This window comes from Streptomyces sp. NPDC021115 (assembly GCF_044333065.1).
In the GTDB taxonomy this organism is placed as follows: Bacteria; Actinomycetota; Actinomycetes; order Streptomycetales; family Streptomycetaceae; genus Streptomyces.
Genome location: NZ_JBIRQF010000001.1, coordinates 1 through 57,671, shown reverse-complemented (window position 1 = coordinate 57,671; position 57,671 = coordinate 1). Strand labels below are relative to the sequence as shown.

Here is a 57,671-nt window from a genome sequence, read left to right as displayed (position 1 = left end):
TCGAGCGCCTGGGCCTCGACTACCGCATCGTCTCCGCCGTCTCCGGTGCGATGGGCGGCTCCGCCTCCGAGGAGTTCCTGGCCCCCGCCGCGGCTGGTGAGGACACCTTCGTGGACTGCCCGAACTGCGACTACGCCGCCAACACCGAGGCGGTCACGACCACCGTCCCGCCGGTCGAGGGCGGCGCGCACGGGCCGGTCGAGGAGCTGGACACCCCCGACACCCCCACCATCGAGACCCTCGCCGAGCACCTGGGCGTCCCGGCCTCCGCGACCCTCAAGAACCTGCTGGTCAAGGTCGACGGCGAGATCACCGCGGTGGGCGTCCCCGGCGACCGCGAGGTCGACCTCGGCAAGCTGGGCGAGCACCTGGCCCCGGCCGAGGTCGAGCTGGTCACCGCCGAGGACTTCGAGGGCCGCCCCGACCTGGTCCGCGGCTACGTCGGCCCGCAGGGCCTGGCGGGCAAGTCCTTCCGCTACATCGCCGACCCCCGGGTCGCCCCCGGCACCGCCTGGGTGACCGGCGCCAACAAGCCGGACACCCACGCCCGCAACGTCGTCTGCGGCCGCGACTTCGACGTCGACGACTACCTGGACGTGGTCGTCGTCGAGCCGGGCGACCCCTGCCCCAAGTGCGGCGCGGGCATCGAGCTCGACCGGGCCATCGAGATCGGCCACATCTTCCAGCTCGGCCGCAAGTACGCCGACACCTTCCAGCTCGACGTGCTCGGCCAGAACGGCAAGCCGGTGCGGGTCACGATGGGCTCGTACGGCATCGGCGTCTCGCGCGTGGTCGCCGCCCTCGCCGAGCAGACCTACGACGAGTCCGGCCTCTGCTGGCCCCGCGAGGTCGCCCCGGCCGACGTCCACATCGTCGCGGCGGGCAAGGCCCTCCAGACCGAGCTGGCCCTGGACATCGCCGAGAAGCTGGGCACGGCGGGCGTCCGGGTCATGGTCGACGACCGCGCCTCCGTCTCCCCAGGCGTGAAGTTCACCGACGCGGAGCTGATCGGCGTCCCGACGATCCTCATCGTCGGCCGCGGCGCGAAGGACGGCGTGGTGGAGCTCAAGGACCGCCGCACCGGCACCCGCGAAGAGCTCCCCATCGAAGAAGCGGTGTCCCGCCTCACGTCCTGAACCGGCCACCGGGCCTTGTCCGGCCGCGGAACCGCCGCCGGACAAGGCCGGGGCGCGGAGCCCCCTACAGCCAGCCCGCGAACTCCAGCAGCGACTCCGCACGCCGCCAGTCACCGGCGGCTCCGTACCGCAGGCCCGTCTCCACGGCGCGGAAGAGGGACCAGCCCCGGAGCCGGTCGCGGTCGACGTCCAGGGAGTCGGCCAGCTTGGCGACGCGGCGGCGGGCGGCCGCGGCCGGGCCGGGGCCCGCGGCCAGGTCCTCGCAGCGGTCGAGGACCAGCCGCGCCAGGTCGTAGGCGCGTTCGCCGACGACCGGGAGCGGACCCACCGCGAGCCACGGGGCCCGCTCCCCGGCCAGCACCTTGCCCTGCCGGAAGTCGCCGTGCAGCAGCAGCCGTTCGGGGGGCTCGGCGGTCAGGCCTGACCGCAGTTCCAGGGCCTCGTCGGCGAGCGGGCGCACATCGGCCGCCCAGGCGCCCGAGGCGAGTGTCGGCAGGAGCCCGGCGGCCGCCCCCGTACGCCCCTCGACGGAGTCGAACGGATCGTCGGCGGGCGGCGGCACCCACAGCCGCCGCACCGTGCCCGCCGCCTCCAGCAGTGCCTTCGCCTCCGGCAGCGAGCGCAGCGACACGGCGGACTGGAGCCGCTCGATCAGCAGCGCGCCGCCGTCCTGGGAGGCGCGCAGGAGCCGGGCCGCGCCCCAGCCGTTCCAGTGCGCGAGCGCGACCGCCTCGTCGTCGGTGCCCGGAGCCGGTACGGGGAGCTTGAGCGCGGCCGGGGTGCCGTCCGGCTGCCGGACGAGCACGACCAGGCCGCCGCGGCCGCCGGGGGCGACCACCCGCTCGGGGGTCAGCTCCCATTCCCGCAGCCGCCGCGCGGCCAGCTCCGGCAGGGCGGCCAGCCATCTCCGTACGGGCTCGGCCGGATCGTCGCCCACCGCGTCCAGCAGCCGTCTCGGCACCTGGATGGGGCCCGCGTCCCCCGCGTCCGCTGCCATCCCGAGCTCCCCCTGTCACTGTCGTCCCGAACTGTCAGACCCCGTCGGCGGCTCCGCTCGCCGACGCGGACGGGGCGGCCGGCGCGGCGCGCTCAGTGAGCCCAGGGAAGGCTACGCCGCCGCCCCGCCAGCGCACCGACCGGACCGCCGCCTCGCGCAGCGCGCCCGCCGCCTGGCGCCGCAGAGCGCCGTCGGAGGTCCGTACGAGGTCGGCGTAGACGGCGGCCACCCGGTTCTCCAGCTCCGCGGCGAGCCGGACCGCGGCGGACGAGTCGGGCACCGCGAACGGCAGCGCGTACGCGGGGGCCGCGCTCTGCGGCGTACCGCCCATGTCGCGGACGGTGCGCACGAGGTCGTCGCGCCGCGAACGGTGCGCGGCGTACCCCTCGCGCGCCTCGGCGAGACGGTCGTCGCCGATGCGGCCGCCGACGACGCCGTATCCGTACACGGCGGCGTGCTCGGCGGCGAGCGCGGCCTGGGTGGCCTTGAGCGTCGCGGCGCGGTTCATCGGGGGACTCCTTCCGCGGGGAGGGCGGGGGCCGTCATGAGGCCGTGGCGCCCTGGGTGAGGAGGTACACATGGGCGGCGCCGCTGGCGGCGACGGAGGCCAGCAGCCGGGCCAGCTCGGGCGGCGCGCCGAGGAGCGCCGTGGTGCGGCTGTCGGCGGTGTGCCGCTCGGCCTGGGCGAGGGCGCCGAGGGCCTTCTTCTCGTCGTCGGGCACCGCGGGCAGCCGCCGCCCGCCCGCGGCCGGTGAGCGGGACGCGGTCGCGGAGGCGGACGCGGAGGGGTCCTTGGAGCCGAACGCGGCCATGTGCGCCGCCGTCTCCGCCCGCAGCGGCCGCAGCCGCTCCGCGAGGCCGGTATGGGCATCGATGGTCGCGTCGTAGCGCGCGAGGAGCGCGGCGGAGTCCCGTACGCCCCGGGCGCGCAGCGCCGCGGCGTCCGCGGAACCGGATGAGCGGGGTCCGTCGTCCGATTCACCGGAACAGCTGACCAGCAGGGCGGCGGCCCCCGCGGAACCGCCGGCCAGCAGCAGACTTCGCCGCCGCGGGGACGCGGCCTGGGGGAGGGACGGGGACGTGGGTCGAGGTGGGGGATTCGTGATCGACACGTTCCTCTTTCCGGGCTGCGGCAGCTCCCGGCCGCCGTTAGTGATCACAGCAGGCGAGCGTACCCGCGCGGGGCCGGAATGCCCGGCAGCGGCCACCGAATCGTCAGCCCGCCGCCGGAACAGATAGGCTTTGAGCTGACACGCGACCTTCCCACAACAGCACACGCGGCCGAGGAGTCACCCGGATGAGCACGACCCAGAGCGAAAGGCTGCGCGGACTGCTGGAACCGCTCGTCAGCGCACGGGACCTGGATCTGGAAGAGGTCGAGGTGACACCGGCCGGGAAGCGGCGCGTCCTTCGCATCGTGGTGGACTCCGACGACGGCGTGCAGCTGGATACGTGTGCGGAGCTGAGCCGCGAGATCTCGCAGGCGCTCGACGAGTCGGACGCGATGGGCGCGACCCCGTACGTCCTGGAGGTCACCTCCCCCGGCGCCGAGCGCCCCCTGACCGAGCAGCGCCACTACCACCGGGCCACCGGTCGGCTGATGAAGGCGCAGCTGGTGGAGGGCGGCGAGCTGGTCGCCCGCATCGTCTCGGTGGACGACGAGGGGCTGGATCTGGAGGTCCCCGGCGTGAAGGGGCGCAAGCCCACCGCCAGGCGGCTGGCCTTCAAGGAGATCTCCAAGGCGCGGGTCGAGATCGAGTTCAACCGCAAGCCCCAGGGCGACGAGAGCAAGGAGGAGGCGTAGCCGTGGACATCGACATGAGTGCCCTGCGGGGTCTGGTGCGGGAGAAGGAGATCTCGTTCGACCTGCTGGTCGAGGCGATCGAGTCGGCCCTCCTCATCGCTTACCACCGCACCGAGGGAAGCCGCCGCCGGGCCCGCGTGGAACTGGACCGCAACAGCGGCCATGTGACGGTGTGGGCCCAGGAGGACGCGGACGACCTCGCCGAGGGCGAGGAGCCCCGCGAGTTCGACGACACCCCCTCCGGTTTCGGCCGGATCGCCGCCATGACCGCCAAGCAGGTGATCCTCCAGCGGCTGCGGGACGCCGAGGAGGAGATCACCTTCGGCGAGTACGCGGGACGCGAGGGCGATGTCGTCGCGGGCGTCGTCCAGCAGGGCAAGGACCCGAAGAACATCCTGGTGGACATCGGCCGGCTCGAGGCGATCCTGCCGGTGCAGGAGCAGGTGCCCGGCGAGGACTACGCGCACGGCACCCGGCTGCGTACGTACGTCGTACGAGTGGTCAAGGGCGTGCGCGGCCCGTCGGTGACCCTTTCGCGTACGCATCCCAATCTGGTGAAGAAACTCTTCGCGCTCGAGGTGCCGGAGATCGCGGACGGCTCGGTGGAGATCGCGGCGATCGCCCGTGAGGCCGGTCACCGCACCAAGATCGCCGTGAAGTCCACCCGTTCGGGTCTGAACGCCAAGGGCGCGTGCATCGGCCCGATGGGCGGCCGGGTGCGTGCCGTGATGGCCGAGCTGCACGGCGAGAAGATCGACATCGTCGACTGGTCGGACGACCCCGCCGAGCTGGTGGCGAACGCGCTGTCGCCCGCCCGGGTGAGCAAGGTCGAGGTGGTGGACCTGGCGGCCAGGTCCGCGCGGGTCACCGTGCCCGATTACCAGCTGTCGCTGGCGATCGGCAAGGAAGGGCAGAACGCCCGGCTCGCGGCCCGGCTCACGGGCTGGCGGATCGACATCCGGCCGGACACCGACCAGTCCGCCGAGCAAGCTTGATCAGCAAGCCTTGATCAGGCCGAGTCGGCCTGATCAAGGCTGAATCAAGCCGCGGACACCGGGATCCAGCCGAAATCGTGTGACGGTTCGATCACTCCCCCCAAGGGGTGAGGTCGGCGCAGGGAGGTAGACTTAAGTAGTGTCTGGCCGCACGCGAGCCCGTGCCTGCCCTGAGAGAACCTGTGTGGGATGCCGGGACCGGGCGGCCAAGGACGATCTGCTGCGCATCGTGGCGGTCGAGGGCGTTTGCGTCCCCGATCGGCGCGGTACGCTGCCCGGTCGGGGAGCTTATATGCACCCCACACGGGTCTGTTTCGACCTGGCGGTCCGCCGCCGGGCCTTTCCCCGGGCCTTCAGGGGACCGGGGGCGCTCGACACCACGGCACTGCGCCGCTACGTCGAGCACCAGGGTGATCAGTCACCCCAGTAAGAAGCTGGAAGAACGGCACGGGACAACCGTGCGGTCAGGTACCTCGCGAGTCGGAAGTAGGTCGAGATTGCGATGAGCACTCGATGAGTACGCGATGAGTACGCCCATGAAGTAGCGACGGTCCGGCGGTAACCCGGACCTAAAAGGAGCGAAGTGGCTAAGGTCCGGGTATACGAACTCGCCAAGGAGTTCGGCGTTGAGAGCAAGGTCGTCATGGCCAAGCTCCAGGAGCTCGGTGAATTCGTACGTTCGGCGTCCTCGACGATCGAGGCGCCGGTAGTCCGCAAGTTGACTGACGCTTTCCAGGGCGGCAACGGCTCCGGCCGTGCCTCCGGCAAGCCCTCGGCGCCGCGCAAGGCGACGCCCAAGCCCCCGACGCCCGGTCCGGCGTCGGCGGCCCGTCCTGCTGCCCCCAAGCCCCCGACGCCCGGCCCCAAGCCGGCCGCCGCCGAGGGTCCGCGCAGCACGCCGTCCGCGGCGCCCACTCCGGGTCCGCGCCCGACGCCGGGCGCCCGCCCGACCCCCGGCCCCAAGCCGGGTCCGGCGCAGCCCGCAGCCCCGGCACAGCCCGCAGCCCCGGCACAGCCCGCGGCTCCGGCGCAGCCCGAGTTCACCGCCCCGCCGGCCACCCCCGGCCCCAAGCCCTCCGCGGCCAAGCCGGGTGGGCCCAAGCCGGGCGCCACGCCCGGTCCGCGCCCCGGCGCCCGTCCCGGCCCCGGTGGCCAGGGCCAGGGTGGTCAGGGCGGCCAGGGCCAGGGTGGTCAGGGTCAGGGCGGCCAGGGCGGCCGTTCCGGCGCCCCGCGTCCGGGGCAGGAGCGCCCGCGTCCGGGTGGCGGCGGCCGTCCGGCCGGTCCGCGTCCGGGTAACAACCCCTTCACCTCCGGTGGCTCCACCGGCATGGCGCGCCCGCAGGCGCCCCGTCCCGGCGGCGCCCCGCGCCCCGGTGGCCAGGGCGGCGCCGGTCCGCGTCCGCAGGGCGGCGGCCAGGGCGGTCCCGGTGCCGGTCGTGGCCAGGGTGCGGGCGGTCCCCGTCCCACTCCGGGTTCGATGCCGCGTCCGCAGGGCGCCCAGGGCGGCGGCCCCCGTCCCGGCGGCGGCTCCGGCGGCCCGCGTCCGAACCCGGGCATGATGCCGCAGCGTCCCGCCGCGGGTCCGCGTCCGGGCCCCGGTGGCGGCGGTCGCGGTCCCGGCGGTGCCGGTCGTCCCGGTGGCGGCGGCGGTGGCCGTCCGGGTGGCGGCGGCGGTTTCGCCGGTCGTCCCGGTGGTGGCGGCGGCGGTCGTCCGGGTGGCGGCGGCGGTTTCGCCGGTCGTCCCGGTGGCGGCGGTGGCCGTCCGGGCTTCGGCGGTCGTCCGGGTGGTCCCGGTGGCCGTGGTGGTACGCAGGGTGCGTTCGGCCGTCCCGGCGGTCCGGCGCGTCGTGGCCGTAAGTCGAAGCGGCAGAGGCGCCAGGAGTACGAGGCCATGCAGGCCCCGTCCGTCGGCGGCGTGATGCTGCCGCGCGGCAACGGCCAGACGGTCCGGCTGTCGCGGGGTGCGTCGCTCACCGACTTCGCGGAGAAGATCAACGCCAACCCGGCGTCGCTCGTCGCCGTGATGCTGAACCTCGGCGAGATGGTCACCGCGACCCAGTCCGTCTCCGACGAGACGCTGCAGCTCCTCGCCGATGAGATGAACTACACCGTCGAGATCGTCAGCCCGGAGGAGGAGGACCGCGAGCTTCTCGAGTCCTTCGACATCGAGTTCGGCGAGAACGAGGGCGGCGAGGAGATGCTCGTCGCGCGTCCGCCGGTGGTGACCGTCATGGGTCACGTCGACCACGGTAAGACGCGACTGCTGGACGCGATCCGCAAGACCAACGTGGTCGCGGGCGAGGCCGGCGGCATCACCCAGCACATCGGTGCGTACCAGGTCTCGACCGAGGTCAACGACGAAGAGCGCAAGATCACCTTCATCGACACCCCGGGTCACGAGGCGTTCACCGCCATGCGTGCCCGTGGTGCCAAGTCGACCGACATCGCGATCCTCGTGGTGGCGGCCAACGACGGTGTGATGCCCCAGACGATCGAGGCGCTGAACCACGCCAAGGCGGCCGACGTGCCGATCGTGGTCGCGGTCAACAAGATCGACGTCGAGGGCGCGGACCCGACCAAGGTGCGCGGTCAGCTGACCGAGTACGGCCTGGTGGCCGAGGAGTACGGCGGCGACACCATGTTCGTCGACATCTCCGCCCGGCAGGGTCTGAACATCGACCAGCTGCTCGAGGCCGTCGTCCTCACCGCGGACGCCTCGCTCGACCTGCGCGCCAACGCGGAGCAGGACGCGCAGGGCATCGCGATCGAGGCGCACCTCGACCGCGGCCGCGGCGCCGTGGCCACCGTGCTGGTCCAGCGCGGCACCCTGAAGGTCGGCGAGACGATGGTCGTCGGCGACGCGTACGGCCGCGTCCGGGCGATGCTCGACGACAACGGCAACCAGCTCCAGGAGGCGGGTCCCTCGACCCCGGTCCTGGTGCTCGGTCTGACCAACGTGCCGGGCGCGGGCGACAACTTCCTCGTCGTCGACGAGGACCGCACCGCCCGTCAGATCGCCGAGAAGCGCGCCGCCCGCGAGCGGAACGCCGCGTTCGCCAAGCGCACCCGCCGGGTCTCCCTGGAGGACCTGGACAAGGTGCTCAAGGCCGGTCAGGTCCAGCAGCTCAACCTCATCATCAAGGGCGACGCGTCCGGTTCGGTGGAGGCCCTGGAGTCCTCCCTGCTCCAGCTCGACGTCGGCGAAGAGGTCGACCTGCGCGTCCTGCACCGCGGTGTGGGTGCGGTCACCGAGACCGACATCGACCTGGCGACCGGCTCCGACGCCATCGTCATCGGCTTCAACGTGCGCGCCGATGGGCGTGCCACGCAGATGGCCGACCGCGAGGGCGTGGATGTCCGCTACTACTCGGTCATCTACCAGGTGATCGAGGAGATCGAGGCGGCCCTCAAGGGCATGCTCAAGCCGGAGTACGAAGAGGTCGAGCTGGGCACGGCGGAGATCCGCGAGATCTTCCGCTCGTCCAAGCTGGGCAACATCGCGGGTGTGCTCATCCGCTCCGGCGAGGTCAAGCGGAACACCAAGGCCCGCCTGCTGCGCGACGGCAAGGTGGTCGCGGAGAACCTCAACATCGAGGGCCTGCGCCGCTTCAAGGACGACGTCACCGAGATTCGCGAAGGCTTCGAGGGCGGTATCAACCTCGGCAGCTACAACGACATCAAGATCGACGACGTCATCGCGACGTACGAGATGCGCGAGAAGCCGCGAGGCTGACGCGTCGCGTCTCATCCGGGGCCGGTCGGCGGAGAATTTCCGTCGATCGGCCCCGGCCCTTGCGTGTACGGTGCGAGGAGCCTGAACCTCGAAGGCCCCACGGGTGGCTTGACCCGGACCGCATGTATGTAGGGACGTTGTCCTTTGACCTGCTTCTCGGCGACGTACGGTCGCTGAAGGAGAAGCGCTCCGTCGTCCGCCCGATCGTCGCCGAGCTGCACCGCAAGTACGCGGTGAGCGTGGCGGAGGTCGGTGACCAGGACCTCTACCGCAGGGCCGAGATCGGCCTCGCGGCGGTCTCCGGGGACGCGGGCCACCTCGCGGACGTCCTCGACCGCTGCGAGCGGCTGGTCGCGGCGCGGCCAGAGGTAGAGCTGCTGTCGGTGCGACGGCGGTTCTACGGTGGCGACGACGAGTGAGGGCCGGAGATCGGCGGCCGGTCGATGACCGTCCCTGTTCATCGATGACTGAAGCGAAGAAGAGAGAAGAAGACGCATGAGCGACACCGCGCGGGCACGCAAGCTGGCGGACCGCATCCGGGTCGTGGTCGCGGAGACCCTTCAGCGGCGGATCAAGGACCCGCGGCTCGGCTACGTGACCATCACCGACACCCGGATCACCGGTGATCTGCGGGAGGCGACCGTCTTCTACACGGTCTACGGCGACGACGAGGAGCGCGCGGCCTCGGCCGCCGCCCTGGAGAGCGCCAAGGGCGTGCTGCGGTCGGAGGTCGGACGGCAGACCGGGGTGCGGTTCACCCCGACCCTGACGTTCGTCCCGGACGCGCTGCCGGACAACGCCCGGACGATCGACGACCTGCTCGCCAAGGCCAAGGCGGCCGACGCCGAGGTCCGGGAGGCGTCCTCGGGCGCCACGTACGCCGGTGACGCCGATCCGTACCGCAAGCCCGGCGAGGAGGACGCGGACGACGACGCCTCCGAGTCCGGCACCGACGGCAAGGGTGCCGCGGACGCATGACACGCAAGGGCAGGGCCGCCTCCGGTGCGCCGGACGGCCTGGTGATCGTCGACAAACCGGCCGGGTTCACCTCGCACGACGTCGTCGCGAAGATGCGCCGCTTCGCCGGTACGCGCCGGGTCGGGCACGCCGGGACGCTGGACCCGATGGCCACGGGCGTGCTCGTGATCGGCGTCGAGAAGGCGACCCGGCTGCTCGGCCATCTGGCGCTGACCGAGAAGGAGTACACGGCCACGATCCGGCTCGGCCAGACCACGGTCACCGACGACGCCGAGGGGGAGATCACCGCCTCGGACGGCGCCGCCGGGACAGCGCTCGACGCCGTGCGGACCGGGATCGGCGAGCTGACCGGGGACATCCAGCAGGTGCCGTCCAAGGTCAGCGCCATCAAGATCGACGGCAAGCGGTCCTACACCCGGGCCCGGGAGGGCGAGGAGTTCGAGATCCCGGCCCGGCCGGTCACCGTCTCGTCGTTCGTCCAGCGCGGGGTCCGTGAGGCGAAGGCCGAGGACGGCACCCCGGTGCTCGACCTCGACGTCACGGTCGTGTGCTCCTCGGGTACGTACATCCGCGCCCTGGCCCGCGACCTCGGCGCCGGGCTCGGCACCGGCGGCCATCTCACCGCGCTGCGCCGCACCCGGGTCGGCCCGTACGGGCTGGAGGCCGCGCGGACGCTGGCGCAGCTGGAGGAGTCCGTGCAGGTCATGCCTATCGCCGAGGCCGCGGCCGCCGCCTTCCCGCGCTGGGACGTCGACGCGCACCAGGCCAAGCTGCTGGGCAACGGCGTACGGATCGACATGCCGCCCCAGCCGCCCCGCGAGGGCGCCGCGGCGGGCCCGGTGGCGGTCTTCGGTCCTGACGGCCGCTTCCTGGCGCTGGTGGAGGAGTCGAAGGGCCGGGCCAAGAGCCTCGCCGTCTTCGTATGAGGGTTCCGCGGGTCCCCCGCCGACCGGCCTCCGGTGCACGGCGGGGGCAGGCGGCATGGCAGTCTTAGACCTGCGAAAGCGAAAGCGATAAGTCGGCAGTCAAAGGTTCGGGCGAGGAGCGGGCATAGTGCAGCGCTGGCGTGGCTTGGAGGACATCCCCGAGGACTGGGGGCGCAGCGTCGTCACGATCGGTTCCTATGACGGAGTGCACCGCGGGCATCAACTGATCATCGGCCGCGCGGTGGCCCGTGCGCGGGAGCTGGGCGTACCGGCGGTCGTGGTCACCTTCGACCCGCATCCGAGCGAGGTCGTGCGGCCGGGCAGCCACCCGCCGCTGCTCGCCTCGCACCAGCGGCGTGCGGAGCTGATGACGGCGCTGGGCGTGGACGCGGTGCTGATCCTTCCGTTCACCCAGGAGTTCTCGCGGCTCACCCCCGCCGACTTCGTGGTGAAGGTGCTGGTCGACAAGCTCCACGCGCGCGTCGTGGTGGAGGGCCCCAACTTCCGCTTCGGCCACCGGGCCGCCGGAAACGTCGACTCGCTGCGCGAGCTGGGCGCCACCTACGACTACGAGGTCGAGGTGATCGACCTGTACGAGCGCGGCGCGGCGGGCGGCGGCGAGCCGTTCTCGTCCACCCTGGTGCGCAGGCTGGTCGCCGAGGGGGACGTCACGGGCGCCATGGAGGTCCTGGGGCGGCCGCACCGCGTCGAGGGCGTCGTGGTCCGCGGCGCGCAGCGCGGCCGCGAACTGGGCTTCCCCACGGCCAATCTGGAGACCCTGCCGCACACCGCGATCCCGGCCGACGGGGTCTACGCGGGCTGGCTGACGGCCGAGGGCGAGTCCATGCCCGCGGCCATCTCGGTCGGCACCAATCCGCAGTTCGACGGGACCGAGCGGACCGTGGAGGCGTACGCGATCGACCGGGTCGGCCTGGATCTGTACGGGCTCCATGTCGAGGTGGACTTCCTCGCCTTCCTGCGCGGCCAGGAGAAGTTCGACTCGATCGAGGCGCTGCTGGAGCGGATCGCGGCCGATGTGAAGCGGGCGAGCGAGCTGGTGGAGGAGTACGACAGCCACCGCTGAACCCACAGCCGTACACAGACGATCGCCCCGCCGGACCGATGGTTTCCACCGGTCCGGCGGGGCGATCGCCGTTCGTACGGGCCTACTGCTGGGGCGGGGGCGGCGGCTGGTGCTGCCACGGCTGCCCCTGCTGCGGCGGCTGCCCCTGCTGGGGCCCGGGCTGCCACGGCTGGCCGGGCTGGGGCTGCGGGGGCGACTGCTGGCCGGGCTGTGCCTGCTGCCAGCCCTGCTGCGGCCCGGGCTGCCCGGGGTGGCCCTGCTGGGGGTAGCCGGGCTGCTGCGGCGGCTGTCCCTGCTGCGGATAGCCGTATCCGTACGGCGGCTGCTGCTGGCCCTGCTGCGGCGCGTACGCCCCCGGGTAGGGCTGCTGGCCCTGCCCGGGCAGCGGCGGGGCCATCTGCGGCGGCTGGGCGCCGCCGTCGCCCGTCCAGAGCCCCTGCGCCTGCTGCGCGCGGGAGAAGTCCTCGGCGACCATGGCGGAGAGGTTGAAGTACGCCTCCCGGGTCTTCGGGCGCATCATGTCGAGGTCCACCTCGGCGCCCGCCGACAGATGCTCGTCGAACGGCACGACGACCACCCCGCGGCAGCGGGTCTCGAAGTGCGACACGATGTCCTCGACCTTGATCATCTTGCCGGTCTCACGGACCCCCGAGATGACGGTGATCGAGCGCGACACGAGGTCGGCGTATCCGTGCGCGGACAGCCAGTCGAGCGTGGTGCTCGCGCTGCTCGCACCGTCCACGGAGGGCGTGGAGATGATGATCAGCTGGTCGGCGAGGTCGAGCACCCCGCGCATCGCGCTGTAGAGCAGCCCGGTGCCCGAGTCGGTGAGGACGATCGGGTACTGCTGGCCCAGGATGTCGATGACGCGGCGGTAGTCGTCGTCGTTGAACGTCGTCGAGACCGCCGGGTCCACGTCGTTGGCCAGGATCTCGAGACCGGACGGCGCCTGCGAGGTGAACCGCCGGATGTCCATGTAGCTGTTGAGGTACGGGATCGCGGTGACCAGGTCGCGGATGGTCGCGCCGGTCTCGCGCCGCACCCGGCGGCCGAGCGTGCCCGCGTCGGGGTTGGCATCGATCGCGATGACCTTGTCCTGGCGCTCGGTGGCCAGGGTCGAGCCGAGCGCGGTGGTCGTCGTGGTCTTGCCGACGCCGCCCTTGAGACTGATCACCGCGATGCGGTAGCACGAGAGGACGGGCGTACGGATCAGCTCCAGCTTGCGCTGCCGCTCCGCCTCCTCCTTCTTGCCGCCGAGCTTGAACCGCGAACCGCCGGCGTTGTTCTTCTTGGGCTTCTGCTTCCCGCGGATGAGCCGGTCGGAAGACAGTTCGACCGCCGCCGTGTACCCCAGCGGGGCACCGGCGTTGCCCTGCCCGGCCCCCGGCCGCTGCCGCTGGTCGGGCGTGGCGACGGGCCAGCCGCCGGCCCGCGGATCGGCCGGGGCTCCGGCGTCGGCGCCCGGGTAGCCGTAACCGTCCTGTGGCGGCTGGGGCTGCGGCTGCTGCGGCTGCTGCGGCGCGGGCGGCTGGTACGGCCCCTGACCCTGCTGGGGGCCGGGGTACGGCCCCTGCTGGGGCGCGGGCGCGTCGGGGCGCGGATAGCCGTAGCCGTCAGGGCCGGGCGCCTGGTGCTGCCCGGCCTGCGGATAGCCGTACTGGGGAGCGTGGGGGGCTTGCGGAGCCTGCGGGGCCGGGGGAGGAGCCTGGGGCCCCTGCTGCGGCTGGGGCTGCGGCTGCTGCGGTCCCTGCTGCCCCTGGGGACCTTGCGGACCGGGCGCGGCGTAACCGCCCTGAGGGTAACCGCCCTGCCCGACGGCCGGATTCGGCGCCGCAGGCTGCGGCCCCGGCGCCCCCGTGGTCGGACCGGGAGCGGGCTGACCCTGCGCACCCGTGGCGGGCGGCGCCCAGGCACCGTCCTGCGGCGGCTGCGGACCACCGGCCGCGCCGGGCCCGCCCGTCCGCTGCTCCGGAACCGGGGCCGGGCCACCGCCCGTACCGCCCGCGTCCGGCGCGGCGGGCTGGAAGTCCGGCGGCAGCGGCGGCAGCCCGGCCTGCGGAGCGGCGGGTGGCGCCCAGCCGTTGCCGGACTCCTGCGGCGGCGCGGCGTCGGCTGCCCCCTCCTGCGGCTCGCCCTCGGCGCTCGCCGCCTCGGCACGCTCCTCGGTCTCCCGGCGCAGCGATGCCGCGGAGAAGCGCATGGTGCCCTCGCTGCGCACGTCGCCGCTACCGGTGTCGGCGTCGGCGTCGCCGTCCGCCCCGGAGGTGTCGGCCTCCGCGTCGGCGGCCTGCTTCCGCTCCGCGATCTCACGCCGCAGCGAGGCGGTGGAGAACCGCACCGTGGAGTCACCCGTCACGGCACCGCTGTCGCGCTCGTCGGCGTCGCTGTCACCATCGGCGTCACCAGCGGCATCGGCGTCGGTGTCGGTATCGGGGGCGGCGACCGGCGGGGGCGCGGCGGGCGCCAGCGCGTAGTCGTCGTCCTCGGCCGCGGCGTCGGGAAGGTCGGACGCATGCTGCTCGACCCGGTCGCCGTCGTCTGCCCCGGCGTCAGCCGGAGCCGGAGCGGCCGGATTTACGGCAAAGCCCGACAAAGAGGGTGTTCCGCCGGTCTCTTCGTCCCGCGGCCTGGCCTCCGCCTCCGCGCCACCAGCGTCCTCGGCGGTCCCGTCGGGCGCGGCTTGGTGCACGGAAGGCTCGCCCGGCGCGGGTTCGACGGAAGGCGCCGCCGGCGGAGGCGTCCACGCCCCCTGGAACCCGTTCGGGTCCGGCGGCCCCGGCACGGGAACCGGATTGCCGTGCGGCGGCGGGGGCGGTGGAGGCGGCGTCCCGCCCCCCGCGTCCGCCCCGGACCCCGTGGCGGGTGCCGACGGCGCGGCGTTCTGCGTGTACCAGGCAGGTGGGGTGTAGTCGATGGTGAACTCGCCCGTGTGCTCGGTCTCGGCGTCGGACCGATCATCGCCGGGTGTGGTTCCGCCCGTGCGGATCTCGTCCCGATCGCTGCTCACAATGCCTCCTGGTGTGGTCGAACACCCTTGAAATTCATGGCGAGGCCGATCTGTTGCCGATCGCTACTGTCGTCCGACCGTTCGGCTTTCCCCTTTTGCGGCGCCGGGGACACCTGATCAGGTTCGTCACCGTGCACACACCAAGCCTAATCACCATGGGCGGCCCTATGGCAGGCCCGTCCCGCTACTCGCCATGGTCCGCTACCTCACCTCTCCCGCATGGTCACGCTCGGTACGCCGCGTCTGCCCACCCCACATCCCCCGCACCCGCTCCTTCGGGGGCGTGCTTGTCGCACCCTCGTGGGTGACCGCGGTGACGAGAACCACAAGACGGCAGGTGTTCGCCGACCTCGCGAGCAGCGCAGAGACACCGCCCGTGCCACCGACCGCACCACCCTCAACACCGAAGGGGCGCACGCTGCGGCGTGCACCCCTTCAACGCTTCACCGAACCGGCTCAGCGCACATCGAACTCGCCGTCCCGCGCACCGAGCACGAACGCCCGCCACTCGGCCTCCGTGTACCGGAGCACAGTGTCGGGATCGGCGGAATTCCGCATGGCCACGGCTCCGTTCGGCAGGTAAGCGATCTCCACGCGTTCTTCGGTGGTGCTGTCCGGCGCGCTGTGCCACGTGACATCGGAGATGTCGAGTGCGTACAGCTCAGCCTTCTCTTTGGCGTCAGCCATCGATGGAGAATCCCTTCCCAATACTGCGGGAGCGCACCCGCACAGACCTTGCCGACAGTCTCATCCACCGTGCATGCGGCGGCAATCGAACACGGTCAGTCCATCCGCCGGGCCGCCCCCAGCAGGCCGGATTCCACGTCTGTCGGATGCGTCGCCACATAAACCCGTGACTGACGGTCACACCAAAGAGTGACTCCGTCGGGCAGAGAGGACAACGACTCGACGTCCGTCGACGGAAGGCCCATGACCCGTCCGACTTGAGCGGCCTCATCAGGAGACACCCGCTGGATGCCGACCAGTTCGGCGTTCTCCATCAACCTCGGGGCAACCGGGCTGAGGTACGGCAGCAGAGTCAGCACCGACTGCCAGGGAGCCGACGTCACCCGCCCGCGCGGCGGTCGCATACCCGCGTCACGGATCACCAGCACCGGGCTGCCGATCGAGGGGCCCTGGGGCGGCACTCGGCCCACGTCGTGCAGCGTGAGGCTTTGGTGGCCGCTGTTCGCCGCCTGTGCCAGCGACGCCCACATCTGCTGGCGTCCGGTCTCGACGGTGACCCGGGCGCCCGTGGCGACCGTGCGCAATCCCATCACCTGCGCCGTCCACAATCCCCCGATGAGCACTATGTTGAAGGGCACGGGACGGTGCAGACCGAGCACCGCGGGCTGGTCACGGGCACCGATCCCGATCACTACGCCGTCGTCACCGACCGGCAGCGCCAGGGCGTCGAACTGTTCGGGAGACAGCTCGTGCCGCTGCCGCCACGGTCCGATGAGCCCGAATCCCCTCCGCTGCTTGCGCGTGGCGGGGGCTGCTTGACCAGCGGGCTGACCGGACACTGCCGCCGGGGCGGACGACGGCCCGTTGTAGACGCTCGTGGGCGTGGCCATCAGCGAGTCCCTCCCAGAGGCAGAGTGGCGAGCACACCGGGCACCTGCTCGCGGTCCAGCCGTACGAGTCCCATCCTCACCCCTCGAGTGGTGCGCTGAAGCTCCCGACGCAGAGCAACCAGATCGTCCGCGCTGCGGCCGGTGATCCGCACGTGCCCGGTCACCGTAGGGGCGTGCCGACCGCCCTGCGTGCCGCCCCGACGCAGCGTGAGACTCAGGGTCGTCGCGAGTGCCGGCAGCGAGGTCAGCAGTGCCGCCAGTTGCGGCAGCGGCGCGCCGCCAGCCCCCAGCTGTGGCCAGCGGCCGATCCAGTACGTGGTGTGCCAGCGGTCGTCGCAGCGCCAGGCCCGCGAACTCTCCAGGGTGCGACGGTTGTGCGTATTCGTCTGCCGGACCTGGGCAGTCGCCCTCGGATTCACGCTCGCCGCGGTCGCGACCGCGGCGGTCACGCCTTCCTCGGACAACAGCGTCACACCGAAGCCGGCCCCTTGAAGCCTGCTCGACAGTTGATCCGCAGCGCGCAGCACGCACCGCTGTGCGCCTTCCAGGCTCCCACCGCGCGCAGCAACGGCCTCCGGACACAGCTCCGGATCGAATTTCAAAGCCACCCAGGTCAGACGGACCGAGGGCGCACCGGTCTGCTCCTGTAGCGGTGCGTAGTTGCGTACGGGGACGGTCTGCGCCGACAGGTCGGGCGTGGGCGCGGGCAACGTGTGCTGCACGACCTGCACCGACTGCAGCAGAATTCCGTCGACGTCCATGGCGTCCCGCAACAGCGCCAACGGCAGGGGACGCTGCGTGCGCTGCGGACGCAGCGGCGAGTCCACCGCTTCCACCTGTAGTACGGCGGTCAGGAAGGTGCCGTCCCCGACCAGGCCCACGGCCCGCCGCTCCCGATCAGTGAACGTAAGGGTGCGCAGGGCAGGATCGCACTCCACGGCGGGCGAGAAGCCGGGGTCCGTGTCCGAGTCGATCGGCTTCGACGCCTGCCGCTGCCGCCTGCGCAGCGCGCCGGCGGTACTCAGCCACTCCGGTACGGGCTGCTGATGGCGGCGGACCACGGCGAGGAGGATGAGCACCACACCGATGACCGTGGCGGGTACCAGGAGCAGCTTGTCGATGTTCCAGGCGACGAGCACCAGCGCGGCCGCCACTTCCACCAGCACGAGTTGCTGCAACCGCAAGGGCCCCAAGCTGCCCGGCCGGGGGATCAGCCGCGGAGTGACGGAACTCATGGCCGCCCCCTCCGGGGGAGCCGGGGCAGGTGATCCCGCGCCGTATCCGCTCGGCGTTCGTCGGCCGGACGCGCTCCTCGCGGTACGTCCGCGTGCGGCGGCAGCCATCCCCGTCAGCCCCTTAAGTCCGAAACCCGTCCGAGCAGCCCGGTCGTTGGGCGTACCCACGAGTGTCCCCGAGCGACATGAGTCAATTCACTACCGGCATAGTAGAGGGTCGGTACGACACCAGGACCGAGGGCAGCCACCTGACTACCGAGGCCGAAAACCGGGGAGAAGCGGCTAAATATGGCATCACGGCGGGATGAACTCAACGCCTATACCTTTGCGAAGAAGCGGACAGTCGCCGCGTTTCTGCAACCCACGCCCAGCGGTACCGAGGAGGGCGCGCCGCGTCCGCTGCGGGCGGCCCTCCCCGGCGTCATCGTCGGCGCCCTGATTCTCGCGGGGTTCGGGGCCTGGGGGATGTTCAAGCCCGTCGCCCCGAAGGGCTGGGACGACGTCGCTTCCCACGTCATCGTGGGCAGCGATTCGACCACCCGGTACGTCGTCCTCAAGACCGACGGGAAGGTCCAGCTCCACCCCGTACTCAATTTCGCCTCCGCCAAGCTCCTCCTCGAGCCCGGAAAATCGTCGTCCACGATCCTCAAGGTGAAGGAGTCCGAGCTGGACAACGGACACATCCCGCGCGGCCCCACCATCGGCATCCCGTACGCACCGGACCGCATGCCGACGTCCGATGAGGCGAAGAAGCAAAAGGCGTGGGCGGTCTGCGAACAACCGGGCGGCAATGGGAAGACCACGCAAAAGGCGGTCTTCGTCTTCTCGGAAAGCGACCCCAAGCTGAAGAAGCTCCGTGGCCCGCAGGCCCTGCGGGGTGGCCAGGCCCTCTACGTAGAAGGCCAGGACGGCGCCCGTTACCTGGTGTCCCCGAACGGCACCAAATACCTGATCGGCGGCCCGGACTGGAAGCAGAAGCCCGCCGCGGACACCAGTCTCCTGCTTCGCTCGATCTTCGGTGACGGCGCACAGCCCCAGAAGGTGACCAACGACTGGCTGGCCACCCTCCGGGACGGCTCCCCCATCGACTTCCCGCAGGTCCCGGGCTCGATCGGCGATGACGCCGGAACCCCGAGCCTGGGCGACCAGGCCAACCGGGTCGGCATGGTCATCGAGGCGCCGAGCGGAACCGGAACCCAGAAGTACGTGGTGTTGCAAGGCAAGGTGCAGCGTGTCTCGGAGTTCGTCGCCAAGCTCCTCATGCGTAGCAAGAGCTCCATCAATGAAGCGAGCGCCGCGGTGCGCGTGAAGCCGGGCTCGTTCAACCCGGACCCCGACGAGTTCTACGGCACGAACCACTGGCCCGGCGAAATCCCCGACCAGTCCAACTCCGTCGATCGCTCGGCGAGCGGCGCCCGCGACACCAGCTGCAGCATCTTGAACGGCGTGACACCGAAGGGCGGTCCCAAACTCACCACCTGGGCCGGCACGGACTTTCCCGCCACCACTCCGGACGGTGCCACCAGCGCCTACGTCACCCCGGGGTCGGGGCTCCTCTACCGTCAGGTCACCGGTCGCCAGGTCAAGGACGGCCCGGTCTTCCTGGTGACGGACACCGGCCTTCGCTATGCCGTTCCGTCGAACAACGACAGCGATGCGGGCAAGTCCAAGATCGGCGGGGAGGACAAGAAGCCTGCGACCGCCGAGTCCCAGCAGGATGTGAACAGGGCTCAGCGGAGCCTGGGTTATGAGAGCGTGAAACCAGTTCCGGTGCTCGCCAACTGGTCCGCATTCCTACCGACGGGGCCACGGCTCGATTACAACAGCGCCAGGCAGCCGCAGGGGTCGTGAGACATGGGACATGCGATGAACACGAAGTCGGTATGCGCTCTGTCGGCGGCCATGGTCCTCACAGCCCTGACTCCCGCGGCAGCCGGTCCGCCCCCGGCGCCGGGCGTCCCGGACATGTCTCTCGCGGGCAGCGGTGAGTGCACCTATCCGGCCAAGCAGATCAAGGGCACGCCCTGGTCTCTGCAACGCGTTCTCCTCGACCAACTGTGGCAGGACACCAAGGGGAAGGACACCGAGGGCCGTCCGGTCAAGGTGGCGGTGATCGACACCGGGGTGGACAACACCAATCGGCAGCTCAAGGACGCGGTCGACACCAAGGACGGCGGCGAGGTCCGCAAGGGCGGCAAGAAGAGCCTGTCCAAGGGGAAGAAGGGCGACGGCACGGACGATTCGGTCGGCCATGGCACCAAGGTGGCGGGCATCATCGCGGCACGTCCTCACTCCGGGACCGGATTCGTCGGCATCGCACCCGAAGCCAAGATCATTCCGATTCGGCAGAACGACGAAAAGGGCTCCGGCACGACCGACACGATGGCCATCGCCATCGACCGTGCGGTCCAGGCGGGGGCCGGCGTCATCAACATCTCCCAGGACACCGTCAAACCGCTCGAGGGCAACAACAACCTCCAGCGGGCGGTCCAGGGCGCGCTGAACGCGAATGTCGTCGTGGTCGCCTCGGCCGGGAACGACGGGCTCGACGGCAAGGTCAAGAAGACCTACCCGGCCGCCTACGACGGCGTCCTCGCCGTCGGCGCCTCGGACCGCAACAACGAGCGCGCCCCCTTCTCCCAGTCCGGCAACTTCGTCGACGTGGCCGCGCCCGGTGTCGAAATGGTCTCCACGGTCCCCAAGGGCGGCCAGTGCGTCGACAACGGCACCAGCTTCTCCGCGCCCTACGTCGCCGGAGTCGCGGCTCTGATCCGGGCCAAGCACCCCGACTGGAAGCAGCACCAGGTGGTCGCCCAGATCGAGCAGACAGCCGAACGGGTGGTCAACCAACACGACCGGTTCATCGGTTGGGGCGTCGTTGACCCGGTCCGTGCCCTCACCGAGGACGACGCCCCTGTCGACCGCGTCAACCTCGACAAAGGCGCCGACCACAACGCCAAGGCCCCCGACGCGACGCCCATGGCCCTGGGCGAGACCCCCCAGGAGCGGGAAGAACGTCTCGCGACGTACACCCTGGGCGGCGCCGCCGTCCTCATCGCCTTCCTCGCGGGCAGTGCGGCGGTCGTCAACGAGCGGAACCGCCGCCGCCGTTCGTCCGCCGTGTCTGAGTAGGAGTACTCATGGCGATGTCCGATGGTGCCTATACATTGGATTCTTCGTCGCCGGTGTGACGAAATGCGACATGGTAGGTCAATTGGGTGATGGGCATGGTCGCCGATATCGTCGGAGTGTGTAACGGAACCGTCGAAGAGTTGCCGCTGATACGTAGTTGGGGCTGGACTGTTCGGGGGATACAGTGCTGGATGGGCGACGTGACGTCGCACGGGGAGGACGGGGCTGATGAACGGGGGGAGTCGTGGGTGAGGCGGGGGCACGACCAGGTCTCAACGCGGGCTCGGGCATATCGAAGAAGTCCGAGACGCTGGCCTACTTCAAGAAGCAGCTCGACGAGATGCTGAAGGACCTCGAGGAGTCGCCGGCGGCGAAGAGCGAGATCAGCCGGCACCGGATCGCGGCGGCTGCCTACGGGAAGTTCCCAGCGGCTGAGGAGCTGGCGGGGAGCTACCAGAAAGTCCACACCCGTCTTGAAGAGCTCTCACAGATTCTGGGTGACCAGCTCGAAGCGCTCGGCGTCACTGTCCAGATCTCCGATCGTGGCTACGACAGCGTCGACGCTGAGCAGGCAGCCCGGATGCGAGAGATCCACAAGCGGGCGCAGGACTACTACGACAAGACGGATCCTCAGCGCGGGCGGTCGGCCGACGACGATGCCGACGCTGCCGGTACGGGCACGGGCAAGAGCGGCACGTCGGACGAGACCTTCGGCTAATAGCGGGGAGTGGGGGCAATGGCGAGCCCGGGATTCGAGGGCATGTCTCTTGCGGAGCTGCACGCGTTGGTCGCTGATGCCGACCCGGACAAGCTGACCAGCGCGGGGAGCGCAGTAGGCGACGCAAGTCCCAGGATCGACGCCATCGGGCTCGGCCTGCGTACGTACGCGGAGCGGGTGGAATGGGACGGTGAGGGCGCGGAGGGGTTCCGCGACTGGACGCGTGAGTTTGCTGGCGAGGTCATGAAACTCGCTGAGTATGCCGCGGTCGTGGGCGATCAGATGGCCGCGGCAGGCCAGGCGTTGAGGGAAGCGAAGAAGGCTATTCCCAAGCCGGTGGACGCGGCCGAAGCTCATGGGGACCCCGATTTGGACGATGCGCTCCAGAAGGACGCGACGACCAACAAGCAGGCGGCCATTCATCAGCTGGAGCGGGTGACCTCGTACTACCGGTTTGCGAATGATGAAATCAAGGCGCGGGAGGAGCCGAGGTTCAAGCCGCTGGATATTGACCCTAGGTTGCGTGACCCTGGAACCTCTGATTCGGCACTGTCAGCATCGGGCGGAGACGGAGCCTACTCGACGCCTTCGGATGCCAAGGCTCAGCCGGATGGGTCCAGCGTCCCTGAACCTCGGACTCGTGTTGCTCAGGACGTCGGTCGAGACACCCGTACTGCCATTGACGGGGTGAAAAGTGCGATGCCGCCGGACACCGCCGACAGGCGTGTTGGCGACGCTCCGCCGACCACTGTTCCTCCTGAGACGCGACGGGAAGCGACGTTGCCGCCCGCGCCAGTGAGGCCAGGGCCGTCCCCAACTGTGAGGCCGCCTTCGCCGAGTATCGGCCCTCCTGCGAGGAGCCTTGGGCCTTCGGGCGAAAAGCCTCTGACCAGTACGTCAACCCCCAGGGGCCCTGTCCTGCCTCGGGCGGGGAACAACGAGGGAATCGTCGGAGGGAAACAACGTCCGTTGAACAGTGGTCCCCCAAGGTTGCCTCGCGCGACGGTGATCGGTGAAGAGAGAACGTCGATGCCACGAGGGCCGGTGGTGGGAGGCGGTCCCCCCAATACCCGGGGCGGGCAGCCGATTAATGGCACGCCCGAACGTCGACTTTCCTCAGAATCCGGTGGACGAGTGAATCCGCCGCGGGTTCCGTTTGCCTCCGAGGAGGGCAGGCACGGCAATCCGGGGGCTCCTCGGCAGAGCTCGGAACGTCGCTCGGTACTGGAATCCGGAGGTTCCGTCGCGGCGCCTCGTCACTTCAATCGGGAGCGAAGTGAGTTCACTCCCGGTGGTGCGGGCCTTATCAGGGGAGGTCAGGCAGGAGTGCCAGGGCCCTCATCACGCACCAGCACAGCCAGGGCCAATCAGGAGACGGGCGAGGCGCCTGACTACCTGGTCGAAGACGAAGAGACCTGGACTTTGGGACGGCGTGACACTGTTCCTCCAGTCGTCGACTAGCGACATGAGTCCCGCAGGAAGTTGAGGAGAGCCACACGCTATGCCGATCTCGATTCGCGCCGCACGGAGCAACGCGCAGCGCTCGCTCGTGCTGTTGACGGCGGTGATGACTTGCTGGGCTGGAACCGCGTTTGTGGCATCGGCGGAGGGCGTGCGGTCCGATCAGTGGTATCTCGATGCCATGAAGGCGGACCAAATGCAGAGCGTCGCGAACGGCAACAGGGTGACTGTGGCTGTCGTGGATTCCGGTGTCGATAGTTCGACTCCGGAACTTCGGGGGCGTGTCTTGCACGGCTTGGACCTGGGCATTCATCCGACGAGTGCAAACAAGGATGAAGATGGGCATGGAACGGCCATGGCCTCTCTCATCGCTGGCACGGGTGCCGGTGGCGGTATCCAAGGTTTGGCTCCAGGCGCCAAAATTCTGCCTGTCAAGCTAGGCAAGGTGCTTATTGCTGCAGATGAGTTGATGGCGAAGTCGATCCGGTATGCCGTAAAGAGTGATGCCAAGGTCATAAACATCTCGATGGGTGGCGCTAGTGACGAAGAATCAGTGTCTAAAACTCGAGAGGCAGTCAAGTATGCTGTCTCGAAAGGTAAATTGATCTTTGCGGCCACCGGAAATGATGGCGACAAGGGCAATTATTCGGAATTTCCGGCGAACATTCCTGGGGTTGTCGGTGTGGCGGCGGTCGATTCAAACGGAACTGTAGCTGATTTTTCTACCTATGGATCACAGGTAGCCTTGGCGTCTCCCGGTAAAGATATTCCTGTGCATTGTGAGGGTAAGCAGGATTTCTGCCCGAGGAGCGGTACAAGCCCGGCCGCTGCCCTGGCATCCGCGTCCGCCGCACTCATCTGGTCGAAGCACCCCAGCTGGACCAATAACCAGGTCCTCCGGGTCATGATGCAAACCGCAAACAAGCCGAAGGGCAAGATTCCCAGCCGATACCTCGGATACGGCATCATCCGACCCGCTCAGGTCTTGCTCGGCGGTAAGGGGAAGCCGGGCCCGGCGGATGTGAACCCGCTGCTCGAGCGCGAGGGAGCGACCACGCCGGACCCGTCCGCTTCCGCTTCGAAGTCCGGCGACGCCCAACCGCAGCCCTCCGGCTCGGACAAGCAGGCTTCCGATCAACAGGCGGGCAAGGAAGCCTCCGCTGACGCCAAGTCAAGCGAGAGTGGCAATACCGGTCTTTGGATTGCCCTTGGGGCAGGAGCCGCCGTCGTGGTTGCTGCCGTGGCCATTGTCATGGTGAGGCGCCGTGGCAGCCAGTACTGACAGCGCCTCGCTTACCACAAGCGAAACACGCGTGAATGGTGAGCGAGGGGTTGCTGCTTCCCGCCGGACTCGGTAGGAAGCTCTGACAGGGTGAGTTGAGAAGAGAATCCCCATCTCGACTCGCCAACACATCATGGGGGAAGGTGGAACATGTCGGGCGGACAGCGGCTAAGCGAACAGCACTTTGTCAAGTTCGAGAATGATCTTGACGTTGCCAGTGGGCATCTCGCTACCAACGTCAAGAATTTGGTTCTCGCTCTCGAGGCGGTCCAGGTCGGGTGGAAGGGTGACGCCGCGGGGCAATTCGACCAGGCGCAGAGGACGCTCAACGAGGGTCACGAAGACGTACGTCAACTGGTCGAGAAGATCAAAGCGGCCGTGCAGCTCACCCGCCGTGCGGGTGGCGCCAACGACCACGAGCTCGCCACGACATTCCGGAACACAGACGTTGAGACCGGAGCGTTGAAGAGCAAGCTGGACGACTACACCTAGTCGCAGAGGGCGTGGTAGCGCCCGGAGACACAGCTGAATCGCAAACCGCCGCTACACCATGAGGAGCGACCCGCAAGTGGCCGGAGACCCACAGGAAATCAAAGTAACCTACAACTCGCTCGCGGACACTGCCGGTGACCTCGAGCGGGGAGCGAAAATGGTGCGCCAGCAGATTGACGCCATCATCGCCGCGGTCAAGACTGTGACGAGTGGCTGGGAAGGCGAGGCGCACGAGACGATGCAGGCTGCTGAGGCGAAGTTCCGCGCCCGCGCCGAACAGATCGAAATCGAGCTCGGGAAGATGGCGAGTAAGATCCGCGAGGGCAGCATGGACTACCGGGCAACCGATAAGAAGGCAGCCCAGCTCTTTCAGGACATCTAGGCAGCCCGAGAAGTCGGCGCCTGGCGTGGCCACGCCATGGGAGTGGGCAACCGCTGAGCGGTTGCCCACTCCCATTTTTCTCGGTTCGCCGACCGTCTGCCCCCTACGGAGTCTGGAGTCCGGTATAGCCGTGGAGCTTTGCGGAGTGCTGGACGAATCCCTTCAGCGTGGCCCGCTCGAACGCGGGGTCGGGCTTCTTGAGGGAGGGTTCGACCTGCTCCAGGAGAGTCTCGACAGGGTGTAGAGACCCGTATCCAGACCCTCCGGACAGCGGGCATTCCCGTAAGCCCGGTGGGCTTTCGTATTGGCGCCTGAGTCCTTGCCGGCGCCGAGGGAATCGTGGAGCTCGAAGCTCGACGATCGGTAGCGCACACTCTTGGCGAAGCTTCCGTAGAGGGGGTCAGTCTGTATACCGGATCGCCTTCGGCGTTTCTCAGGTAGCAGGCTTCCGCTGGGGACGTCGGGTCCGAGGGGGCTTCCGTAACCGACTCCAGGTTGCAGTGCTTGAGGTCCAGCCTGGCTACCGCGGAACAGGTCCCTCCGCCTGGGCGATCGGGGTCGGGATCCGCAGTGGGTTGGGGGCGATTTTCTTGATGGCATCGCCCGAGGGGGCGTCGCAATTGAACTTCTCAGCCACGTTCTTCGCTATGCCGCTCGTCACCCGGGCGAGGGCCGCACGGCCTTCGCCCGGGTGCTCAGGATCGAGGAGATCGTCGAAGGCGAAAGTGCTGACGAGTAGACTCTCGCCCTTCTTGTTGCGGTACCCGAGCTCCACGCCACCGTACAGGCCTCCATCCGACACGACGGTCCCGGCCACCCTCGCCCCATGGGGACGGCGGCACCGCCGATCGTAGTGAGAAACTCGTACTTGATGGCTGAGGCTGTCCGTTCCGCCTCTGAACGCCAGTGCAGTTCTACCGTGATGGTCTTGCGGCTGTCCGGGTCTTCGGCATAGCAGTTCGTGATGCGTCCGTCCTCACCGCCCGGAGAGTGCCGCGTGGTATCCGACTCGGCGTGGACGTGACCGTTACCCAGCGCGCTCTTCGGGCGATGCCTCCGTACGCCTCGCCCAGGGTTTTGTCCTCACGCCATTCCTCGTATCCTCCTGTGAAGTAGAAGGTTGTGCCGAGGGCACTCAGCAGACATACGGTGCTTGCTGGCCCGACGGTGTGTGACGCCGTTGAGATGCTCTCGCGGTGTCTCTCAAGAGCTTTCCTTCATCTACTTTCCGCAGGGGAGCTTCTTGAGCACCTTTGCCGTGAATGACTGGATGAGATCGCCGAGGGCGCGGTGGGACTCATCGCGATCCTTGATGGTGGAGCTGTAGATGGTCAGTGAGTAGAGATTGGCTCGGTATTCGGAGTTGGGGCACTTCACTAGAGAGACAGCTCCATATGGCCACGTGGCGGCATTGTACGCGCCGGAAACCTTTTTGGGCTTATAGGTTCCGTGTTCCGCGATGAGGCTATCGAGTGTCGGCTGGGGGCTCTGCTCTTTATCGTACCAATTCCCGCTTACGGTGACCTTTGCGTAGCCGTCAATGTAATATTGGCACTGCTCATATTCCTCCGCTCCCTTGATGGATTTCGTGGTCTTTCCTTGGCTCAAGCTTTTCCCCGGAGGGAAGATGGGTGCGTATAGATCTTTCTTTTCCTGGACTCCGCAGAAGGAGGGGGGTAGTGCATATTCACGCTTTTCTTGCGAGCAGCCCGTGACGGTGGTGGAGAATGTCAATGCTGCGACGGCAAGGCCCGCCATTTGCTTGGCGGAGCCCCTGTGCGATTTGGTGCCGAAGATCTTGCGCTCCTTATGGGTCATCCTCGGTTTCCGTTTCGAGCTTGCTGCCAGTTCGATCCCTCACCGTGACTGTTGCCGGCTTGCTTTCCGGCAGCGTCCTTCAAGTCATTGATGGTGTCTTTGTCAAGGTCGCTTCTTTCAGCGGCATGCTGTACGGCAAACCTTGCGGACTCAAGGGCTTGCTTGCGCCCGTTGGAGAAGTCGTAGCCCGCTTCATCTTGTGCTTTCTCGGTGGTGTCTCTTTCAATAGACTTCATGATGCTTTCGTTGAGGTCTTCCTGAATCCAGCCGATAGGCTCAGCGATGGGTGCAGCAGCAGGGTTGCGTTCCAGGCCGGCGCCGATACCAACACCGATGAACCTGTTGGCCCACTTGCTGGCGAGTCCTGCCTTCTCGTTGAATTCCTTGTCGTCGGCGATGTGCTCTTCGTGAATTCCCTCTGCCCGGCCTTCGCTCATGATTCCCGCCACGACCGCCCCGGGGGACACGGCGGTGTTGATGCGCTCCGACAGCGAGACCTGTGACGTGCTGTGTCCGTTGATGACGTCGTCCACCTGGTTGGCCGTGTAGGCCTGTTGCGCTGCTGTGATCGCACCGTAGGCGTGTGGGTCACGGCCGACGGTCTCAAGGAACGGCTCCAGCTTGACGTTGCCGAGCTTGGCGCTCGCTCCGTTCAGCGGGAGGTCATCATCCGATGTGATCGCTCGTTGTACGTCGCCCGTGTAGTCGGCGGTCATTTCACCGAGGGAGCGCCTGAGGTCGGTGAAGTCTCCGTCTTTCTTGATCAGGCTGGGGTCGTCGCCGAAGAGCCTTACCGCTTCGTGCATGACGGCCGCGTTGGCAGCGGAGTGGTTCGGCGGGTCGGTGGCCGCGTTGCTGTCTGGTAGTCGGCCTGTGGCCGCTGCCTTGAGGGCCGCGTCGAATCCCTTGTGGGGATCCTTCAAGGTCGTGTCGTCACCGGTGTTCTCGATGTTCCCTGTCCAGGTCGTCGTGTTGGTGACCTTCCAGTCACGATCCTTGACCAGGTACTCGAGCCGGTCGTTCTTCTCCGCCTTGCCGTCACCCGGGTTCGGGTCGGAGTTCGGGTCCAAGAAGGCTGCGGAGGCATCGGGCTGATGACTCATGATGCCCAGGAGACCATCCATCGGATCCTGCGCGAATTGGCCGTCCTTCTTGTTGCCGAATTTCCCGTAGAGATCCCAGATGTCAGGGTCTCCGCCCTTCTTCTCGTCCTCGGCGGAACGTATGTCATCCCCAAGGTCGGAGAGGAACTGCGTCGAGTAGCCGTCGCCGTGCTTCATCAGGGTGATGAGGCTCTGATATCCGCGAACCTGCTGACCGTGGTAGCGGCCGATGGAGTCTTCCTTCTCCGTGACCGCGTTCAGGTCGTACTTTTCTACGCCCGCTTTTTGCAGTCCCTTGCGGAAGTGCTCGTAGAAGTTGCCGTCAGAAGATTTGAGCCACTTCGAGTAGGCCTTCGAATATTCCTTGGAGCCGAACCGCAGCTCCTTGCCGTCCGCTCCCTTGAACTTGGGCACCTTGGTGGCGCTGGAGATGTTCGTGGCCAGCGAGTCCCGTAGCTGCCGGTAATCCTTGCCGTGCTCTTTATCCCCCGCCAGGTCGGCGAGTTTGTTGTTGTAGTTGATGGTGCCCTTGGGGCCGAGGCTGGCGAGAAAGGTCTGACTGAAATCCTTGTCGCCCTTGTTTTCCCGTTCCAGGCGTTTCAGTTCGGCGAGGCCCTTTTCGTCGAGGTCGCCTGAATTGAGTTTCATGGCGAGGTCGCTGGCCTTCTTGCCCTCAACCGCTTCGATGTCGCCCAGAGCCTTGTTGTTGAAGCCGTTGTTGACTCCATCGAGAGCGTCAGGGTCCTCGACCGCTTGCTTGAGTGCGAGCTTGACGTACCTGTCGGTGTCGTCGAAGGCTTCGACGACTTTGCTGATGTGCTTGGTCCACTTCTGCTCGACGGTGTGCATGTCGGGATCGTGGCGGGCGGCATTCGCGTCGGCTTCGCTGGCCTTGTCGTAGTCGTAGCGCGCGATACCGTCTTCGGACACCTTCATACCGGCCTTCACGGCGTCCGCTACGGCCGACTTGAGCTTTGCGCGCAGGTCGACGAACTGATCCTGCGCATCACGCAGGATCGAAGCGATGGCACGCGCCTCCTTGGCCGCAGCGGTGTACTGGCCGCTGGTGACCACCGAAACGGGCTGGGCGGCTATGGCGCTCTGTCCGTTCCATGAGCCGTCGGCCGAGAGGCTCTTGACCTTCGCATCGTAGGTTTTCTGGGCGCTCTCGAACTTCTTGGCGGCTTCGTCCCACTTGGTGGCTGCCTTACCAAGGAGGGAGAACTTAGTGGTCGTGACGTCGTGATACGTGAGCATGATTCCCCCTAGTAGTCCGAAATCCGAGATTGGTAGAGCGGACCTGCGGGGGGATCGCCCGGCCTCGGGTACGAGGTGAACAATGCGCCGGTGCGTTGATCGGTACCCGACAGTGCCTTGTGAGTGTCGCTCAGCGCTGTCTTCTCGGCGGACAGACGGTGCCGAAGCATTTTGACGGAGGCGTGCCATCCTTTGAGGGCTGCGTTGAGGCCTGCGCCTGTGTTCCAGCCCTTGAACTCCTTCGCCGCTTCCTCCGTGGTGAGGTCGGCCCACTCGCCGGCCTGTTTCGTGTCGTGCTCGATGCCGTCCGGCCCTCCCAAGGCCTCGACCGCGGCCTTCTTCTTGGCCGGCGACATCGAGAGGTTGGGCGCCGGGGGGCCGAAGAGTTGAGGGTTGTCGGGGGAGCCGGTCTGGTTGAGGCGCATATGGGTATCCTGCTGGCGCATTGTCGCGTCTGAGCGCAATTCGCCCCACTCTTCATTAAAGGTCACGATTTCCCCCTGTGGTCGACGTCGAATGTCGGCTTTGCAGCGTAGGCGAAATGGTCATGTTGTGTCCGCGCCAGAACCGATCCCGCTCGGGGCGGGATTCCGCGAATCCGGGTTTGGGTCAACCAGGCGGTCGGCATGCTTCGCGTACGGCCGTGATGCCATCGCTTTCATGATCTCTGCTACTGCTCGGGCAGCCAGCCCACCTGGGTGAGCGGAATGCCCCGCTTGCGGGAGACGAAGTAGCCACGACCGGGGGGCATGGGGCGTGGACGGACGCCGCCGAGGACATCGCCTTCGCCCGGGTCGCCGGACAGCACCATTCCCTGTGCGCCGAGTTCCTTCACCCGCTGCATGAAGGACTCGAACATCGAGCGCGACGCGCCGGCCGAGCTGCGGGCGATGATGAAGCGCATGCCGACATCGCGGGCGAAGGGGAGGTTCTCGGTGAGGACGGCCAAGGGGTTTCCGCTGCTCGTGGAGACGAGCTCGTAGTCGTCAATGATGACGAAGAACTGGGGGCCGCTCCACCAGCTGCGGTCGCGCAGCTGCTGAGGGGTGATGTCGGGCTTGGGCGCGCGCCGTTCCATGAGGCTGTTCAGTGCACCGGCGTGGACGTCCAGTGCCGAAGCGATCGGCGCGTATTCCAGGAGGTGGCTGTCCGGAATGACGCCCAAGAGGGAGCGGCGGTAGTCGCCGACCACGATCTTGGCCTCATCCGGGCCGTACCGTTCGGTGATCTGCTTGGCGATGAGGCGGATGAGAGACGTCTTGCCTGATTCACTCTCACCGAAGATGAGGAAGAAGGGGTCGGTTTCGAAGTCGATGAATACCGGCTCGAGGTTCTTCTCGTCGATGCCGATCGCGATGCCGTGCTGTGGGTACTCGAAACCCTTCGGGAGTTCGTCGGCGCGGAGCTTGCGCGGCAGCAGGCGGACGCGGGGAGCGGGCGGACCGGACCAGGCGGCGCCCACAGCGCGGACCATCTCAGTGGTCGCCTCGGTCATGGCGTCGGGGTCGTGACCGCTGTCGACGCGCGGCTGGGCGCCCATGAAGTGCAGCTTCTCCGGCATCTGGCCACGGCCTGGAATGCCGGCCGGGACGTTCGCGGCGACCTTGCGGTCGAATTCCGAGTCCATCGTGTCGCCGAGGCGCATCTCCAGACGGTTGAGGAGCTGGTCTTTGAGTGATGCCCGGACCTCCATGTTGCGGGAGGCGGTAATGACGATGTGCACGCCGTAGCCCAGACCGCGGCCGGCGATGTCGGTGACGATGCCTTCGAGTACCTCGTACTCGGCCTTGAAGTTGCCCCAGCCGTCGATGATCAGGAAGACATCGCCCCACCCCTGGTTGGCGTGCTCCCCAGCCGCCCGCTGCCGCCGGTAGGTGCTCATGGAATCGATGTTCTGAGCGCGGAAGTACTCCTCGCGGCGTGCCAGGACACCGGCGACCTCGGCGACGGTGCGCCGGACCTTCTCCGGGTCCAGGCGCGAGGCGACTCCACCCACATGCGGCAGGTCGGCGATGGTGCTCAGACCTCCGCCGCCGAAGTCGAGTGCGTAGAACTGCACCTCGGCCGGGGTATGGGTGACGGCGAATGCCGAGACCAGGGTGCGCATCAGGGTCGACTTGCCGGACTGCGGGCCGCCCACCACCAGCATGTGGCCGGCGGCTCCCGAGAAGTCGCGGTAGAGGATGTCGCGGCGCTGTTCGTACGGCTTGTCGATGAGGCCGACGGGGACGACCAGGCCGCCGGGCCGGGCGTAGTCCGCCGATTGCAGACCACGGTCCGGGGTCGTGGCGAGGGGCGGGAGCAGTTCGTCCAGCGACGGTGCCTCGTTCAGGGGCGGCAGCCACACCTGGTGGGCCGGTTGCCCCTGGCCTTCCAGACGGCCCACGATCACGTCCAGGACCGTTTCGGCCAGGGCATCGTCGTTCTGCTGGGCCGGGGTGAGTAGCGCCGCGGGGTCGGGCGTCGTGTACGTCACGGGGACCGCGGTCGCGGTGAAGAGCACCGGCCGCCGTTCGACCGGCAGCGAAGTGCCGTCCAGTTCGGGAGTGGCGCGGGTGCGGTAGGTGCCCGAGACGTACGCCGCCTTGAAGCGGGTCATCTCGTCGGTGCCGAACTTCAAGTAGCCCGAGCCGGGCACGGGCGGAAGGTGGTAGGCGTCCGGTACCCCCAGGGCCGTCCGGGATTCCGAGGCGGAGAAGGTGCGCAGGCCGATGCGGTAGGAGAGGTAGGTCTCCAGCCCGCGCAGCCGTCCCTCTTCCAGCCGCTGCGAGGCCAGCAGCAGATGCACACCCAGCGATCGGCCGATGCGGCCGATCTGGATGAACATTTCGATGAAGTCCGGCTTCGCCGTCAACAGCTCGCTGAACTCATCGATCACCAGGACGAGTGAGGACAGCGGCTCCAGGGGGGCTCCGGCCGCACGCGCCTTCTCATAGTCGTGCACGTTCGCGTAATTGCCCGCCGACCGCAGTAGTTCCTGGCGGCGCTGAAGCTCGCCGGTGATCGAGTCGCGCATGCGGTCGACCAGCGTCAGGTCGTCCGCCAGGTTGGTGATGACCGCGGCCACATGCGGCAGTTCGGACATCCCGGCGAAGGTCGCGCCGCCCTTGAAGTCCGCCAGAACGAAGTTCAGGGTCTCCGACGAGTGGGTGACCGCGAGACCCAGCACGAGGGTCCGCAGCAGTTCGGACTTTCCGGACCCCGTCGCGCCGACGCACAGGCCGTGCGGACCCATGCCCTCCTGAGCTGCTTCCTTGAGGTCCAGCATGACCGGCGAGCCGTCCTCTGAGATGCCGATCGGCACCCGCAACCGCTCGGCCAGGGAGCGTGGCCGCCAAGTGCGGGACACGTCCACCGACCCCGCGTCGCCCAGCCCCAGCAGATCGGTGAAGTCGAGGTTGGCGAGCAGCGGCTCGTCGTCGTCCCCTCCACCCATGCGCAGCGGCGCGAGCTGGCGCGCCAGCGCTTCCGCGGCCTCCAGGGGCAGCAGGTCCGGGGCGCCGTCGTACGCTGCAATCTGTGAGAGCAGTTGCAGTCTGCCCGGGCGCACGACGACCGACAGACCGCCGCGCGGCTCGTCCAGCTCGCTCGACACCACCTCGATGACGGTCACGCCCTGCAGGCCCTCGGGCGCTGCGAACGCCGAGTCCGGCGGCACGATCCCGCCGTCCAGCACGACCACGAGATGCGGCTGGTCGAGGGCCGGCTGCGCGTCCCGGCTGAATCGGCTGCGCCCTTCCAGACGGCCTTTGAGGAGCTCTTCAAGTTCGGCCAGCGAGTCGCTGAACAGCCGTCGTGAGCCGGCACCGTCGACCGTGCCTGGGACCTGCACGTGCGGTAGCCACTTGGTCCACTCCCACTGCTCCGCCGAACCGCGGGCGGCGACCACGGCGATGACCATGTCCTCCGGCGAGTGCAGCGTGGCCAGCTGGGCGATGAGCGCCCGAGTGGCCCCGTGTACGTACTCCGGCACTCCGGACACCGTCATGTGGTAGAAGGCGCGGAGCGAGACAGCCATGGGCATGCTGTCCAGCGACCCCTGGGTCGCGAGGAAATTCTGCATCGCGCCGGCCGTCAGCGGCTCCAGGTCGTCGACGGTGGCGGTGTCGGGGGCGACCAGGGGAGTGGCGAGCTGCTGCGGTCCGACTCCTATGCGAACCTGGCAGAAGTCGTGGTCGGTCAAGCGTCGTTCCCATACCCGGTTGCCCTCGGCGACAACTGCCCACAGCTGTTCCGGGGCGGGATGCAGGTAGTACTGCGCGTCACGCTGCCGCCGAGCCGTCTTCCGCACGGTTCTGCGGGTCTGCGCGAGGTACTTGAGGTAGTCGCGACGCAGGTCCGCCATCTGTCCCTGGGAGCCCCGCCGGTGCCGCATGATCATCGCGATGGTCATGCCGAGCGTGGAGAACATCATCATCACGCCCATGATCTTCATCATGGGCTGAGCGCCCGGCATGAAGAAATAGACCATCGACGAGCCCATGCCGAGCGTCGGCAACAGCTGCATCAAGATGCCCTCTTGCTGCCCGCGCGGCAGTTCCGGAGGCGGTTCGAGGCGGAGTTCCTCGGCGGGCACCTCGGGCGGCAGAGCCCGCGGCTGGCGCTTGACGACGACCTGGCTCACCGGATCCCTCATCCCTCCGCGCGGCGGGACAGTTCTCGTCCGGCACCCCCGTGGCGACGGCCTCCCTCCGCGAGGGGTGATCCTATCGACGTATAGGCAGCACGGCCCGGGTAGGGTGGCCGCCGCGCGCATGTAGAAGCGAGGCGGAAGACCGAACGAGGGGGACCTGAAAGTGAGTACGTCCGCTACGACCGGTTTCTGCAGAGTCACGGTCGTGGCTCCGGACAGCCGGATCGACGTCGCCCTTCCCGAGGATGTCGCCGTCGCCGACGTCTATCCGGAGATCCTGCGGCTGACCGGTCAGACCCAGCCCGCGGGAACGCCCACCGGATACCACCTCGTGCGTCGCGACGGCACGGTCCTGGACAGCTCACGATCCTTGATGGCGCAGCGGGTGCTGGACGGTGAGCTGTTGTCCCTGCGGCCCTTTGCCGAATCGCTGCCGCCCGCCGTCTACGACGACGTCTCCGACGCGATCGCCTCCGCCGTCACCCGCGACCGGACCCTGTGGAACGACCAGTTCCTACGAATGTCCGGCCTCTTCGGTGGCTCCTTGCTGCTCATCCTCATGGGCTTCGTGCTCTGGTTCGCCGATCCCGTGAAGCACGACATGCACAGTCTTCCGGGCATCATCGCCGCGGCTGTCGGCGTTCTGCTGACCGCGCTCGCCGGGGTGCGGGCCCGGGTGTACGAGGACCGTGCGTCCGCCATCGCGCTCGGGCTGGGCGCCCTGCCCCACCTCATGATCGCGGGATCCGGCCTCCTCGCCCTGGAGCCGGGTGAGGGCATTGGCCGCCTGCAGTTCATGCTCGGCTGCGTAGCCGTACTCGTCGGTTCCGTCGCCCTCGTCGTCGCCATGCCGAGCGGCGACGCCCCCTTTGTCGCGGCTGTCTTCGCGTCGAGTGTCGGCACCCTCGCCACATTCTGCTCGATCCTCACCGAGACGGGTCCCACGGGGACGGCTGCCGTCTGTGCCGTTGTCGCGATCGGCGCCATTGCCTTCCTGCCTGGTCTGTCGGCACGCGTCGCCCGTCTGCCCATCGGGTACGCGGCCCCCCATTCGGCGGTCGACGACAGCCTGGACCCGAACACCGCCCACACCGTGGAACCGCTCGATGCCGATCGCGTCGCCGCCCAGGCCCGACGCGGCCACGAGATGCTGCTCGGCTTGGTCGGCGGCTGCTCCGCCGTCGTCGTCGGCTCCGCTGCCGTCCTGGGCTTCTCCGACAACATGTGGGGTCAGCTGTTGGCGCTCGCCTCCGGTCTCGCGATGCTGCTGCGCGCCCGGCTCTTCCGCTACACCACCCAAGTCGCCGCCGTCCTCGGCGCGGGCCTTCTCTCTCTCGCCCTGCTGGTGCTGGGGCTGTCTCTGAACCCGCCGGCCGACGCGGTCCTCAAACTGCTCACCGAGAACGACCGCGGGCCACTGGACATCCGTACCATCTGGCTGGCCGTGGCCGTCACAGCGGGCGCCGGTCTGCTCCTGGCCATCGCACTGATCATCCCCAGGGCGGGGGTGTCCCCTTTCTGGGGTCGCCTCTCCGACCTGGCCGAGAGTGCCTTCCTGCTCTCCTTGGTGCCCCTGTGCCTCGCCGTACTGGACGTCTACAACACCGCGCGGAGCCTCACCAGTGGCTGATGAGGGCTATCGCTCCTTCAACCCCTGCGGGAGGCGCGCGTGGAACCGCTGACGCAGGACGATCCGCGGAGGCTCGGGCCGTACCACGTCATCGCGAGGCTGGCTCCCGGCACAGGCGAGGTCACCACAGCCGCCCGGTACTTCGTCGGGCGCAGCGCAGGCGGGAAGCGCACTGCCGTGGTCACCACCCCACTGACGGAACTCGTGGAGGACACGGCATACCGCGGCCGCTTCCTGCGGGAGGCGGAGAACGCGAGTCTGCTGGGCCGGGCCCAGCCGTGCCCCTGGCTTGTTCCTGTGCTGGAGATCTCGGACGACGCCGACGGGCCTCCTTGGAGCGCTGCGCCCTATCGCCCGATGGTGTCCCTGCCCGCGGCGCTGGAGGCGCACGGGGGGCCACTCCCGGCCCACACCGTGCGCGCGCTGGGGGCCGCGTTGGCCGAGACGCTGGCGGCAATTCACCAAGCGGGTTTCACCCACGCGGGGGTCGCCCCGGGCTCGGTGTTCGTGGCGGACAACGGGCCTCGGCTGGCGGGGTTCGGCGCGGTACGGGCCGCTGGATCGGACGGTGAGGCGCGAGCCGACATGCCCGGGCTGGCCGTTGACGCGCTGCCACCGGAGCAGATCTCGGGTGGGCGGCCCCGCCCGCTGGGGGACATCTTCGCGCTGGGCGCGGTGCTGGCGTACGCGGCGACGGGGGAGCCGCACCCCGAGGAGTCCGCACTGCCGGAGGAGCTGAGGGCCACGCTGGGCTCCTGCCTCGCTCCGGACCCGGCGGACCGGCCGACGGCTCGGGCGCTGTCGCACGAGCTGATGCGCGGTGTACCTCTGCCGCTGTCCGCCGAGAGCGTGGCACAGGCACAGGCGCCGCCGGGGCCGACGCCGACGGTCGTCGACGGCGGACCCGTATCCTCCTCCGGCGGCCCGGTCGCGACCGTACTGAACGGCGGCCCCGACCGGCCCGCGGCGTTGCCGGACCCTGGCTGGCTGCCGGTGGGGGTGCTCGTCGCGCTGGCCGAGCAGTCCTCGGTGATGTTGACGACGGAAGTCGAGCCGGCACATGCGGACTCGCCGGAGGACGATGCGGTGCGGGCACCGTCGCCCGCACCGATCGGCCCGCTCGCCTCTCCCGGACACATCACTGCCGACGGACGGGGCACGGCGGGTGTCCCACGCCCGCCCACTCGCCTGTCCGGCCGTACGGACCCTGCGGAGACTGCCGTTCCGCAGGCGGCCGCCCGCTCCTCCCGACGAGCCCTGCTCATCGGTGCGGCCTGGGGCACCGCAGGTGCCGCCGTGGGAGGTGCCACGATGTGGGCCGGGACAGCCGAGGACGACTCTCCGCTCACGCCGGCCGAGCGCCTTGCGGCCGCCCATCGCTCGCGCCGCCGACTCGAAGGTGCCCCGCCCAGGCCGCTGTGGCGATACGACGTCGAGGGCAAACCGTCGGCACAGGCTCCTCTCGTCTGCGCGGGCAGGACCGTCGTCCTCGTCACCGACAAGGACGTCACGGGGCTCGACCTCCGTACGGGCAAGCGACTTTGGGCCCTGGACGTCCGCGCCTGGGGCCGGCTCCAGCCCGTCGGGGAGAACCTGGTGCTCGTGCCGGGCGCCGAGCTCGTGGCCGTGGATCCCCGGACAGGGGAGACGGAGGGGCTGCCGAAGGAGTTCCGTTCCGGCGGCGGAACCTCGCAAGCCGCAGTGCTCGCGGCAGAGCGCGGCACTGTCTGGATCGCCGTGGAACGCCGGAAGGAGGGGGCCGTCCGCCGTGATGTGATCGCCTACGACCTCAACAGGCGGGCGGAACTGTGGCGTAGCAGGCTGCCCGGCCGCTTCGACGAGGGATACCTGACGAAGGATGCCCTTGTCGTACGCGGCGAACGGTTCCTGGCGTTCGACCGCACTGGTGGGACGCGGCGGTGGACGCGCTCCTACGAGGGTGTGACGGCAGGAGAGCCGGTCGCCATCGAGGCTGACAACGCCCTTGTCGCAGCCATCAGCACCACCCTGCGCGGATACGACATGGCACGCGGCGCCGGGCCTGTGTGGACCGTCAAGGCAATGGGCGAAGCGGAATCCGGAGGCCCGGCCGCGTTCGGTCCTCCCGTCGTGCACGGTGACACGGTGTACGCCACCGACGGCGGCTATGCGGTACACGCGTTGTCCAAGGCCACCGGGGACGTGCGGTGGCAGCGAACCTATGCGTTCGCGATGGCGGAGGTGCCCGGGACTCGTACGCCCGATACGGCGGTGAATCCTTCGGGAGACACCGTGCTGATGGCGAATGACGTGGAGCTGGACGCCTTCGACGCTGACGACGGCACACTGCGGTGGCGTTTCACTGACGGCGGTGCCGCGGTCGGCAAGGGAACTGTCGTGTCACGGCGCAGGATGGCCCTCACGGACGATCTGGCGGTCGTCGTCAGTGGTAGGAGCGTTTACGCACTGCCGTTGCGTTGAGCCACGGCCGTCCGGAGGAGCGAATGGAATCGCAGCAGCAGACCGAGCCCACGACGCTCGGCCCATATCGCGTCGTCGGCACGCCGGGCGCCGACGAACGCACCGACGACGCGCGTCGCCGCATCGCGCGGGACGACCGCACGGGCGGTGCGGCCCTGCTCATGCTGCCGCACGAAGAGCTTGCGGACGATCCCGGCTACCGGGTTCGTTTCCGGTCCGAGGCAGAGAACTCCCGCCGGATGACGGGCTTCTGGGAGGCCCCGGTCGTCGACGTGTCACCGCCCGACGCGAGCCTCCCATGGGTCGCGTACGCCTGCTTCCCAGCCCTTTCGCTCCCCTCCGTGCTAGCCGCTCACGATGGTCCGTTGCCGGAATCCACGGTGCGAGTTCTGGGCGCGGTCCTCGCGGATTCGCTCGCCCACTGGCATGCGAGCGGCCTCGTACACGCGGGGATATCGCCGGGAGCGACGTTCCTGATGGCCGACGGCCCCCGGCTGACCGGGTACGGACTGGCACGGGCCGCGGCACTGGCCGGGTCTCGCGGGCCCCGGCCGTACGGCATTGACCCCTTCAGTCTTCCGCCGGAGCAGGGAGCGGGTGAACGGCCGCGGCCGGAGGGAGACGTGTACGCGCTGGGCGCGGTGCTCTGCTATGCCGCGACGGGGCGCAGGGACCTCACCGACGGGACTCGCGCGCTGGTGCCAGGCGCGCTGGGCGACCTGATCGCCGCCTGTCTGTCCCACGAGCCTGGGCGGCGGCCCCAGCCGGGCGCTCTGGCGCGGGATCTGCGCACGTCATCGGCCCGCGACACCGCGAACAGTCTCCCGAGAACCGTCGTAGCGGCCATCGGCGAGCAGGCCGCGGAGTATTCCGCGAAGGCCCTCAGGAGCGCGCCCGGCCCCTTCGGCGAGTCGCCCTCCGAGGAGACGCGCGCCACCGCATGGCCGCGGCCGTCCCGACGCGCGGTGCTTGTCGGCGCCCTCTCCGGCGCCGTGGGCCTCGGGCTCGGAGCGGGTGGGGTGGCCGGATGGCGGGTGGTCGGGGAAAAGTCGGGACCTCGTCGGACGCCCATGCTGCGGGGCACGGCGCCCGCGCCTCTGTGGCGCTATGACTTCGGGACCGAACTGGACCCGGCCGAGTTGCCACGGCAGGGAATGACCGCTCTCGTCGCGACCGCCGAGTCCGTGACCGCCGTGAACCTGCGGAGCGGCAGGAAGATCTGGTCGCGCGATGATCTTTACCCCATGGATCCTCTGACACTGCTCGGAAACGGCATGTTCCTTTCCCCGGACACCACCGCCTTCTCCGCCGTCTCGCTGGCCACCGGAAGGATCAGGTGGGTGGAGAGACGCTACAGCGGCAGGGAAAACCCCATGGTGGACCGCACCGTCGCGGCAGCCGGGGACACCGCGTGGTTCATGATCAGGAAGTACACGGACGGGGGCCTGACGAGCAGCGGCCACGCGGTCGCCCGCTACGACTGCGGAAAGCGAAAGGAAGTATGGCGCACCCCGCTTCCCCCGCCGTATCGGGCAGAGGATTCGTATCAACCGGATCCTCCGCCCTACGCGTTTCTGCTCAGCACCATGCTGCTGCTGCCGGCCTATGACGACGAGGGCAAGGCGACCCGGTCGTTCATGGCGCTCGACCGCCGTACCGGCCGGAAACTGTGGAGCCGGACGTATCAGGGTGCGAAGAGCGATTCCGACCAGCCACGTCTGGTGGTCCCCGGAGACCTTCTGATCTTCTGCGGAGACAACGGGATGAGGGCGCACGACATCCACAGCGGCAAGGAGCGGTGGCGGATCGGGGCCGAGGGAAGCTCGCCCGGCAGCCCGGTGGCCCACGGGCGATCGGTCTACGTCACGGATCGCAACGCCGTCACGCATGCCGTCGACGCGCGCAGTGGCCGTCTGCGCTGGCGACGCCGGAGCTCCATCCCCACCGGGTCCGCCTCGCTGACGGGTCAGACCGCGGTGAGTCATTCGGGTGACACGGTGTTCCAGGCGACCGACTCGGAAATCGAGGCCCTCGACGCGGCCGACGGTTCGCTGCGGTGGCGGTTCGCGCCCGTTGGAAAGGGGGGATCGGCCGCTGTTCCCGGCCTCGTCGTGGGCTCCACGCCAGGACGTGTCTTCATTCTGAACGGACAGAACCTCTACGCACTGCCAGTGGACTGATACCGATACCGATGGTTGCTCCTCTCACTCATGACGACCCGCGAGCCCTTGGTTCGTACACCCTCATCGTCCGGCTCGGCAGCGGCGGAATGGGCACCGTCTACCTCGGCCGCTCGGCCACGGGACGCATGGTCGCCTTGAAGGCCGTGCACGCCCGCTTCGCCGAGCAGGCCGAATTCCGCACGAGGTTCCGGCTGGAGACCGACGCCGCACGCGTCATCGGCGGACTGTACGGCGCGCAGGTCATCGACGCGGATCCGCTTGCCCCGACACCCTGGCTCGCCACCGAATACGTCCTCGGCCCGCCGCTCGACGAGGCGGTCGCGCTCGGCGGGGTGCTGTCGGAGCCGGCCGTGCGCGCCCTGGGGGCGGCGCTGTGCGACGCGCTCTCCCAGCTTCACCGCTCCGGTGTGGTGCACCGCGACCTCAAGCCCTCCAACATCCTGCTGACCGCCCTCGGTCCCAAGGTCATCGACTTCGGTATCGCCCGCGCGGCGGGCGACGACCGGCTGACCCGTACGGGTGCGGCGGCCGGAACGCCCGCCTACATGTCGCCCGAGCAGGCCACTGGTGGGGAACACACCGCCGCGGGTGATGTGTTCGCCTTGGCCGGGGTGCTCGTCTTCGCGGCGAGCGGTCGGCCGCCATTCGGTAGCGGACAGCCTGCCGACCTGCTGTACCGGGTGCGGTACGGCGAGCCGGAACTCTCCGGAGTCCCGGAGGGGGTGCGCGCGACGCTGGCGGAGTGCCTCGCCAAGGATCCCGGCCAACGGCCGAGTGCGGAGCAGCTGGCCGAGCGGCTGGGCTCCGGAACCTCCGGTACCCGGCGGTTCGCGGACCATCTGCCGCTCCTGGTCCTGGCGGAGATCGCGCGGCGCGGGGCAGCCGTATGGGACATGCAGCCGGCCAGACTTCCCGCACCCGAGACCGAGCCGAGCACTGAAACGGCTCGGACGCGGGGGCCTGGCCCCCGGCTTTCCCGGCGCAAGCTGATCGCCGCCGTGGGAGGGGGCGGTGCCCTCGCGGCGGGCGCGGCGGCCGGTACTTGGGCCTGGGTCCGGCCGGACGGCACGCCCGGCGACAAGTCGGCTGCGAAGGCCCCTTCCACCCGACGCCCGGCGGGGGCGGCGCCGCTCTTGGCATGGAAGGTATCGGTGCCCTCGGCGTACAGCGAGCTCAAGACGCTCATCGTGGGCGACCATGTCGTCATCGTCCACGATGACGGACTCCTCTGCGTGGATGCCAAGACGGGTGAGAAGCGTGGGGAGACCGACCGGACCCTGCCGGTCATCGTCGACGGGGACCGGCTGCTCACCGTTCAATCGGGCAACCCGGACGGTGCCAACGGCGTCGTCCCCGTCAACCTCGATACGGGAAACCTAGAGTCGCCGATCGCGGATACCGACGACCTGGGCATGCAGGTGAAGCTCCTCGCGGTGGGGGACGGCACGCTGTTCACGGAGGCTCATACGGAAGACGGCGACGAGCGCTCCGCCGTCAGTCTGCGCACGGGCAAGCGGCTCTGGCACCGTGCCATCGCCCCGAACACCAGTGACCCGGTTGCCGCGGCCTTCAGCGGTTCCTCTCTCCTGCGGTTCTCCGGCGACCGGGCCGCGTCGATCGACCCGCGCCAGGGGGCCTTGCGCTGGTCGAAGACGATTCCGCGCGGGTCGGACGCTGTGAAATTCCTGGACACCTGCTTCGCAGCCGCTGGGAATCAAGTGTTCACCGGGGGCCGTGAACTCTTCGCGCTGCGGGCCTCCGACGGAGAGGTCATCTGGCGACTCGGTAAGGGGCGGAAGTTCGGCGACAGCTACGACCCGGCGAAGGAGCACTACGGACCACCAGTTGTCAAGGACGGCGTGGTCTTCTGCATGGAGCGCGGGAACGGCCTCGTCGCCCTGGACGCCGAGCGCGGTGACCTCCTGTGGGAGGAGAAGAAAGAAGCCGGGGGGCAAATGACGACATCCGAAGCCTATGAATCCACGCCGCTCGTCGGTGAGAAGTACTTCTACTGCGCGCCCGAGGACAACCGGTGGGCCAGAGCCATCGACCTGCGAACGCATCGCACCGCCTGGACGTTCCAGGGCCCATCCGGCGACAAGGACAACTTCTCCACTTCCGTCATGACGGCGCACCATCGCGCGGGCATGGTCATCATCACCAATGGGAAAACCGTGTGCGCCATCCCGCTCGAATGATCTGCCCAGCCATCTCGGCCCCCTTTCCCCATGGCCCCCACCGACCAGGAGCCCCGCCTCATGAACCCCCTCGGCACCGGCGACCCCGTCCGCCTCGGCCCGTACCGCCTCACCGGCGTGCTCGGGGCGGGCGGCATGGGGCAGGTGTACCTCGGGCGGGACGCGCAGGGCCGGACCGCGGCCGTCAAGGTGCTGCGGCCCGAGCTGGCGCACGATCCGGAGATGGCCCAGCGCTTTCTGCGCGAGGCGTACGCGGCGCAGTCCGTGCGGAGCGGCGGGGTGGCGCGGGTGCTGGCGGCGCAGACCGAGGGCGGACGGCCGTGGATCGCCACGGAGTTCCTGGTGGGCCCCACACTTGACCAGGCCGTCGAGCGGTACGGGGCCCTCGGTGACCCCGCCGTCAGGGCGCTGGGCGCGGCACTGGTGACGACGCTACGGGAGATCCACGGCGCCGGGCTCGTGCACCGCGACCTCAAGCCGTCCAACATCGTGCTGACCTCGCGCGGCCCCAGGATCATCGACTTCGGCATCGCCCGCCCCGAGCACGGCCTCACCCTCACCACCACCGGACAGACGCTCGCCACCCCCGGCTACGCAGCGCCCGAACAGGTCCTGGGGCGGCGGACCGGACCAGCGGGGGACGTGTTCTCCCTCGGCGTGGTCCTGGCGTACGCGGCGGGCGGGCGCCCGGTCTACGAGGGCGGGCACGTGGCCGCCGTGCAGTACCAAGTGGTGCACGGCGAGCCCGAGCTGGACGCGGTACCGGAGGACATGCGGGCGCTGGTCGCACCCTGCCTCGCCAAGGAGGCCGCGGGCCGGCCCGCCCTCGACGCGCTCGCGGGGCAGCTGGCGCCGCCCCGCGGCGCCGGGCGGATCTGGCGTACCGGGCCGCTCGCTGAGGACATCGCGCGGCGCGAGGCGGATGCCCGCCGGATGGCCACCCTGCCCGGCGACGAGCCCTCCCGCCCCTCCCGGCGCAGGCTGCTCACCACCCTCGCCGCGGGCGGCGCGGTGCTCGCTGCGGGTGGCGGGACCGGGGCGTGGTGGCTGCTGCGCGACGACGAGGACGCGGCGGACGGCGCGCCTTGGGATGCCAAGCCCTTGGCGCATTACGACGAGGGCACCGCGCCCTCGCCCCTGTGGGGGCCTGTCGACATCGGACCCCTGAAAACCGGCGGCGCAGTGGAGCCGACTCCGCTTCCGGTCCGTGACCTGGTCGTCGTAGCGGCGCCCGGTGGTCGATTGCGCGGCTATGGCGTGACCGATGGGAAGCGGCGGTGGACGACATCGGCCAATGGGCTGACGGGACGTGTGCTCGCACTCCGCGACGAGGGAATCCTCGCGACTGACGCCAAGGGCGTGGTACGCCTGCTGAGCGTCGAAGACGGTGAACAGCGGTGGAAGGCAGAGGGTGCCGACGCGGCGACCCTGCTGGCCGTGGACGACCGCGCCGTCTATCTGGCCACACGGGCAGGCCGGGTGCGCGCCGTCGACCTCGAGTCGCGCCGCCCCTTGTGGACGGGTCCGGGAGTGGGGCGGTCTACGCACGACAGTCCGGCAGCGGCCGCGGTGACCGATGGTCGCCTGGTGGTGTACGGCGCCTCCGGTGAGGTGGCAGCTCTCGACACGGCGAACGGCAGGATCGTCTGGGGGCCCGACAAGCGAGGCTCGACGGCCCTCCCTCCCGTCATCGTCGAGGGGACGGTCTACCTGGGCGGGCGGAGCTTGGCCGCTCTGACGCTGTCGAACGGCAAGGAGAAGTGGGCGCGCGCCGCAACAGGCGAAAGCGGGTGGAGCGCCCCGGCCGTGCTGAAGGGTGTCGTGTACGCCGTTGACGGGACCGATCTTTCCGCGCTCCGGGCTGATGGCGGGGCAGACGCGTGGACTTTGCCCTTCGCTTCCCCGGACCATTACCTGGACGCCCCGGTGGCCGTGGGGCACAGCGTGTGGGCGGTGCCCGACGCGGAAGGTTCGGGAGGCATACAGGCCGTGGACACCCGCAACGGAAGCGTCGCCTGGCCGTATGCGCAGGGCGGTGCGGGCAGCTGGCAGCTGGCTGGAGCCGGGAACCGGGTCTTCCTGCTGCACAACGAGAAGCTGACGGCCATGCCGGTGTTCTAGAGGTTCCCGACCCCGGCCGCTCGGTCCGTTACCCGCCTGCATCGCGGCCTCAACTCCGCGGTGATCCCGGGCTGATTGATTCACCCCGCCCCACCCACGCGATCATCCGGAGACACCCTTGGACAGCGACGCGCTGGACGCGTACATACGGGCCCGACTGGCACTGGCCGGAGTCGACATCGACCAGCTCCCCGACGTGGCCGACCCCGAGACCGGCACGCCCACCCGGGCCGTGATCATGCTGGCGCTGCGGGAGTTCGTCGCCACGACGCCCGGCGCGCTGGCCGACTGGACGCCGCCGACCGGCGGCGTGGGCGGCGCGCTGGGGGCGGCGTACGCGCAGCAGGAGGCCGCCCCGCTCGCGTACCCGTCGATCACCACCGCCTGGACCGGGGAGGCGGACCGCTGATGGGCCGGGACCTCAACCGCCGTACGTTCCTCGCTGCTTCGGCCGCCGCCGGGGCCGGGGGCGCCATGGCCGCGTCCGTCGCACCGGCCGCCGCCTCGGCACGTAAGTCCCCCGCTCCCGCCCCCGCCGTCGCCGTGCCCGACCTGCCGGTGCGCGAGGCGGCGCGGCACGATCCCACGGAGGCCACGCTCGCCGAGGCCGTCGTCCTGATCCGCACCGGCCGCCTCACCTCCGCGGACCTCGTCCAGGCATACGTGGACCGCATCGATAAGTACGACAAGACGTACCAGGCGTACGCCGAAGTGACCGGCAAACAGGCGCTGCTCTCTGCCTATGCGGCAGACCGGGCTCACAAGAACGGAAAGGGCGGACCCCTGGCCGGGGTTCCGCTGTGCGTCAAGGACAACTACTTCACCAAGGGCGTGCCCACCCGCGCCAACTCCTTCATCTTCGAGAACTTCGTGCCGGTCACCGACGCCACCGCCGTCGCCCGTCTCAAGACGGCGGGCGGCATCCTGCTCGGCAAGGGACAGATGGGACCGCTGGCCACTACCCGTGCCACCACGCCGAGCGGCCTGATCACCACCGTCAACGCCTGGACGCCGGACAATCCGCTCATCGACCCGGGCGGTTCGTCCACGGGGCCGGCCTGCGCGGTCGCGGGCCGGATGGCGTCGTCCTCCATCGGCACCCAGACCGGCGGCTCCATCGTCAACCCGGCCAACCGGCAGAACCTCACCGGCGTGAAGCCCACGATGGGCCGGGTCTCCCTCAACGGCGTCATCCCGCTCTCCTACACCCGGGACCACTGCGGTCCGATCGCCCGCGACGCGATGGACGCGGCGATCATGCTGGCCGTCATGGCCGGGCCGGACGCCGAGGATCCGCGGACCCAGGGCCTGCCGCGGCTGCCCGATCTGGTGCGCGCGGCCACCCCCGTGGTCTCGCCCAAGGGGAAGGTACGGCTGCGCCGTCGCACCCGGATCGGGGTGCCGCCGGGGTTCACCGACGGCGTCGCCCGGCGCTCGGCGCTGCTGGACACCCTGGCGGATCTGCCCGGCGTCACCCTCGTGGAGGTCCGTTACCCCGACGACTGGTCGCTGCTGACTGGCAGCGCGTTCAACGCCGCACGCCTGAGCGAGCGGACCGAGCCGTTCCGGCACTGGCTGCGCGAGGACCTGACGAAGTTCGGCGTCTCCGTGCTGGGCTGGCTCCAGGGGCTGATGATCTCCGGCGACGAGTGGATCACCGCGCAGCGTGCCAAGCACCACCTGCTGCGCGCGGTGCTCGACGGCCCGTTCGACCACTGCGACGTGCTGCTCCAGACCAGCCCGGTACCGTTCGACATCCTGGGCCTTCCGGAGATCGGTTTCCCCATAGGCTTCACGGCGGGCGTGCCGACCGGCGCGATCCTCGGCGGCGCCCCGTACGAGGAGGACCGCCTGCTGGAGGTGGTCGCCGCCTATCAGGCCGTCACCGACTGGCACCGGCGGCGCCCGGTGGATCCGGCCCTGGAGCCCGTCAAGCGGATCGTCCGCCCGCTGCTGAACGCCGTGGAGGCCGCGGCGGCCAGTGCGTAGCGGCGCCGCCGCCAGCACGTAGCGGCGGTAGGGTGCGTACCCGTCCGGACGAGTCCGGGACACTGGTACTCTGTGTGCTGGCCGTTTGCGTACGCGCCCCCGGAGCCTTCCCCGAAGGCCCTGGAGACAGCGCCCAGCGGACCCCGCCTTCCGAGTCACGGAAGATCCCCTGAGACACCGACCAGGGGCACTCGGCGGCTGAAACAGAGAAACCAAGGAGTACGTGTGTCGCTCGACGCCGCTACGAAGAAGCAGATCATGACCGAGTTCGCCACGAAGGAAGGCGACACCGGCTCCCCGGAGGTCCAGGTCGCGCTGCTTTCGCGTCGTATCACCGACCTGACCGAGCACCTCAAGACCCACAAGCACGACCACCACTCCCGCCGTGGTCTGCTGCTGCTGGTCGGCCAGCGCCGCCGGCTGCTCCAGTACCTGGCGAAGAAGGACATCACGCGCTTCCGTGCGCTGGTCGAGCGCCTCGGCATCCGTCGCGGTGCGGCGGGCGCCAAGTAAGTCGTCGTGGAGGGAGCGGTTCCCGGGTCAGGGGGCCGCTCCCTTTGCCGTACGCGGCCCCGTGTGGCCCGTACGCGAACCCGGGCGGCACACCGCACGGCCCGTGCGGAGCGTATTTTGTCCGCTACATCCCGTACACACCGGACCACACGCCCATCGTGATGATGGCGGAAGCTTTGTAGTCTGGTCCCAACAACGCCATAACGCACGAGGAGGAGCGCCTCATTCCCGCCGCGTCGGCGCCATAGGAGCCGGTCCTCGGTAGTGGCTCCCGGAACTGGCAATTCCGGTGGCTTCGATCGAAGACCGGCCCGGCTGCCGGCAGCAAGGCCCGGAGGCGCTGCTCCACCACCGTCCACCGTCATACGGACGGGGACGCAGACGAGGAGATTTCCCTGGTGGAGAACGAGACCCACTACGCCGAGGCCGTCATCGACAACGGCGCCTTCGGCACCCGCACCATCCGCTTCGAGACGGGCCGCCTGGCCCGTCAGGCCGCCGGCTCGGCCGTGGCCTACCTGGACGACGACACCATGGTGCTGTCGGCCACCACCGCTTCGAAGAACCCCAAGGACCAGCTCGACTTCTTCCCGCTGACGGTCGACGTCGAGGAGCGCATGTACGCCGCCGGGCGCATCCCCGGCTCGTTCTTCCGGCGCGAGGGCCGCCCCTCCGAGGACGCGATCCTCACCTGCCGCCTGATCGACCGCCCGCTGCGCCCGTCCTTCAAGAAGGGCCTGCGCAACGAGATCCAGGTCGTCGAGACGATCATGGCGCTCAACCCCGACCACCTCTACGACGTGGTCGCGATCAACGCCGCCTCCTGCTCCACCCAGCTCGCGGGCCTGCCCTTCTCCGGCCCGATCGGCGGCACCCGTGTCGCCCTGATCAAGGGCCAGTGGGTCGCCTTCCCGACCCACAGCGAGCTGGAGGACGCCGTCTTCGACATGGTCGTCGCCGGTCGCGTCCTGGAGGACGGCGACGTCGCGATCATGATGGTCGAGGCCGAGGCCACCCAGCAGACCATCCAGCTGGTCAAGGACGGCGCCGAGGCGCCGACCGAGGAGATCGTCGCGGCGGGCCTCGAGGCCGCCAAGCCGTACATCAAGGTCCTGTGCAAGGCCCAGTCGGACCTCGCCGCCAAGGCCGCCAAGCCCACCGGCGAGTTCCCGATCTTCCTGGACTACCAGGACGACGTCCTGGAGGCGCTCACCGCCGCCGTCCGCGACGAGCTGTCCCAGGCGCTCACCATCGCGGGCAAGCAGGAGCGCGAGGCCGAGCTGGACCGCGTCAAGGCGCTGGCCGCCGAGAAGCTGCTGCCGCAGTTCGAGGGACGCGAGAAGGAGATCTCCGCCGCGTACCGCTCGCTGACCAAGTCCCTGGTGCGCGAGCGCGTCATCAAGGAGAAGAAGCGCATCGACGGCCGCGGCGTCACGGACATCCGTACGCTCGCCGCCGAGGTCGAGGCGATCCCGCGGGTGCACGGCTCAGCGCTGTTCGAGCGCGGCGAGACCCAGATCCTGGGTGTCACCACGCTGAACATGCTGCGCATGGAGCAGCAGCTCGACACGCTCTCGCCCGAGACGCGCCGTCGCTACATGCACAACTACAACTTCCCGCCGTACTCCACCGGTGAGACCGGCCGCGTCGGCTCCCCGAAGCGCCGCGAGATCGGCCACGGCGCGCTGGCCGAGCGGGCGCTGCTGCCCGTGCTGCCGACGCGCGAGGAGTTCCCGTACGCCATCCGCCAGGTCTCCGAGGCGCTCGGCTCCAACGGCTCGACCTCCATGGGCTCGGTCTGCGCCTCCACGATGTCGCTGCTGAACGCCGGTGTGCCGCTGAAGGCCCCGGTCGCGGGCATCGCGATGGGCCTGATCTCCCAGGAGATCGACGGCGAGACCCACTACGTCACCCTCACCGACATCCTCGGTGCGGAGGACGCGTTCGGTGACATGGACTTCAAGGTCGCCGGCACCAAGCAGTTCGTGACCGCCCTCCAGCTGGACACCAAGCTGGACGGCATCCCGGCCTCCGTCCTGGCCGCGGCCCTCAAGCAGGCCCGCGACGCCCGGCTGCACATCCTCGACGTGATGATGGAGGCCATCGACACGCCGGACGAGATGTCCCCGAACGCCCCGCGGATCATCACCGTCAAGATCCCGGTGGACAAGATCGGTGAGGTCATCGGCCCCAAGGGCAAGATGATCAACCAGATCCAGGAGGACACCGGCGCCGAGATCACCATCGAGGACGACGGCACGATCTACATCGGTGCCGCCGACGGCCCGGCCGCCGAGGCCGCCCGCGCGACCATCAACGGCATCGCCAACCCGACGATGCCCGAGGTCGGCGAGCGCTACCTGGGCACGGTCGTGAAGACCACCACCTTCGGCGCCTTCGTCTCCCTGCTCCCGGGCAAGGACGGGCTGCTGCACATCTCGCAGATCCGCAAGCTGGCCGGCGGCAAGCGCGTGGAGAACGTCGAGGACGTGCTCGCGGTGGGCTCCAAGGTGCAGGTCGAGATCGCCGAGATCGACCAGCGCGGCAAGCTGTCGCTGCACCCGGTCATCGAGGGCGAGGACGACAAGGCCGACAAGGACGACGAGGCGAAGGACGCTGCGTCCGACAGCGGCTCCGCCGCGGGCGCCAAGTGAAGTATCGCGACGACGTGACGACGGCCCGCACCTCTTCGGAGGGGCGGGCCGTCGCCCGTACCCAAACGCTTCTCGCGGGCGACAACGGCATCGGGACGGTCCGCAGGACCACCCTCCCGAGCGGCCTGCGCATCCTCACCGAGACCCTGCCGTCCGTGCGCTCCGCGACCTTCGGCATCTGGGCGCACGTGGGCTCCCGCGACGAGACCCCCACGCTCAACGGCGCCACCCATTACCTCGAACACCTGCTCTTCAAGGGCACCCGGCGGCGCAGCGCGCTCGACATCTCCGCGGCCATCGACGCGGTCGGCGGCGAGATGAACGCGTTCACCGCCAAGGAGTACACCTGCTACTACGCGCGGGTGCTCGACACCGATCTGCCGCTGGCCATCGACGTCGTCTGCGACATGCTGACCGGCTCGGTGATCGACGCGGCGGACGTGGACGCCGAGCGCGGCGTCGTCCTCGAAGAGATCGCGATGACCGAGGACGACCCGGGCGACTGCGTCCACGACCTGTTCGCGCACACCATGCTCGGCGACACCCCGCTCGGCCGCCCGGTCCTGGGCACCGTCGACACCGTCAACGGGCTCGGCCGCGACCAGATCGCCCGCTTCTACAAGAAGCACTACGACCCGACCCACCTGGTCGTCGCCGCCGCGGGCAACGTCGACCACGACACGGTCGTGGCGCAGGTCAGCGATGCCTTCGAACAGGCGGGCGCCCTCACCCGCGGCGACGCGGACCCGGTCGCCCCGCGCTCCGGCTCCCGGCCGATCCGCACCGCGGGCCGGGTCGAGCTGCTGAACCGCAAGACCGAGCAGGCGCACGTCATCCTCGGCATGCCCGGCATCCCGCGCACCGACGAGCGGCGCTGGGCGCTCGGCGTGCTCAACACGGCGCTCGGCGGCGGCATGAGCTCCAGGCTCTTCCAGGAGGTCCGGGAGAAGCGCGGCCTCGCCTACAGCGTCTACTCCTACAACTCCGGCTTCGCCGACTGCGGACTCTTCGGCGTCTACGCGGGCTGCCGCCCCAGCCAGGTGCACGACGTCCTCAAGATCTGCCGCGACGAGCTGGACCAGGTCGCCCGCGACGGCCTCACCGACGAGGAGCTGCGGCGCGCCGTCGGCCAGCTCTGCGGCTCCACGGTGCTCGGCCTGGAGGACACCGGCGCGCTGATGAACCGCATCGGCAAGAGCGAGCTGTGCTGGGCCGACCAGATGTCGGTGGACGACATGCTCGCCCGGATCCAGTCGGTCACCCCGGACGAGGTGCGCGAGGTGGCCCGCGATGTACTGGGGCAGCGTCCTTCGCTGTCGGTCATCGGCCCGCTGAAGGACAAGCAGGCGGCCCGGCTGGACGAGGCCGTCGCCTAGCCGGGGAAGCCGCCTGGCCGGAGAATCCGCCGGAGAAGACGAAGGAAGAGGAACGATGAGCAAGCTGCGCGTGGCCGTCCTCGGTGCCAAGGGCCGGATCGGCTCCGAGGCCGTACGAGCCGTCGAGGCCGCCGAGGACATGGAACTGGTCGCCGCGCTGGGCCGGGGCGACAAGCTGGAGGCCATGGTCGAGGCGGGCGCCGAGGTCGCGGTCGAGCTGACCGACCCGGGCTCGGTGATGGGCAACCTCGACTTCTGCGTACGGCACGGCATCCACGGCGTCGTCGGCACCACCGGCTGGACCGACGAGCGCCTCGCGCAGCTGCGCGGCTGGCTCGACGCCTCGCCCCGCACCGGTGTGCTCATCGCCCCGAACTTCTCCATCGGCGCCGTGCTGACCATGCGCTTCGCCCGCCAGGCCGCCAGGTTCTTCGAATCGGTCGAGGTCATCGAGCTGCACCACCCGAACAAGGTGGACGCCCCCTCGGGCACCGCGGCCCGTACCGCCCAGCTGATCGCCGAGGCCCGCCGCGAGGCGGGCTGCGCCCCGCAGCCGGACGCGACGGCCACGGGGCTGGACGGCGCGCGGGGCGCCGAGGTGGACGGGGTGCCGGTGCACTCGGTACGGCTGCGCGGGCTCCTCGCCCACCAGGAGGTCCTGCTCGGCGGCGAGGGCGAGACCCTCACCATCCGCCATGACTCGATTCACCACAGCAGCTTCATGCCGGGCATCCTGCTCGGCGCGCGGCGTGTGGTCACCACCCCCGGCCTGACCTTCGGCCTGGAACACTTCCTCGATCTGGACTGAGGGCACACCGGTGCGCGCAAAGATCACGTATTTCGTCCTCGCGGCCGTCCTGGTCGTCTACTTCGTGCTGGTCGGCGACCGCGGGATCCTGCTCATCCAGCAGGGCACCCCGGTGACCATCGCCTATGGCGCGGCCGTCCTGGTGCTGCCGCTCATCGGCGGCTGGTTCCTGTGGCAGACCACCCAGTTCGCGCGCAACGCGGGCAGGCTCGCGCGCGAACTGGAGGCCGAGGGCGGCCTTCCGGTCGACGAGCTGGTCCGGACGCCCGGCGGGCGCATCGACCGGGACTCGGCGGACGCGGTCTTCGCCAAGCGCCGGGCCGAGACGGAGGCGTCGCCGCAGGACTGGCGCTCCTGGTTCCGGCTCGCCGTCGCCTACCACGACGCCCGGGACACCGCCCGCGCCCGCAAGGCGATGCAGCGTGCCATCGCCCTCCACGACGGCAAGCCGGTCCGGGCCGCGGACAGCACCGGCTAGCGGCCGTGCCGGTCCGCGAGGTCGCCGAGGGCGTCGGCGGCCGCGCGGAAGGCCTCGGGGCGCCCCAGGAAATCGGTGTCATGGCTGGTGAACAAGGTCAGTGGGGCGCCGCCCGAGGCCCGCTCGACCAGCACCGCCTGTCCCTGCACCGTGTGCGGAAGGCCCAGCAGGCGCACCGGCTGCTGGACGTTGCGGATCGACGCGACGTCCTGCCACGCGACCGTCGTGGACGAGAACAGCCCGGTACGCCGCAGCTCCCGCTCGCTCGTCCGGACGCCCGCCCCCACCAGCCGGACCGCGAAGCCGATCACCAGCGCGGCCGCGCCGACGCACACCCCCGCGCCTGATCCGGAGCCCGCCAGGGCGATGATCAGCGCCGAGAAGAGCAGGTACGAGGCGAGCAGCAGGAGTACCGCCGACCCGCCGACCCTCCAGGGGCCCGGCCGGTACGGGCGGCGCTTGCGGCCCGGGTCCTCGTACAGGACGTCGGCACGCGAGAGCGGGGCCGCTTCGGGCCCCGCTCGGTCGTCGTCATGTGCGCGGTCGGCAGTCAGGAAGGGCAGGGGCACGAGATGTCCTCACTCACACACACGTCCAATTGGTCTGTGCTGAGTGAGGCTATCTCAGCGCAGCTCAGCGCCCGTTCGATGCCTCCTGCACCTGCTGCGTGGGATGCGACTGGGTGTCCAGCGCGGGCATCCCGAACATCAGGGCGCCGACAAACCCGGCGACGATCGTCAGCCCCATCAGCGTCCGGCCGGTTATCTCGGACCGGGACGCCCTGGGGCGGGGTGGAGGGTTGACATTACTGCGGAAGCGGTCGGCTTCGGCGACGAAGGCGAACGGGACAGGCTCTCGCCGGCGGAACATGAGCGGGCTCTCCTTGGAACCTCGGGCGCGGGTACTTCAGTGTGTAGGACGTGTGAACGACCATCCTGGTGCCCTGATCCAAGAACTTCAGTCAAAATTTTCTGCGAGGGGGCCGCGGGGGTCCGGCGGCGCGGACCTGTCGGTGGTGGCCCGTAAGCTGGGCGCGCCCCAGAGCGATGCGATATGGAAGGACCCGTCGGTGAGCGAGACCCCCGCCGAGAGCCCGGCCGAGACCGAGAAGGCCAGTTTCCGCAGCGATGTGACCGTCGAGCTGGTGAAGCACAGCGCCGCCGACACCGACGTCCTGTGGGCCGCGAGGGTGTCCACCGCGGGTGAGCAGTCCCTCGACGAGCTGACGAAGGACCCGGAGCGCTCCAAGGGGTTGATCAACTACCTGATGCGCGACCGGCACGGCAGCCCGTTCGAGCACAACTCGATGACCTTCTTCATCAGCGCCCCGATCTTCGTCTTCCGCGAGTTCATGCGGCACCGCGTGGGCTGGTCGTACAACGAGGAGTCCGGCCGCTACCGCCGTCTGGAGCCGGTCTTCTATGTGCCCGGCGAGGACCGCAAGCTGGTCCAGCAGGGCCGCCCCGGCAAGTACGAGTTCGTCGAGGGCACCGCCGAGCAGCACGCGCTGACCGGCCGCGCGATGGAGGACGCCTACCGGCACGCGTACGAGGCGTACCAGGAGATGCTGGCCGCCGGGGTCGCCCGCGAGGTGGCCCGCGCGGTGCTCCCGGTCGGTCTGTTCTCCTCGATGTACGCGACGTGCAACGCTCGCTCGCTGATGCACTTCCTTGGTCTGCGCACCCAGCACGAGCAGGCCGCCGTGCCGTCCTTCCCGCAGCGGGAGATCGAGATGGTGGGGGAGAAGATGGAGGAGGCGTGGGCCGGGCTGATGCCGCTCACGCACGCCGCGTTCAACGCCAATGGCCGGGTCGCTCCGTAGCGCGAGCGAAGTGTCCGTATTGCGGCGTTTCGAGAAGTTCATCTAGGCTGAACAAAGGGGCCCGGCACTGCTTGAACCCCCGAGCAGGCAGTGCCGGGTCCTCTCTGGTGGCTCTGTTCCGCCGCCCCGAGCGAGCGCCGCGGGGCGCGCTACGAGTAGCGTGGTGCCCATGGCACCGACATCCACATCGCAGACCCCTTTCGGGCGGGTGCTGACCGCCATGGTCACGCCGTTCACCGCTGACGGAGCGCTCGACCTCGACGGCGCCCAGCGGCTCGCCACTCATCTGGTGGACGCCGGCAATGACGGCCTGATCGTCAACGGCACCACCGGCGAGTCCCCGACCACCAGCGATGTGGAGAAAGCCGAGCTCGTGCGAGCCGTGGTGGAGGCGGTCGGCGACCGCGCCCACGTCGTAGCCGGAGCCGGCACCAACGACACCAGGCACAGCGTCGAGCTGGCCCGCGCGGCGGAGCAGGCGGGTGCCCATGGCCTGCTCGCCGTCACGCCGTACTACAGCAAGCCCCCGCAGGAGGGCATCCTCCAGCACTTCACCGCGATCGCGAACGCCACCGGCCTGCCGGTCATGCTCTACGACATCCCCGGCCGCAGCGGCGTCCCGATCGGCACCGAGACCATGGTCCGGCTCGCCGAGCACCCGCGCATCGTCGCCAACAAGGACGCCAAGGGCGACCTCGGCCGTGCCAGCTGGGCCATCGCCCGCAGCCGCCTCGCCTGGTACTCCGGCGACGACATGCTGAACCTGCCGCTGCTGTCGGTCGGCGCCGTGGGCTTCGTCTCCGTCGTGGGCCACCTCGTCAGCCCCGAGCTGCGCGCGATGCTCGAAGCCCACCTCCAGGGCGACGTCGCGAAGGCAACGGAGATCCACCAGCAGCTGCTCCCGGTCTTCACCGGGATGTTCCGCACCCAGGGCGTCATCACGTCGAAGGCCGCGCTCGCCCTCCAGGGCCTGCCCGCGGGCCCGCTGCGCCTGCCGCTCGTGGACCTGACCCCCGAGGAAACGGAACAGCTCAAGCGCGATCTTGCCGCTGGCGGGGTACAGCTCTAGTCAAAGAAGCGACCGTCGCACCTTCATACTTCACAACTGCATACAGACACATCAGCAAGTGCACGAATGTCACGCGCGCCACGTGCCCCAGGGGGCATGTGGCGCGCGTGGTGAGGAGAGTCTTTTGAGTCATCCGCATCCTGAGCTCGGCCCGCCGCCGAAGCTCCCGGAGGGTGGCCTGCGCGTCACCCCCCTCGGGGGCCTCGGCGAGATCGGCCGCAACATGACGGTCTTCGAATACGGTGGCCGGCTGCTGATCGTCGACTGCGGGGTGCTCTTCCCCGAGGAGGAGCAGCCCGGAGTCGACTTGATCCTGCCGGACTTCACGTCCATCCGGGACCGTCTCGACGACATCGACGGCATCGTGCTCACCCACGGGCACGAGGACCACATCGGCGGCGTGCCGTTCCTGCTCCGCGAGAAGCCGGACATCCCGCTGATCGGCTCCAAGCTCACCCTCGCCCTGATCGAGGCGAAGCTCCAGGAGCACCGGATCCGCCCGTACACGCTGGAGGTGGAGGAGGGGAACCTCGAGCGGATCGGCCCCTTCGAGTGCGAGTTCGTGGCGGTCAACCACTCCATCCCGGATGCCCTCGCGGTCGCCATCCGCACCCCGGCCGGGCTCGCCGTGCACACTGGCGACTTCAAGATGGACCAGCTGCCGCTGGACGGCCGCCTTACCGACCTGCCCGCCTTCGCCAAGCTCGGCGAGGAGGGCATCGACCTGCTCCTGTCGGACTCCACGAACGCCGAGGTCCCCGGCTTCGTCCCGCCGGAGCGCGAGATCTCCAACGTGCTGGGCCAGGTCTTCGCGAGCGCCCAGAAGCGCATCATCGTCGCGAGCTTCGCCAGCCATGTGCACCGCATCCAGCAGATCCTGGACGCGGCCCATGAGTACGGGCGCCGGGTGGCCTTCGTCGGCCGCTCGATGGTCCGCAACATGGGGATCGCCCGCGACCTGGGCTATCTACGGGTCCCGGCGGGCCTCGTGGTGGACGTGAAGACCCTCGACGACCTCCCGGACGACGAGGTGGTGCTCGTCTGCACCGGCTCCCAGGGCGAACCGATGGCGGCGCTGTCCCGGATGGCCAACCGCGATCATCAGATCCGCATCGTCCCGGGCGACACGGTGATCCTGGCGTCGTCGCTCATCCCGGGCAACGAGAACGCGGTCTACCGCGTCATCAACGGACTCACGCGCTGGGGCGCCAACGTCGTCCACAAGGGCAACGCCAAGGTGCACGTCTCCGGCCACGCGTCGGCCGGTGAACTGCTGTACTTCTACAACATCTGCAAGCCCAAGAACCTGATGCCGGTCCACGGCGAATGGCGCCATCTGCGCGCCAACGCCGAACTGGGCGCCCTGACCGGGGTCCCGAAGAACCGCTGTGTGATCGCCGAGGACGGAGTGGTGGTCGACCTCGTCGACGGCATCGCGAAGATCACCGGCAAGGTGCAGGCGGGCTATGTGTACGTGGACGGCCTCTCGGTCGGCGACGTCACCGAAAGCTCGCTCAAGGACCGCCGCATCCTCGGCGAGGAGGGCATCATCTCGGTCTTCGTGGTCGTGGACAGCACGACCGGCAAGATCGTGGGTGGTCCGCACATCCAGGCCAGAGGGTCCGGCATCGAGGACGGGGCCTTCTCCGCGGTCCTCCCGAAGATCGAGGACTCCCTGGCCAAGGCGGCCTCCGACGGCGTCGCGGACTCGCACCAGATCCAGCAGCTCGTACGCCGCGCCGTCGGCAAGTGGGTGTCCGACAGCTACCGCCGGCGCCCGATGATCCTCCCCGTGGTGGTCGAGGTCTGACGCGACCTCAGCCCCAGGAGGGCGCTGAACCCCGGGCGGGGCTCCTCGATTTGCATCGAGGAGCCCCGCTCCAGTACGTTTACGGCTCCGCCAGAGGGGGAACCCGGAGCAGTCAACACCGCTCCGGAGGAGCCCGGAGGCGGGGTTGGGAATCCGACTCAGAGAATTCTGATAAAGTCGGGGACACCGAAAGGGAAGGCCCTCTAACGGCCACCGGAAACGGAATTCGGACCGGAAACGGAACGGAAAACGGATCTGGTAAGGTTGGAAACACGAAAGGCCCGGAAGGGCCGGAGGGAAGCGCCCGGAGAAACCGGTGATACGGTTTCAAAGGAAGCGATCGTTCCTTGAGAACTCAACAGCGTGCCAAAAGTCAACGCCAGATATGTTGATACCCCGTCCAAACGGTCTTCGGATCGTGGACGAGGTTCCTTTGAAGAAACACACAGCGAGGACGCTGTGAACAGGCTGGACTATTCCTCCGGCTTGTTCCGCTCTCGTGGTGTTCACCGGGATTACCCGGAAGCATTCACGGAGAGTTTGATCCTGGCTCAGGACGAACGCTGGCGGCGTGCTTAACACATGCAAGTCGAACGATGAAGCCCTTCGGGGTGGATTAGTGGCGAACGGGTGAGTAACACGTGGGCAATCTGCCCTTCACTCTGGGACAAGCCCTGGAAACGGGGTCTAATACCGGATATGATCACCGGCCGCATGGTCTGGTGATGGAAAGCTCCGGCGGTGAAGGATGAGCCCGCGGCCTATCAGCTTGTTGGTGGGGTGATGGCCTACCAAGGCGACGACGGGTAG

General features: G+C 69.2%; 44 protein-coding genes and 1 rRNA gene (1 of these 45 running past the window's edge). 31 read left to right on the top strand and 14 right to left on the bottom strand.

The genetic code is table 11. The features are described 5' to 3' along the window. Window positions 1–1,136 carry the 3' portion of a proline--tRNA ligase gene (locus tag ACH4TL_RS00225; RefSeq protein WP_398322753.1) on the top strand. The gene continues 574 nt to the left of window position 1, outside the view, so the window shows 1,136 of its 1,710 coding nt (coding positions 575–1,710); its start codon lies beyond the left edge, outside the window; it ends in the stop codon at window positions 1,134–1,136. A gap of 64 nt (window positions 1,137–1,200) precedes the next feature. Here ACH4TL_RS00225 and ACH4TL_RS00220 read toward each other — a convergent pair whose 3' ends face one another. From ACH4TL_RS00220 to ACH4TL_RS00210, 3 genes are read right to left on the bottom strand one after another with little or no spacing between them, the layout of a single operon-like run. Continuing rightward, the gene (locus ACH4TL_RS00220; protein WP_398322756.1) at window positions 1,201–2,133 is read right to left on the bottom strand and encodes an aminoglycoside phosphotransferase family protein; all 933 of its coding nucleotides are present in this window, start codon (window positions 2,131–2,133) and stop codon (window positions 1,201–1,203) included. 34 nt (window positions 2,134–2,167) lie between these two features. Continuing rightward, the gene (locus ACH4TL_RS00215; RefSeq protein ID WP_398322759.1) at window positions 2,168–2,641 is read right to left on the bottom strand and encodes a ferritin-like domain-containing protein; all 474 of its coding nucleotides are present in this window, start codon (window positions 2,639–2,641) and stop codon (window positions 2,168–2,170) included. 34 nt (window positions 2,642–2,675) lie between these two features. Next, on the bottom strand, window positions 2,676–3,293 hold the full coding sequence (locus ACH4TL_RS00210) for a hypothetical protein (RefSeq protein ID WP_398322762.1): 618 nt from the start codon (window positions 3,291–3,293) through the stop codon (window positions 2,676–2,678). Window positions 3,294–3,430: 137 nt separating this feature from the next. On the opposite strand from ACH4TL_RS00210, the gene rimP reads away from it, so the two are divergent. The 8 genes from rimP (at window position 3,431) to ACH4TL_RS00170 (ending at window position 11,653) form a co-directional block, all read left to right on the top strand. After that, on the top strand, window positions 3,431–3,937 hold the full coding sequence (gene rimP / locus ACH4TL_RS00205; RefSeq protein ID WP_398322765.1) for a ribosome maturation factor RimP: 507 nt from the start codon (window positions 3,431–3,433) through the stop codon (window positions 3,935–3,937). A gap of 2 nt (window positions 3,938–3,939) precedes the next feature. After that, window positions 3,940–4,932, top strand: coding sequence for a transcription termination factor NusA (gene nusA, locus ACH4TL_RS00200; protein WP_398322768.1), 993 nt, complete (start codon window positions 3,940–3,942; stop codon window positions 4,930–4,932). Between the two features lie 139 nt (window positions 4,933–5,071). Then, a complete protein-coding gene (locus ACH4TL_RS00195; RefSeq protein WP_398322771.1) occupies window positions 5,072–5,362 on the top strand; it encodes a YlxR family protein in 291 nt (96 codons plus the stop codon). A gap of 153 nt (window positions 5,363–5,515) precedes the next feature. Continuing rightward, window positions 5,516–8,665 (top strand): translation initiation factor IF-2, encoded by a 3,150-nt coding sequence (gene infB / locus ACH4TL_RS00190; RefSeq protein WP_398322774.1) that lies wholly within the window; start codon window positions 5,516–5,518, stop codon window positions 8,663–8,665. Between the two features lie 122 nt (window positions 8,666–8,787). After that, window positions 8,788–9,084: a DUF503 domain-containing protein gene (locus tag ACH4TL_RS00185; protein WP_398322777.1), complete on the top strand. Its 297-nt coding sequence runs from the start codon at window positions 8,788–8,790 to the stop codon at window positions 9,082–9,084. Between the two features lie 76 nt (window positions 9,085–9,160). After that, window positions 9,161–9,643 (top strand): 30S ribosome-binding factor RbfA, encoded by a 483-nt coding sequence (gene rbfA / locus ACH4TL_RS00180; RefSeq protein ID WP_398322780.1) that lies wholly within the window; start codon window positions 9,161–9,163, stop codon window positions 9,641–9,643. Next, window positions 9,640–10,569, top strand: a complete 930-nt coding sequence (gene truB, locus ACH4TL_RS00175; protein WP_398322783.1) for a tRNA pseudouridine(55) synthase TruB — start codon at window positions 9,640–9,642, stop codon at window positions 10,567–10,569. Before rbfA ends, truB begins: the two co-directional genes overlap by 4 nt. Before the next feature lie 127 nt (window positions 10,570–10,696). After that, window positions 10,697–11,653, top strand: coding sequence for a bifunctional riboflavin kinase/FAD synthetase (locus ACH4TL_RS00170; protein WP_398322785.1), 957 nt, complete (start codon window positions 10,697–10,699; stop codon window positions 11,651–11,653). Window positions 11,654–11,735: 82 nt separating this feature from the next. Here the strand turns inward: ACH4TL_RS00170 and ACH4TL_RS00165 are convergent, their stop codons facing one another. The 4 genes from ACH4TL_RS00165 to eccE all read right to left on the bottom strand — a co-directional run bounded on the left by ACH4TL_RS00165 (window position 11,736) and on the right by eccE (window position 17,580). Next, complete coding sequence (locus tag ACH4TL_RS00165) at window positions 11,736–14,660, bottom strand: SCO5717 family growth-regulating ATPase (protein ID WP_398322787.1); 2,925 nt, start codon at window positions 14,658–14,660, stop codon at window positions 11,736–11,738. 456 nt (window positions 14,661–15,116) lie between these two features. Continuing rightward, a complete protein-coding gene (locus ACH4TL_RS00160) occupies window positions 15,117–15,347 on the bottom strand; it encodes a DUF397 domain-containing protein (protein WP_398322789.1) in 231 nt (76 codons plus the stop codon). A gap of 95 nt (window positions 15,348–15,442) precedes the next feature. After that, window positions 15,443–16,237 (bottom strand): hypothetical protein, encoded by a 795-nt coding sequence (locus ACH4TL_RS00155; protein WP_398322792.1) that lies wholly within the window; start codon window positions 16,235–16,237, stop codon window positions 15,443–15,445. Continuing rightward, complete coding sequence (gene eccE, locus ACH4TL_RS00150) at window positions 16,237–17,580, bottom strand: type VII secretion protein EccE (protein WP_398322795.1); 1,344 nt, start codon at window positions 17,578–17,580, stop codon at window positions 16,237–16,239. Before eccE ends, ACH4TL_RS00155 begins: the two co-directional genes overlap by 1 nt. A 180-nt stretch (window positions 17,581–17,760) precedes the next feature. On the opposite strand from eccE, the gene eccB reads away from it, so the two are divergent. The 6 genes from eccB (at window position 17,761) to ACH4TL_RS00120 (ending at window position 24,939) form a co-directional block, all read left to right on the top strand. After that, window positions 17,761–19,323, top strand: a complete 1,563-nt coding sequence (eccB, locus tag ACH4TL_RS00145) for a type VII secretion protein EccB (RefSeq protein ID WP_398322798.1) — start codon at window positions 17,761–17,763, stop codon at window positions 19,321–19,323. 15 nt (window positions 19,324–19,338) lie between these two features. After that, window positions 19,339–20,604 carry a type VII secretion-associated serine protease mycosin gene (mycP, locus tag ACH4TL_RS00140; protein WP_398322803.1) on the top strand — a complete coding sequence of 422 codons (1,266 nt, stop codon included), beginning with the start codon at window positions 19,339–19,341 and terminating at the stop codon, window positions 20,602–20,604. A gap of 244 nt (window positions 20,605–20,848) precedes the next feature. Next, window positions 20,849–21,322 (top strand): hypothetical protein, encoded by a 474-nt coding sequence (locus tag ACH4TL_RS00135; RefSeq protein ID WP_398322806.1) that lies wholly within the window; start codon window positions 20,849–20,851, stop codon window positions 21,320–21,322. Between the two features lie 1,501 nt (window positions 21,323–22,823). Further along, a complete protein-coding gene (locus ACH4TL_RS00130; RefSeq protein WP_398322810.1) occupies window positions 22,824–24,065 on the top strand; it encodes a S8 family serine peptidase in 1,242 nt (413 codons plus the stop codon). A 150-nt stretch (window positions 24,066–24,215) separates the two neighbouring features. Further along, on the top strand, window positions 24,216–24,557 hold the full coding sequence (locus ACH4TL_RS00125; RefSeq protein ID WP_398322813.1) for a WXG100 family type VII secretion target: 342 nt from the start codon (window positions 24,216–24,218) through the stop codon (window positions 24,555–24,557). A 76-nt stretch (window positions 24,558–24,633) separates the two neighbouring features. Continuing rightward, window positions 24,634–24,939 carry a WXG100 family type VII secretion target gene (locus ACH4TL_RS00120; protein WP_398322816.1) on the top strand — a complete coding sequence of 102 codons (306 nt, stop codon included), beginning with the start codon at window positions 24,634–24,636 and terminating at the stop codon, window positions 24,937–24,939. Window positions 24,940–25,459: 520 nt separating this feature from the next. On the opposite strand, the gene ACH4TL_RS00115 is transcribed toward ACH4TL_RS00120, so the two are convergent. The 5 genes from ACH4TL_RS00115 to eccCa form a co-directional block, all read right to left on the bottom strand. Then, window positions 25,460–25,756 (bottom strand): hypothetical protein, encoded by a 297-nt coding sequence (locus ACH4TL_RS00115; RefSeq protein ID WP_398322819.1) that lies wholly within the window; start codon window positions 25,754–25,756, stop codon window positions 25,460–25,462. A gap of 404 nt (window positions 25,757–26,160) precedes the next feature. Beyond that, window positions 26,161–26,757 carry a hypothetical protein gene (locus ACH4TL_RS00110; protein WP_398322822.1) on the bottom strand — a complete coding sequence of 199 codons (597 nt, stop codon included), beginning with the start codon at window positions 26,755–26,757 and terminating at the stop codon, window positions 26,161–26,163. Beyond that, on the bottom strand, window positions 26,754–29,117 hold the full coding sequence (locus ACH4TL_RS00105; RefSeq protein ID WP_398322825.1) for a hypothetical protein: 2,364 nt from the start codon (window positions 29,115–29,117) through the stop codon (window positions 26,754–26,756). The genes ACH4TL_RS00110 and ACH4TL_RS00105 overlap by 4 nt, the downstream gene beginning before the upstream one ends. An 8-nt stretch (window positions 29,118–29,125) precedes the next feature. Beyond that, window positions 29,126–29,608, bottom strand: coding sequence for a hypothetical protein (locus ACH4TL_RS00100; protein WP_398322828.1), 483 nt, complete (start codon window positions 29,606–29,608; stop codon window positions 29,126–29,128). A gap of 179 nt (window positions 29,609–29,787) precedes the next feature. Next, on the bottom strand, window positions 29,788–33,741 hold the full coding sequence (gene eccCa, locus ACH4TL_RS00095) for a type VII secretion protein EccCa (RefSeq protein WP_398322831.1): 3,954 nt from the start codon (window positions 33,739–33,741) through the stop codon (window positions 29,788–29,790). 172 nt (window positions 33,742–33,913) lie between these two features. On the opposite strand from eccCa, the gene eccD reads away from it, so the two are divergent. The 12 genes from eccD to ACH4TL_RS00035 all read left to right on the top strand — a co-directional run bounded on the left by eccD (window position 33,914) and on the right by ACH4TL_RS00035 (window position 52,160). After that, the gene (gene eccD / locus ACH4TL_RS00090) at window positions 33,914–35,380 is read left to right on the top strand and encodes a type VII secretion integral membrane protein EccD (protein ID WP_398322834.1); all 1,467 of its coding nucleotides are present in this window, start codon (window positions 33,914–33,916) and stop codon (window positions 35,378–35,380) included. Window positions 35,381–35,419: 39 nt separating this feature from the next. Further along, window positions 35,420–37,840 carry a PQQ-binding-like beta-propeller repeat protein gene (locus tag ACH4TL_RS00085; protein ID WP_398322837.1) on the top strand — a complete coding sequence of 807 codons (2,421 nt, stop codon included), beginning with the start codon at window positions 35,420–35,422 and terminating at the stop codon, window positions 37,838–37,840. Between the two features lie 623 nt (window positions 37,841–38,463). Then, window positions 38,464–40,020, top strand: a complete 1,557-nt coding sequence (locus ACH4TL_RS00080; protein ID WP_398425120.1) for a PQQ-binding-like beta-propeller repeat protein — start codon at window positions 38,464–38,466, stop codon at window positions 40,018–40,020. An 11-nt stretch (window positions 40,021–40,031) separates the two neighbouring features. Next, the gene (locus ACH4TL_RS00075; protein WP_398322843.1) at window positions 40,032–42,221 is read left to right on the top strand and encodes a PQQ-binding-like beta-propeller repeat protein; all 2,190 of its coding nucleotides are present in this window, start codon (window positions 40,032–40,034) and stop codon (window positions 42,219–42,221) included. Between the two features lie 60 nt (window positions 42,222–42,281). Continuing rightward, entirely contained in the window at window positions 42,282–44,342 is a 2,061-nt protein-coding gene (locus tag ACH4TL_RS00070) for a PQQ-binding-like beta-propeller repeat protein (protein ID WP_398322902.1), read from the top strand. A gap of 118 nt (window positions 44,343–44,460) precedes the next feature. After that, window positions 44,461–44,751, top strand: a complete 291-nt coding sequence (locus ACH4TL_RS00065) for a hypothetical protein (protein ID WP_398322846.1) — start codon at window positions 44,461–44,463, stop codon at window positions 44,749–44,751. Next, complete coding sequence (locus tag ACH4TL_RS00060) at window positions 44,751–46,331, top strand: amidase (RefSeq protein ID WP_398322850.1); 1,581 nt, start codon at window positions 44,751–44,753, stop codon at window positions 46,329–46,331. The genes ACH4TL_RS00065 and ACH4TL_RS00060 overlap by 1 nt, the downstream gene beginning before the upstream one ends. Window positions 46,332–46,556: 225 nt before the next feature. Beyond that, window positions 46,557–46,844, top strand: a complete 288-nt coding sequence (gene rpsO, locus ACH4TL_RS00055; protein WP_398322853.1) for a 30S ribosomal protein S15 — start codon at window positions 46,557–46,559, stop codon at window positions 46,842–46,844. Window positions 46,845–47,242: 398 nt separating this feature from the next. Next, on the top strand, window positions 47,243–49,498 hold the full coding sequence (locus ACH4TL_RS00050) for a polyribonucleotide nucleotidyltransferase (protein ID WP_398322856.1): 2,256 nt from the start codon (window positions 47,243–47,245) through the stop codon (window positions 49,496–49,498). Further along, the gene (locus ACH4TL_RS00045) at window positions 49,495–50,874 is read left to right on the top strand and encodes a M16 family metallopeptidase (protein ID WP_398322859.1); all 1,380 of its coding nucleotides are present in this window, start codon (window positions 49,495–49,497) and stop codon (window positions 50,872–50,874) included. Before ACH4TL_RS00050 ends, ACH4TL_RS00045 begins: the two co-directional genes overlap by 4 nt. A gap of 55 nt (window positions 50,875–50,929) precedes the next feature. After that, the gene (dapB, locus tag ACH4TL_RS00040) at window positions 50,930–51,682 is read left to right on the top strand and encodes a 4-hydroxy-tetrahydrodipicolinate reductase (protein WP_398322862.1); all 753 of its coding nucleotides are present in this window, start codon (window positions 50,930–50,932) and stop codon (window positions 51,680–51,682) included. 10 nt (window positions 51,683–51,692) lie between these two features. Beyond that, a complete protein-coding gene (locus ACH4TL_RS00035; protein WP_398322865.1) occupies window positions 51,693–52,160 on the top strand; it encodes a hypothetical protein in 468 nt (155 codons plus the stop codon). On the opposite strand, the gene ACH4TL_RS00030 is transcribed toward ACH4TL_RS00035, so the two are convergent. Further along, on the bottom strand, window positions 52,157–52,729 hold the full coding sequence (locus tag ACH4TL_RS00030; protein WP_398322868.1) for a hypothetical protein: 573 nt from the start codon (window positions 52,727–52,729) through the stop codon (window positions 52,157–52,159). The two genes, ACH4TL_RS00035 and ACH4TL_RS00030, sit on opposite strands and share 4 nt — an antisense overlap. A gap of 64 nt (window positions 52,730–52,793) precedes the next feature. Beyond that, on the bottom strand, window positions 52,794–53,030 hold the full coding sequence (locus ACH4TL_RS00025) for a hypothetical protein (RefSeq protein WP_398322871.1): 237 nt from the start codon (window positions 53,028–53,030) through the stop codon (window positions 52,794–52,796). Between the two features lie 199 nt (window positions 53,031–53,229). On the opposite strand from ACH4TL_RS00025, the gene thyX reads away from it, so the two are divergent. From thyX to ACH4TL_RS00005, 4 genes are all read left to right on the top strand, one after another. Further along, the gene (gene thyX, locus ACH4TL_RS00020) at window positions 53,230–53,982 is read left to right on the top strand and encodes an FAD-dependent thymidylate synthase (RefSeq protein WP_398322874.1); all 753 of its coding nucleotides are present in this window, start codon (window positions 53,230–53,232) and stop codon (window positions 53,980–53,982) included. A 169-nt stretch (window positions 53,983–54,151) separates the two neighbouring features. Beyond that, window positions 54,152–55,051, top strand: a complete 900-nt coding sequence (gene dapA, locus ACH4TL_RS00015; protein WP_398322877.1) for a 4-hydroxy-tetrahydrodipicolinate synthase — start codon at window positions 54,152–54,154, stop codon at window positions 55,049–55,051. Between the two features lie 124 nt (window positions 55,052–55,175). Beyond that, entirely contained in the window at window positions 55,176–56,861 is a 1,686-nt protein-coding gene (locus tag ACH4TL_RS00010) for a ribonuclease J (RefSeq protein ID WP_398322879.1), read from the top strand. A gap of 528 nt (window positions 56,862–57,389) precedes the next feature. After that, a 16S ribosomal RNA gene (locus ACH4TL_RS00005) occupies window positions 57,390–57,671 on the top strand; the annotation flags it as partial.

Excerpts from the sequence above, each read along its gene's own strand:
- ACH4TL_RS00070 (WP_398322902.1), top strand. The coding sequence starts at position 42,282 with ATGAACCCCCTCGGCACCGGCGACCCCGTCCGCCTCGGCCCGTACCGC.
- ACH4TL_RS00125 (WP_398322813.1), top strand. The coding sequence starts at position 24,216 with ATGTCGGGCGGACAGCGGCTAAGCGAACAGCACTTTGTCAAGTTCGAG.
- dapA (WP_398322877.1), top strand. The coding sequence starts at position 54,152 with ATGGCACCGACATCCACATCGCAGACCCCTTTCGGGCGGGTGCTGACC.
- ACH4TL_RS00025 (WP_398322871.1), bottom strand. The coding sequence starts at position 53,030 with ATGTTCCGCCGGCGAGAGCCTGTCCCGTTCGCCTTCGTCGCCGAAGCC.
- ACH4TL_RS00160 (WP_398322789.1), bottom strand. The coding sequence starts at position 15,347 with ATGGCTGACGCCAAAGAGAAGGCTGAGCTGTACGCACTCGACATCTCC.
- ACH4TL_RS00220 (WP_398322756.1), bottom strand. The coding sequence starts at position 2,133 with ATGGCAGCGGACGCGGGGGACGCGGGCCCCATCCAGGTGCCGAGACGG.
- dapB (WP_398322862.1), top strand. The coding sequence starts at position 50,930 with ATGAGCAAGCTGCGCGTGGCCGTCCTCGGTGCCAAGGGCCGGATCGGC.
- ACH4TL_RS00215 (WP_398322759.1), bottom strand. The coding sequence starts at position 2,641 with ATGAACCGCGCCGCGACGCTCAAGGCCACCCAGGCCGCGCTCGCCGCC.
- rimP (WP_398322765.1), top strand. The coding sequence starts at position 3,431 with ATGAGCACGACCCAGAGCGAAAGGCTGCGCGGACTGCTGGAACCGCTC.
- ACH4TL_RS00060 (WP_398322850.1), top strand. The coding sequence starts at position 44,751 with ATGGGCCGGGACCTCAACCGCCGTACGTTCCTCGCTGCTTCGGCCGCC.
- mycP (WP_398322803.1), top strand. The coding sequence starts at position 19,339 with ATGAACACGAAGTCGGTATGCGCTCTGTCGGCGGCCATGGTCCTCACA.
- rbfA (WP_398322780.1), top strand. The coding sequence starts at position 9,161 with ATGAGCGACACCGCGCGGGCACGCAAGCTGGCGGACCGCATCCGGGTC.
- eccB (WP_398322798.1), top strand. The coding sequence starts at position 17,761 with ATGGCATCACGGCGGGATGAACTCAACGCCTATACCTTTGCGAAGAAG.
- ACH4TL_RS00155 (WP_398322792.1), bottom strand. The coding sequence starts at position 16,237 with ATGGCCACGCCCACGAGCGTCTACAACGGGCCGTCGTCCGCCCCGGCG.
- ACH4TL_RS00105 (WP_398322825.1), bottom strand. The coding sequence starts at position 29,117 with ATGCTCACGTATCACGACGTCACGACCACTAAGTTCTCCCTCCTTGGT.
- eccE (WP_398322795.1), bottom strand. The coding sequence starts at position 17,580 with ATGGCTGCCGCCGCACGCGGACGTACCGCGAGGAGCGCGTCCGGCCGA.
- ACH4TL_RS00110 (WP_398322822.1), bottom strand. The coding sequence starts at position 26,757 with ATGACCCATAAGGAGCGCAAGATCTTCGGCACCAAATCGCACAGGGGC.
- ACH4TL_RS00130 (WP_398322810.1), top strand. The coding sequence starts at position 22,824 with ATGCCGATCTCGATTCGCGCCGCACGGAGCAACGCGCAGCGCTCGCTC.
- truB (WP_398322783.1), top strand. The coding sequence starts at position 9,640 with ATGACACGCAAGGGCAGGGCCGCCTCCGGTGCGCCGGACGGCCTGGTG.
- ACH4TL_RS00075 (WP_398322843.1), top strand. The coding sequence starts at position 40,032 with ATGGTTGCTCCTCTCACTCATGACGACCCGCGAGCCCTTGGTTCGTAC.
- ACH4TL_RS00185 (WP_398322777.1), top strand. The coding sequence starts at position 8,788 with ATGTATGTAGGGACGTTGTCCTTTGACCTGCTTCTCGGCGACGTACGG.